General features: G+C 68.1%; 31 protein-coding genes and 1 riboswitch (1 of these 32 cut by a window edge). Of the genes, 21 read left to right on the top strand and 10 right to left on the bottom strand.

Annotation, left to right across the window (positions count from 1 at the left end):
• The first annotated feature begins 297 nt into the window (after window positions 1-297).
• Both BST27_RS06660 and BST27_RS06655 read left to right on the top strand, forming a co-directional pair.
• Window positions 298-801: a polyadenylate-specific 3'-exoribonuclease AS gene (locus tag BST27_RS06660; RefSeq protein WP_069419500.1), complete on the top strand. Its 504-nt coding sequence runs from the start codon at window positions 298-300 to the stop codon at window positions 799-801.
• A 34-nt stretch (window positions 802-835) separates the two neighbouring features.
• On the top strand, window positions 836-2,233 hold the full coding sequence (locus tag BST27_RS06655; RefSeq protein ID WP_069419501.1) for a class II 3-deoxy-7-phosphoheptulonate synthase: 1,398 nt from the start codon (window positions 836-838) through the stop codon (window positions 2,231-2,233).
• A 16-nt stretch (window positions 2,234-2,249) separates the two neighbouring features.
• Here BST27_RS06655 and BST27_RS06650 read toward each other — a convergent pair whose 3' ends face one another.
• Window positions 2,250-3,530 (bottom strand): protein kinase domain-containing protein, encoded by a 1,281-nt coding sequence (locus BST27_RS06650; RefSeq protein WP_139805040.1) that lies wholly within the window; start codon window positions 3,528-3,530, stop codon window positions 2,250-2,252.
• A gap of 89 nt (window positions 3,531-3,619) precedes the next feature.
• On the opposite strand from BST27_RS06650, the gene BST27_RS06645 reads away from it, so the two are divergent.
• Window positions 3,620-4,024, top strand: a complete 405-nt coding sequence (locus BST27_RS06645) for an Rv2175c family DNA-binding protein (protein ID WP_069419563.1) — start codon at window positions 3,620-3,622, stop codon at window positions 4,022-4,024.
• A gap of 1 nt (window position 4,025) precedes the next feature.
• Here BST27_RS06645 and BST27_RS06640 read toward each other — a convergent pair whose 3' ends face one another.
• A complete protein-coding gene (locus BST27_RS06640; RefSeq protein WP_139805044.1) occupies window positions 4,026-5,534 on the bottom strand; it encodes an alpha-(1->6)-mannopyranosyltransferase A in 1,509 nt (502 codons plus the stop codon).
• 5 nt (window positions 5,535-5,539) lie between these two features.
• Window positions 5,540-6,610 carry a bifunctional (2E,6E)-farnesyl/geranyl diphosphate synthase gene (idsA2, locus tag BST27_RS06635; protein ID WP_069419503.1) on the bottom strand — a complete coding sequence of 357 codons (1,071 nt, stop codon included), beginning with the start codon at window positions 6,608-6,610 and terminating at the stop codon, window positions 5,540-5,542.
• A gap of 281 nt (window positions 6,611-6,891) precedes the next feature.
• On the opposite strand from idsA2, the gene BST27_RS06630 reads away from it, so the two are divergent.
• Window positions 6,892-7,785 carry a mycobacterial-type methylenetetrahydrofolate reductase gene (locus tag BST27_RS06630; protein WP_069419504.1) on the top strand — a complete coding sequence of 298 codons (894 nt, stop codon included), beginning with the start codon at window positions 6,892-6,894 and terminating at the stop codon, window positions 7,783-7,785.
• Here BST27_RS06630 and lppM read toward each other — a convergent pair.
• Together lppM and BST27_RS06620 are read right to left on the bottom strand one after the other, a co-directional pair.
• Window positions 7,782-8,429 carry a lipoprotein LppM gene (gene lppM / locus BST27_RS06625; protein ID WP_069419505.1) on the bottom strand — a complete coding sequence of 216 codons (648 nt, stop codon included), beginning with the start codon at window positions 8,427-8,429 and terminating at the stop codon, window positions 7,782-7,784. The two genes, BST27_RS06630 and lppM, sit on opposite strands and share 4 nt — an antisense overlap.
• 193 nt (window positions 8,430-8,622) lie before the next feature.
• Window positions 8,623-9,261: a GNAT family N-acetyltransferase gene (locus BST27_RS06620; RefSeq protein WP_139805039.1), complete on the bottom strand. Its 639-nt coding sequence runs from the start codon at window positions 9,259-9,261 to the stop codon at window positions 8,623-8,625.
• A 307-nt stretch (window positions 9,262-9,568) separates the two neighbouring features.
• Between BST27_RS06620 and BST27_RS06615 the strand changes: the two genes are divergently transcribed.
• The 14 genes from BST27_RS06615 to BST27_RS06550 all read left to right on the top strand — a co-directional run bounded on the left by BST27_RS06615 (window position 9,569) and on the right by BST27_RS06550 (window position 26,972).
• The gene (locus BST27_RS06615; protein WP_069419507.1) at window positions 9,569-9,970 is read left to right on the top strand and encodes a DUF3040 domain-containing protein; all 402 of its coding nucleotides are present in this window, start codon (window positions 9,569-9,571) and stop codon (window positions 9,968-9,970) included.
• 391 nt (window positions 9,971-10,361) lie between these two features.
• On the top strand, window positions 10,362-10,793 hold the full coding sequence (gene mraZ, locus BST27_RS06610; protein ID WP_069419508.1) for a division/cell wall cluster transcriptional repressor MraZ: 432 nt from the start codon (window positions 10,362-10,364) through the stop codon (window positions 10,791-10,793).
• A 1-nt stretch (window position 10,794) separates the two neighbouring features.
• On the top strand, window positions 10,795-11,952 hold the full coding sequence (gene rsmH, locus BST27_RS06605) for a 16S rRNA (cytosine(1402)-N(4))-methyltransferase RsmH (RefSeq protein ID WP_139805038.1): 1,158 nt from the start codon (window positions 10,795-10,797) through the stop codon (window positions 11,950-11,952).
• Window positions 11,949-13,184, top strand: coding sequence for a cell division protein FtsL (gene ftsL / locus BST27_RS06600; protein WP_069419510.1), 1,236 nt, complete (start codon window positions 11,949-11,951; stop codon window positions 13,182-13,184). Before rsmH ends, ftsL begins: the two co-directional genes overlap by 4 nt.
• Window positions 13,181-15,265: a peptidoglycan D,D-transpeptidase FtsI family protein gene (locus BST27_RS06595; protein ID WP_069419511.1), complete on the top strand. Its 2,085-nt coding sequence runs from the start codon at window positions 13,181-13,183 to the stop codon at window positions 15,263-15,265. Before ftsL ends, BST27_RS06595 begins: the two co-directional genes overlap by 4 nt.
• 144 nt (window positions 15,266-15,409) lie before the next feature.
• Window positions 15,410-16,957 carry a UDP-N-acetylmuramoyl-L-alanyl-D-glutamate--2,6-diaminopimelate ligase gene (locus tag BST27_RS06590; protein ID WP_083148412.1) on the top strand — a complete coding sequence of 516 codons (1,548 nt, stop codon included), beginning with the start codon at window positions 15,410-15,412 and terminating at the stop codon, window positions 16,955-16,957.
• Window positions 16,954-18,522, top strand: a complete 1,569-nt coding sequence (locus tag BST27_RS06585; protein WP_069419513.1) for a UDP-N-acetylmuramoyl-tripeptide--D-alanyl-D-alanine ligase — start codon at window positions 16,954-16,956, stop codon at window positions 18,520-18,522. The genes BST27_RS06590 and BST27_RS06585 overlap by 4 nt, the downstream gene beginning before the upstream one ends.
• Window positions 18,519-19,604: a phospho-N-acetylmuramoyl-pentapeptide-transferase gene (mraY, locus tag BST27_RS06580; RefSeq protein WP_069419514.1), complete on the top strand. Its 1,086-nt coding sequence runs from the start codon at window positions 18,519-18,521 to the stop codon at window positions 19,602-19,604. Before BST27_RS06585 ends, mraY begins: the two co-directional genes overlap by 4 nt.
• Before the next feature lies 1 nt (window position 19,605).
• Window positions 19,606-21,057, top strand: a complete 1,452-nt coding sequence (gene murD, locus BST27_RS06575) for a UDP-N-acetylmuramoyl-L-alanine--D-glutamate ligase (RefSeq protein ID WP_069419515.1) — start codon at window positions 19,606-19,608, stop codon at window positions 21,055-21,057.
• Window positions 21,058-21,075: 18 nt separating this feature from the next.
• The gene (gene ftsW / locus BST27_RS06570; RefSeq protein ID WP_276015722.1) at window positions 21,076-22,692 is read left to right on the top strand and encodes a putative lipid II flippase FtsW; all 1,617 of its coding nucleotides are present in this window, start codon (window positions 21,076-21,078) and stop codon (window positions 22,690-22,692) included.
• Window positions 22,689-23,918: an undecaprenyldiphospho-muramoylpentapeptide beta-N-acetylglucosaminyltransferase gene (gene murG, locus BST27_RS06565; RefSeq protein ID WP_069419516.1), complete on the top strand. Its 1,230-nt coding sequence runs from the start codon at window positions 22,689-22,691 to the stop codon at window positions 23,916-23,918. The genes ftsW and murG overlap by 4 nt, the downstream gene beginning before the upstream one ends.
• A complete protein-coding gene (murC, locus tag BST27_RS06560; RefSeq protein ID WP_069419517.1) occupies window positions 23,915-25,408 on the top strand; it encodes a UDP-N-acetylmuramate--L-alanine ligase in 1,494 nt (497 codons plus the stop codon). The genes murG and murC overlap by 4 nt, the downstream gene beginning before the upstream one ends.
• 29 nt (window positions 25,409-25,437) lie before the next feature.
• The gene (locus BST27_RS06555) at window positions 25,438-26,373 is read left to right on the top strand and encodes a cell division protein FtsQ/DivIB (protein WP_139805043.1); all 936 of its coding nucleotides are present in this window, start codon (window positions 25,438-25,440) and stop codon (window positions 26,371-26,373) included.
• Window positions 26,374-26,441: 68 nt separating this feature from the next.
• A complete protein-coding gene (locus BST27_RS06550; protein WP_069419565.1) occupies window positions 26,442-26,972 on the top strand; it encodes a Fur family transcriptional regulator in 531 nt (176 codons plus the stop codon).
• Window positions 26,973-27,064: 92 nt separating this feature from the next.
• Here the strand turns inward: BST27_RS06550 and BST27_RS06545 are convergent, their stop codons facing one another.
• Window positions 27,065-28,480 (bottom strand): PE-PPE domain-containing protein, encoded by a 1,416-nt coding sequence (locus BST27_RS06545; RefSeq protein ID WP_069419519.1) that lies wholly within the window; start codon window positions 28,478-28,480, stop codon window positions 27,065-27,067.
• Window positions 28,481-28,493: 13 nt separating this feature from the next.
• Complete coding sequence (locus BST27_RS06540; RefSeq protein WP_069419520.1) at window positions 28,494-30,119, bottom strand: PPE domain-containing protein; 1,626 nt, start codon at window positions 30,117-30,119, stop codon at window positions 28,494-28,496.
• Window positions 30,120-30,247: 128 nt separating this feature from the next.
• Window positions 30,248-30,427, bottom strand: a riboswitch (cobalamin riboswitch).
• A 343-nt stretch (window positions 30,428-30,770) separates the two neighbouring features.
• Between BST27_RS06540 and BST27_RS06535 the strand changes: the two genes are divergently transcribed.
• Together BST27_RS06535 and BST27_RS06530 are read left to right on the top strand one after the other, a co-directional pair.
• Window positions 30,771-32,543: an ABC transporter ATP-binding protein gene (locus BST27_RS06535; RefSeq protein ID WP_232007290.1), complete on the top strand. Its 1,773-nt coding sequence runs from the start codon at window positions 30,771-30,773 to the stop codon at window positions 32,541-32,543.
• Entirely contained in the window at window positions 32,540-34,288 is a 1,749-nt protein-coding gene (locus tag BST27_RS06530) for an ABC transporter ATP-binding protein (protein WP_197518112.1), read from the top strand. Before BST27_RS06535 ends, BST27_RS06530 begins: the two co-directional genes overlap by 4 nt.
• Here the strand turns inward: BST27_RS06530 and BST27_RS06525 are convergent.
• From BST27_RS06525 to gjpA (BST27_RS06515), 3 genes are all read right to left on the bottom strand, one after another.
• The gene (locus BST27_RS06525; protein ID WP_069419521.1) at window positions 34,285-35,100 is read right to left on the bottom strand and encodes a class I SAM-dependent methyltransferase; all 816 of its coding nucleotides are present in this window, start codon (window positions 35,098-35,100) and stop codon (window positions 34,285-34,287) included. The two genes, BST27_RS06530 and BST27_RS06525, sit on opposite strands and share 4 nt — an antisense overlap.
• Before the next feature lie 71 nt (window positions 35,101-35,171).
• On the bottom strand, window positions 35,172-36,377 hold the full coding sequence (gene gjpA, locus BST27_RS06520; protein ID WP_069419522.1) for an outer membrane porin GjpA: 1,206 nt from the start codon (window positions 36,375-36,377) through the stop codon (window positions 35,172-35,174).
• A gap of 154 nt (window positions 36,378-36,531) precedes the next feature.
• Window positions 36,532-37,734 carry an outer membrane porin GjpA gene (gene gjpA / locus BST27_RS06515; RefSeq protein WP_069419523.1) on the bottom strand — a complete coding sequence of 401 codons (1,203 nt, stop codon included), beginning with the start codon at window positions 37,732-37,734 and terminating at the stop codon, window positions 36,532-36,534.
• Window positions 37,735-37,940: 206 nt separating this feature from the next.
• Here gjpA (BST27_RS06515) and BST27_RS06510 point away from each other — a divergent pair, with 206 nt between their 5' ends.
• Window positions 37,941-46,662 carry the 5' portion of a non-ribosomal peptide synthetase gene (locus tag BST27_RS06510; RefSeq protein ID WP_232007291.1) on the top strand. The gene runs 383 nt beyond the window's last position, so the window shows 8,722 of its 9,105 coding nt (coding positions 1-8,722); it begins with the start codon at window positions 37,941-37,943; its stop codon lies beyond the right edge, outside the window.

Below are 46,662 nucleotides of genomic sequence, written 5' to 3'. Positions count from 1 at the left end.
CGAAGGCTGAATCGCACGATGGGGCATCACAACACTCCTCACTCAAAGAGGTGTTGCATCGATGGCTTGAAACCGCAGACGGAAGTGGGCCATTTCGCCCACACTGGGCGGGGCGCGGGAGGGCCGGCAGTCGTAGGCGGTGCGTCGAGTGTGGGCCCCGTGTACCGCCTCCCGACGGAGGTGGGCCATTTCGCCCACACTGGGCGGGGCGCGCAGGAGTGGCGGCGAAGCGCGGGACGCTCGGCGATCCGGCGGCAGGCGTCGGCACGCCCGAATCAAGCGGGCTAGGCTGCGGCGGTGCGGTACTTCTATGACACCGAATTCATTGAGGACGGCCGCACCATCGAGCTGATCTCGATCGGCGTCGTGGCCGAAGACGGCCGCGAATACTACGCCGTATCCACCGAATTCGACCCTGAGCGGGCCGGCAGCTGGGTGCGCGCGCATGTCCTGCCCAAACTGCCGCCGCCGGCTTCGCAGTTGTGGCGCCCACGCAGCCGGATCCGCGCGGACCTTGAGGCGTTCTTCGACGTGAACGGCTCCGAACCGATAGAGCTGTGGGCCTGGGTGGGGGCCTATGACCACGTGGCCCTGTGTCAGTTGTGGGGTCCCATGCCCGGCTTGCCACGGGCGATACCGCGCTACACCCGGGAATTGCGGCAATTGTGGGAGGAGCGGGGCAGTCCACGGCTGCCACCGCGGCCGCGTGACGTGCACGATGCGTTGGTGGACGCTCGCGATCAGTTGCGTCGCTTTCGGATCATCACCGGCGAACAGGACCCCGGAGGGCGTTCGCCCTGATCAGGCGTCGACGCAGCCCGGTTACCATAGACCGATGAACTGGACCGTCGACATTCCGATCGACCAGCTGCCGTCGTTGCCGCCGCTGCCCAGCGATCTGCGGGCCCGGCTGGACGCCGCGCTGGCCAAGCCGGCCGCCCAGCAACCGACTTGGGACACGGACCAGGCGGCGGCCATGCGCACCGTCCTGGAAAGTGTGCCGCCGGTGACTGTGCCTTCGGAGATCGTCAAGCTGCAGGACCAACTGGCCCAGGTGGCCAGGGGTGAGGCATTTCTGCTGCAGGGCGGGGACTGCGCCGAGACGTTCGTCGACAACACCGAACCCCATATCCGCGGCAACATCCGCACGTTGCTCCAGATGGCGGTGGTGCTCACCTACGGCGCCAGCTTGCCGGTGGTGAAGGTGGCCCGCATCGCCGGTCAGTACGCCAAGCCCCGCTCGGCCGACGTCGACGCGCTGGGCCTGCGGTCCTACCGCGGCGACATGATCAACGGGTTCGCCCCGGACGCCGCCGCCCGCGAGCACGACCCGTCCCGGTTGGTACGCGCGTACGCCAACGCGAGTGCGGCGATGAACCTGGTGCGCGCGTTGACCTCGTCCGGTCTGGCGTCGCTGCACCTGGTACACGACTGGAACCGTGAGTTCGTCCGGACCTCGCCCGCCGGCGCGCGCTACGAGGCACTGGCCGGCGAGATCGACCGCGGCCTGAAGTTCATGAGCGCCTGCGGCGTGGCCGACCGCAACCTGCAAACCGCCGAAATCTACGCCAGCCACGAGGCTTTGGTGCTCGACTACGAGCGGTCGATGCTGCGACTGTCGGAGCACCCCGACGACCCGGACGGCGAGCCGCAACTGTATGACCTCTCGGCGCACACCGTGTGGATCGGTGAGCGCACCCGGCAACTTGACGGCGCGCACATCGCGTTCGCCGAGGTGATTGCCAACCCGATCGGGGTCAAGCTCGGCCCGACGATGACTCCGGAGCTGGCCGTGGAGTACGTCGAGCGGCTCGACCCGCAGAACAAGCCGGGACGGCTGACGTTGGTGACCAGGATGGGCAACAACAAGGTCCGCGACCTGCTGCCGCCGATCGTCGAAAAGGTCCAGGCCACCGGCCACCAGGTGATCTGGCAGTGCGACCCGATGCACGGCAACACCCACGAGTCGTCGACGGGCTACAAGACCCGCCACTTCGATCGCGTCGTGGACGAGGTCCAGGGCTTCTTCGAGGTCCATCGCGCCCTCGGCACCCACCCGGGCGGCATCCACGTCGAGATCACCGGCGAGAACGTCACCGAGTGTCTCGGTGGGGCACAGGACATTTCCGATCACGACCTGGCCGGCCGCTACGAGACGGCCTGCGACCCGCGGCTGAACACCCAGCAGTCGCTGGAGCTGGCGTTCCTGGTCGCCGAGATGCTGCGCGACTAGCCGGCTCGCCAGCTCTCTAGAGCAGGCCGCTCAAGTTGCTGCCGATCGTCCATCCGGCGGCGGCGACCAGCCCGGTGATCGCCAGCACGACCGCGACCCAGATCAGCACCATGCGGCGCCGGTGCTCGCGCTCCCAGGCGAACTCATCTAGTGAGATGCCGGCGAATTGCCCTGGCTCGTCGGCGTATTCGTAATCTTCGTCGTCGAATTCGGACGGTGCATCCGGCACCTCTGTCGCATCCGTCGCATCCGGCGCGACCGGTGCGCCGGGCATGGGTTCGCGGGTGAACTGGCGGGTGGGATGAGGACCCGCCGGCACCGCCGGCGCTCGGGACGCACCGGCCCCAGCAGCCGCCGCGGCGCGTTGCTGGGCGACCTGACTGCGGTGCAGCACCGCCGACCGGTGTTGGGCGGAGTTGCGCGGTGCCGGCACGCGGAAGTCCGGTAACCCAAGCTCTTCGACGATCGCATCCAAATCGGCTGCCATCTCGATCGCGTCGGCATACCGTTCGGCGGGGTCACGCGCCGTCGCACACGCCACGAACTCGTCGAATTGCGTTGGCACGCCGTCGATCGCGGCGCTGGCGGGCGGCACATCGTGATCGAGTCGCTGATAGGCGACGGACAACGGCGAATCGCCGGTGAACGGGGTCTGCCCGGTCAGCAACTCGTAGGTGAGAATCCCGGTCGAGTAGACGTCGCTGCGGGGACCGGCGTTGCCGTCGCGCACCTGCTCCGGAGACAGGTAGGCCGCGGTGCCCAATATGACGCTGTTCGACGTGATCCCGGCGGCGGCGACGGCGCGGACCAACCCGAAATCGGCGATCTTGACCTCGCCGTCGTCGGAGATCAGGACGTTCTCGGGCTTGATGTCACGGTGCACCAGGCCGGCCCGGTGCGCCACGGACAGTCCGCCCAGCACCGGGCGAAGCACGGCCGCCACCGCATGCGGTGGCATGGGTCCGCGTTCGTGCAGGAGTTCGCGCAGTGTTCCGCCTTCGATGAGCTCCATCACGAGGAAGGGGTGCCGTCCGTCGTGCCCTTGGTCGTAGACGGCGACCAGTCCCGGATGCTTCAGCCGCGCGACCGTGCGGGCCTCGAGTTGGAAGCGGGTCAGGAACTGCTGATCGCCCGCGTAGCGGGAGTCCATCACCTTCAGGGCGACGGGCCGGTCCAGCCGGGTGTCGAGGCCGCGGTAGACCGTCGACGTCCCGCCACTGGCGATCTCGGCCTGCACCAGGTAGCGCCCGTCGAGCAGCGTGCTCAACAACGGATCGCCCATCCCAGCTCCAACCACGGGGTCATCGTAGGTGGCGTCGCGAAATGGGTCGAAGAACTGTGCTGAACGGGGCGCCGCACCGGCCGCGTCAGGCTTACACTGGCGCCGTGGGCAGCATTCCGGCCGGCGAAGACGTTCTGGATCCTGACGAACCTACCTACGACCTGTCTCGAGTGGCTGAGCTACTCGGTGTATCGGTCAGCAAGGTGCAGCAGCAACTGAGAGAGGGTCACCTGGTCGCGGTGCGGCGGAACGGCGGCCTGGTGGTACCCCAAGTGTTCTTCACCAACAAGGGGCAATTGGCCAAGTGCCTGCCCGGGTTGCTGACGATCCTGCACGACGGCGGCTACCAGGACACCGAGATCGTGCGCTGGTTGTTCACCCCCGACCCATCGCTGACTGTCACTCGGGACGGGTCACGCGACGCGCTGAACAATGCGCGTCCGGTGGATGCGCTGCACGCACACCAGGCCCGGGAAGTCGTCCGTCGCGCTCAAGCGATGGCGTACTGAACTAAGCGACACGCTCCCCGTCCGGCTCCCGGCGCAGGGAACGCCACGCCAACACCGCGAACGCGGTGGCCAGGATTAGGTGCCACCAGACGTACATGCCATGTGACCCGTCCGGCTTGAAGATCACCATGATCCACGTCGAGAAGCCGGCGATCAGCGCCACCGCGCGCCGGGACTGGGCCAACGGCGCCACCACCGCCAGCGGCCAGGAGTAGTACCAGGGCAAGGCGGCCGGAACGAACAAGACCACGACCAGCATCGCCCACGCGATGCCGGTCAGCGCGGCCCGGTCGTCGCCGCGCGCCCGCCACCACAGCACCGGCAGTGACACCGCGATGATGACGATCCCGATGAGCCGGGTGGTCTGCAGCAGCGTGTAGAAGTTGATCTTGAAGAGGCTGCCGAAAACGGCATGAATCAGGTTCGCCGCTGCGGTGGGCACGGTCAGCCAGTTGATGATCTTCACCGAACCGGCCAACGCGGTCAGCCAGCCCAGGCCGACGCCGGCCACCGCGGACAACACCCCGAAGACGGCCACGCAGATCACCAGCGAGCCCAGCGCGGCAGCGAAGGCCGCCCGTGCGGTCCGGTAGCCACGGTCTTCGCGCAGGTGACGCAACCACACCCAGAACAGGAACGGCAGCGCCAGCCCCGCGGTCGCCTTGACCGCCATCGCCACCGTCAGCACCGCGATGCCGGCGACGTGCTGCCGGCCCAAGGTCAGCGTGATGCCGGCGGTCATCAGGCCCACCATCAGCATCTCGTTGTGTACGCCGCCCATCAGGTGAATCAGCACGAGCGGGTTGAGGACACAGATCCACAGCGACGTGGGTCCGTCGGCGCCCAGCTGCCGGGCCAGCCGCGGAGCCGCCCAGATCAGCAGCGCCAGTCCGGGCAGCATGCACAGTCGCAGCAGCATGGTTCCGGCGACCACGTTCTCGCCGACCAGGAGCGTGACCAGCTTGGCCACCAGAATGAAGGCCGGGCCATAGGGGGCGGTGGTGATCGTCCAGATGGGGCTGACGTCGTCCAGTAGCGCGTTCGGATTGCCAACCGGACCGACGACGTAGGGATCCAGACCATCACGCAGCAGGGCGCCCTGAGCCAGGTAGGAGTAAGTGTCGCGGCTGAAGACGGGTACCGAAAGCAGCAGCGGCGCCAGCCAGAAGCCAGTGGTGGCTCGCATGGTGAATTCGCTGACGTCCCGGGCCAGGACGCGCTTGCCCAGGTTCACCCAGGCCATCAGCATGAGCCCCACGCCCACCCACAGCACAATCGACGACACCACCAGCCCGTGGCCAAACCGCAGCCAGGACATGTGGATCGACTCCAGCAGCGGGTCGTGCTGACGTGTGCTGCCGGCCCCCAACCCGCCCGCGGTGATCAGTAAAGCGCCTAGCAAGCCCAGCCGTGCGGGTCCGGCCTCCGGCGCGGCGGCGAACCTCAGTATCCGTGAAAACCGCTGAGCGACAGATGATTTCTGCGCTGGGCTGGAGGCTGGGCTGGACACTGTGCTCATGCCGACCGATCCGTGGCCATGCGGGTGAGTTCGGCCAGGCCCGCTTTCGCCGCGGCGGCGATCGGCGCGGCGTCCAGGGTCCGCAGCGCCCGCTCGGTGAGCGTGGCGATGCGGCTTTCCGCCGCGGCCAGTGCACCCACGTCCTCGATCACCTGGCACAGCTCCCGTACCTGCGCGTCCGTCAACTCCGTGCCGATCGAGGCTCGTAACAAAGCGGCCGCGGTGGGATCGGTCTTGTCCGCCAATTCGGCCGCTTCGGCGACCAGCACGGTGCGCTTGCCGGATCTGAGGTCGTCGCCGGAGGGCTTGCCCGTCACCGCAGGATCTCCGAACACGCCGAGCACGTCGTCGCGCAGCTGGAACGCCACCCCCAGGTCGGTACCGAATTGTTGGAACGTCTCGGCGATGTCGGGACGGTCGGCGGCCGCGGCCAACCCCAGTTGCAACGGACGCGAGACCGTGTAGCAGGCGGTCTTGAAGTTGGCGACGGTCATCGCCGACGCGATGGACGGCGCGGCGCTGGCCTCCGCGACGATGTCGAGGTATTGCCCGCCGAGCACCTCGACGCGGATGTCGGACCATACGCGCTGGACTCGCCGTTGGGCATCGGGGGACAGGACTTTTTGGCCTACCCGGGAGACGATGTCGTCGGCCCAGGCCTGCGCGACGTCGCCGAGCAGGATGGCCGCCGAGGTTCCGAACTGCTCAGGCGAGCCCCGCCAGTTCCGGTCGCGGTGCAGCGCCGCGAAGTGCATGTGGGCGGTCGGCTCGCCCCGGCGGGTGGCGGAGGCGTCGATGACGTCGTCGTGCACCAATGCCCACACGTGCAAGAGTTCCAGCGCCGAAAACAGCAGTAGCACATCGGCATCGGGTTCCTGCGGCGCTACCGCGCGCCAACCCCAATAGGCGAAAACCGGCCGCAGCCGCTTACCCCGGTTGAGGGCGAAGTCCGCTAACCACGCGGTCACGGCGGCAAAGTCGCTGCCCCCGGGGAATTCGACGTAGGCGGCCTCGCCGCGGCGCTCGTGCAGATACCGTCGCAGTTGGTCGGTGATCGCGCTGGCCAACTCGACAGTCGCCGATGCCGCCGGTGGATTCAGGGTCAGCGCGGCGCCCCTTTCTGCTCGGCCTGGCTCTGGCTCGTCAGTGTATTCCGCCTGGCCTGGGTGGTGGCGTCGACGTGGACGGGGCCGCTGAGGCTCGCGGTTATGCTGTCAGCGAGACGGTCGATGCGACGTGGGCTAGCGCCCATCAGGCGGCACAGGTCAGCGCGACGTGGCGCGGTCGGGGGACGTAGACGAGTGCGCCGTCGTGAGGAAGACGTGCAGCCAGTGCAGAAAGAGGAGCCGTGACGCTCAACACCATCGCGCTCGAGTTGGTGCCACCCAACGTGGACGGGGGCAAGGAGCGGGCCTTGGAGGACGCGCACAAGGTGGCGCGCTTCTCCGCCGAGACCGGCCTGGACGGCCGAATCCGGCACGTCATGATCCCGGGCATGATCGCCGAGGACGACGACCGGCCGGTTCCGATGAAGCCCAAGCTGGACGTCCTGGAGTTCTGGTCGATCATCAAGCCGGAGTTGCCCGGTCTGCGCGGACTCTGCACGCAGGTGACGGCGTTCACCGACGAGGCGGCCCTGCGCCAGCGGCTGGCCGACCTGTGGGGTGCCGGGATGGAAGGCGTCGTCTTCGTCGGGGTACCCCGCACGATGAACGACGGTGAAGGGTCCGGCGTGGCACCCACCGACGCCCTGTCGATCTACCGCGACGACGTGCCGAACCGCGGGGCCATTCTGATCCCCACCCGAGAGGGTGAATTCGGCCGGTTCGATTTCAAGTGCGGGCAGGGCGCGACGTACGGGATGACCCAACTGTTGTATTCCGACGCGATCGTCGGTTTCTTGTCCGACTTCGCCAAGAACACCGACCATCGGCCCGAGATCTTGCTGTCGTTCGGCTTCGTGCCAAAGGTCGAGGCCCGCGTGGGGTTGATCAACTGGCTGATCCAGGACCCCGGGAACGCCGCGGTGGCCAAGGAGCAGGAGTTCGTCAAGCGGTTGGCCGCAAGCGAGACGCCGGAGAAGCGTCAGCTCATGGTCGACCTGTACAAGCGGATCGTGGACGGCGTCGTCGACCTCGGCTTCCCGTTGAGCATCCACTTCGAGGCCACCTACGGTGTGTCCGCCCCGGCCTTCGAGACCTTTGCCGAGATGCTCGCCTACTGGGCGCCCGACCGAGCCTAGTCGGCTCCTTGGTCGCCCGGCGCGGTGAACCGAGGGGAGCGGTCCCTGCTCATCCAGGCCATCACCGCCACGACGCCGGCCGCCAGGAACGAGGCGATGCCGAGCCAAATGCCCGCTCCGGTGAACGAGCGCGTGTTGGGGTCGGTGTAGCGCGCCTGGGCGGTCATCGTGCTCACCACGCCCGGTTTGAGCTTCCACTGCACCACTTCAGGCTCGATCCGGTCGCCGTTGGTGGATGTCACGGTGCCGGGGAAGGCCACCGTCAAGACGATGTCGGCGTCCGGGTCCGTCAGGTTGGTCAGATCGACTCGACCCTCCAGGATCACCAGGTTTCCGTTTCGGCGCAGCGACAGATTCACCCCGGCCGCATCGGAGTTCATGTCGGCCAGCTGGGGCAGTTCACCGAAGGTCAGGTCGGAGAAGACCGCCTGAGACCCGACGAAGCCGTCGCTGTCGTAGTTGGAGACCGCCACCTTGTGGGCGAACCCCAGGTTGCTGGTGTCCAGCTGGGGTCCATTGTCCTTGTTCGATTTGGGTTTGGCCGCGGCGATGATCTCGCCCGACACCAGGTCGTCGGGCGAGATGGTGAGCGACGCCCTGACCCGCAGGCATCCGGTGGCCAGCGGCACCAGGAGCAGCAGCATCGCGATGGCCAGGATGCGGCGCCGCCGGGCGGAAACGCCTCGGGATCCGCGAGTCGAGGGAAGGGCAGGGCGCGCGCGCACCAGGTCATCGTGCCAGATTCGATGCGGCGCTTCGGCAAGCCCGTCCTGGTGGCGGACAGCTGCATGTCTGGTCAGGCCGAGCTGGCGGGGTCTGAAGACGGCCTAAAGAGCCCTAAAGAGGTAAAGCCCGTCCCAAAATGGCGAACGCCCGTGGATCTCCGGCGAAGTAGTAACCGCGGATGATGTCGGTGAACCCGAGCCGCCGATACAACCGCCAGGCCCGGTTGGCCTCGCCGTTGGTTTCGGGTGTGGAGAGTAGGACGTACTCCTCGGTGCGGCGCGCCAGCAATCGACGGGCCAACGCCTCCCCGAGACCGCGGCCCTGCGCGCGGGGATGGATGTGCAATTCGGTCAGCTCGAAATAGCTGCGCATCAGCCGATCGATGGCATGCGCCGGAAAACCGTTGCGCTGCAAACCCAGAATGACCTGCTGCTGCCACCATTGACCGGGCGCCCCGGGGTAGCCGTAGGCCACGCCGAGCATCGGCGCGGTGCTCAATTCCGCAGGCGAAAATTCGGCGCCCGCCTCCGCGCCGGTCAAGATCCCGTCGGAGGCCGCACCTTCGGGCGTCCCGATTTCGAAGGCCCCGACGGCCTGCCAGCCCTGCCGCCTGGTGTGTTCCAGCCACATGCTGGCGCGCTGGTTCTCCGTTCCGCGGGGATATCGCATCGCATCGACATACACGCCAAGCGCATCGCGGAGGCGACGCTGCATGTCGCTAGGCGACAGGTCGCTGAGGAAGGTCGCCAACTCGCGGTCTCCTCCTGCTGCCTAGTCGGGCTGGTCGTGCAACTCGTGCTAGCACCAGTATCTGACGGACCCAGGTGATGTGGCGACGCGGTCTGGGTGATCGGCTTGGTGACCGCTTGTGACGCACGACAATCCCGTCCGCCGCGTCCCTAGGCTGTGCGTGCGCCGCACGGGGGATAGAATCGCCTGCGAATCAGTGGTACGGCTTAGATTGACCTCGTATCATCTGAGTTAGTTGCCCCGGAAATGGGCATCCGTTTTGTGCAGTGGTTAGGTGACGCCACGGTCTGTCGGCAAGGAGGGACGAATGCCACTCTCCGATCACGAGCAGCGCATGCTCGACCAAATCGAGAGCGCTCTCTATGCCGAGGACCCCAAATTCGCCTCGAGCGTCCGTGGTGGCGGCTTCCGTGCCCCGACCGCGCGCCGTCGCCTGCAAGGGGTGGCGCTATTTGTCATCGGGTTGGGCATGCTGGTCGCCGGCGTGGCCATTAAGGCCACGATGATTGGAAGCTTCCCGATCCTCAGCGTCCTGGGTTTCATCGTGATGTTCGGTGGTGTCGTGTACGCCATCAGCGGTCCGCGGTTGTCCGGTTTGCCGGACCGCGGGCCGTCCAGCGGGCCGGGTCGGCAGCGCCGCAGCAAAGGCTCGGGCGGTTCCTTCACCAGTCGGATGGAAGACCGGTTCCGCCGGCGGTTCGACGACTAACTCGACGGGTCCAACCCTCGCGGGGCAGCTACGGCTGCCCCGTTTTTTGTTTGGCGGTTGAAGCGACGCGCCCGAGGTGCGGCCGCCGGGAGCTCACGACGCGCCAAGGCGCTCGTTGATACGGACTTGTGCCGAAGTTGTGCTCGAGCCGTGCCCCACTGGCCCCCACTTCGACCCCCGCGCCTTCGACAACGTCCTGAAATGCGATTTCCCGACGTCGTCGCGATGAGCCGCAGCGCTGCAATGCCGCCTTCGACCCTAGCTGAATAACGAATCGGTGGGGAAAAGGGGGGCCGACACTCCAAGGACGGGAAATGTGTGGGGAAAAGTGGGGGGTTGTGGGGTATGGTGGCCGAAGCGTTTGGGTGAGAGCCAACTTGGAGGTGCCGCAGTGTTTCTCGGCACCTACACGCCCAAACTCGACGACAAGGGCCGGCTGACATTGCCGGCCAAATTTCGCGACGCTTTGGCAGGGGGGTTGATGGTCACCAAGAGCCAGGACCACAGCCTCGCCGTCTATCCGCGGGCGGAATTCGAGCAACTGGCACGGCGGGCAAGCAAGGCCCCGCGCAGCAATCCGGAGGCGAGGGCGTTCCTGCGCAACCTCGCCGCCGGTACCGACGAGCAGCATCCCGACAGTCAGGGCCGGATCACGTTGTCGGCGGACCACCGTCGATACGCGGGGCTTTCCAAGGATTGCGTGGTGATCGGCGCGGTCGACTACCTCGAGATCTGGGATGCGCAGGCCTGGCAGGACTACCAGCAACTCCATGAAGAGAACTTCTCCGCGGCCAGCGATGAAGCACTCAACGACATCTTCTGAGGTGCATGCCCGTGCACCGTGGTCTCTGTCCGAACCGACCCTGGCGTACTTCCCCAACGCCAGGTTCGCAACCTCGGACGGAGGCCTCGGTGCACGGGCGGCACTGCGGGTAGGCCGATACTGCCGAAGCGGAGGAGGTGTCAGGATGACTGATCCAGATTCCGATCCCCGCTCCGCGCCAACCGATTTCGGGCATGTACCGGTCCTGCTGGACCGCTGCGTCGAACTGCTCACCCCAGCGCTGACCCGTCACCATCCGGACGGTTCCGGGGCCGTGCTCGTCGATGCCACGTTGGGCGCCGGTGGGCACGCCGAGCGGTTCTTGGCCACCTTGCCCGGCCTGCGGTTGATCGGACTCGACCGAGACCCCAGCGCGCTGGAGATCGCCCGTGGGCGGCTGGTCCGGTTCGGTGATCGGGTGACGCTGGTACACACCCGCTACGACGGGCTGGCCTTGGCGCTGGCGGAATCCGGTTGTACGGCAAGTGAATCCGTCGACGGGGTGTTGTTCGACCTGGGCGTCTCGTCGATGCAGCTCGATCAAGCCGAGCGGGGCTTCGCTTACGCCAAGGACGCGCCGCTGGACATGCGGATGGATCCGTCGTCGCCGCTGACGGCGGCCGACATCGTCAACACCTACGACGCCCGGGCGCTGGCCGATATCTTGCAGCGCTATGGCGAGGAGCGGTTTGCGCGCCGCATCGCCGAACAGATCGTGCGCCGACGCGCTCGCGCCCCGTTCACCTCGACCGCCGACCTGGTCGCCCTGCTCTACGAAGCGATTCCGGCCCCGGCTCGGCGCACCGGCGGGCACCCGGCCAAGCGGACGTTCCAGGCGCTGCGCATCGCGGTGAACGACGAACTCGGCTCGCTGCGTGACGCGATCCCGGCGGCCCTGGATGCGCTTGCCGTCGGTGGGCGCATCGTCGTGCTGGCATACCAGTCGTTGGAAGACCGCATCGTCAAGCGGGCGTTTGCCGACGCGGTTGCCTCCAGGACACCGCCGGAACTCCCGGTCGAACTTCCCGGCCACGAGCCGCGATTCCGGTCGCTGACGCATGGAGCGGAACGCGCAGACGCGACCGAGGTGGAAAGCAACCCACGCAGCGCACCGGTGCGCTTGCGGGCCTTGCAACGAGTTGGGACGGGAGAGCGATGAAGGCGAAACGCGAGACGCCCGAACGCCGCAGCAACGATCGTCGGGGCGGACACACAGCAACCGTCCGAACGAGCCGGCGGACGGGGCCGGGCTCGGTGGTCGACTCGCCGTCGCGCCGTACCCGCCCGGGCAGAAGTGCGACTCCCACCCGCGAGGCGCGGTCACCGAAGTCGGGGCCGCAAACCAGTCCGATACCGCGGCCCGTCGACCGGCCGGCGCGGCCCAAGAACACCAGTCAGGCCAAGGCGCGGGCGAAGGCTCGGAAAGCCAAGGCTCCGAAGGTAGTTCGGCCGAAACTGACCGAGCGGCTGGCGATCCGGCTGGCATCGATCGACTGGCGGCCGAGCGCGTGGCTGAACAGGGTTCCGTTCGTCGTCCTGGTCATCGGCTCGCTCGCCGTTGGGTTGGGGCTGACGTTGTGGCTGTCCACCGACGCCGCCGAGCGTTCGTATCAGCTGAGTCACGCCCGCGAGCGCACCCGGATGCTGCAGCAGCAGAAGGAAGCGCTGGAACGTGATGTGCGAGAGGCGGAATCCGCGCCCGCACTGGCCGAGGCGGCTCGACGGCAGGGCATGATCCCCACTCAGGACACCGCTCACCTGGTCCAGGGGCCGGACGGCAACTGGGTGGTGGTGGGCACGCCGAAGCCGGCCGACGGCGTCCCGCCGCCGCCGCTGAACACGCCGCTGCCGGAGGAAGGTCCGCCGCCCCCTAACCCGCAGGCGGTGCCGCCGGAGGTTTCGGTCCGCGTGACGCCGGCTCCCGGTGATGCGCCCGCGCCGCCCAGGACCGGGCCGCAGCTGCTGCTGCGCACACCGGACGGCGCCTCGACACTGGGTGCCACGCCGGTACCGGGCCAGCTTCCCTTGGTGCCCGGCCAGCCGCCGCTGCCCGGCCAAGTTCCGGTGCCGGAAGGCCAGGTGCCGGTGCCGGGCCAGGTGCCGATGCCGGAGGGCGCGGTGCCCGCGATACCCGGCCAGGTGCCCCCCGTGCCCGGCCAGGCACCCGCGGCCCCAGCCCAGGTTCCCGCGCAGGTCCCCGTTCAATTGCCGCCGGACGCGCCGTTCGAACTGCGGGCGCTACGCCCGACCGTCCCGGCACCCCCGGCAGCCCCAGCGGCACCTGCGCCCGTCCCGCCGCAGCCGGCCGGCGCACCCCAGCCGCCCGCCAACGGTGGACCGGCGGCCCCTAGTCCCACCGTCCCCACACCGGTGCTGGGGATCCCACGGTGAGTCGCGACGACCCCCGGCGGTCGCGCCCCGCCCGGCGCCCGGCGCGTGGCCCTCGCCAACCGCAGGAACCCGTCGATGCCCGGCAGCCCAACCGCGCCGGCAAGAAGGATCGTCCGGGCAAGGGGCCCAAGGCCGTCCAGGAAGCTCAGCCCCGAAAGGCCAAGAAGGCCCAGAAAGCCAAGGACGCCAAGAAGTCTCGCCCTGCAGCAGCCGAGTCGGCCGGGCTGGGCCACTCGGCGCGGGAGCGGCGCACCCGTCAAGCGGTCGAGGTAGCCTCCCGCGGCGCATCCTTCGTCTTCCGGCACCGGGCCGGTAATGCCGTCATCTTCATCCTGCTGCTGGTGGCCGGCACGCAGCTGTTCTTCCTGCAGGTGTCCAACGCGGCAGAGCTGCGCGCCCAGGCGGCCGGCCAGCTCAAGGTCACCGACGTCGAACGCGCGGTCCGCGGCGCGATCGTCGACCGGCACAACGATCGCCTCGCGTTCACCATCGAAGCTCGCGCGCTGACCTTTCAGCCCAAGCGGGTCCGCCAGCAACTCGAGGAAGCCAGGCAGAAGTCTCAGCGCGCGCCCGAGCCCCAGCAGCGGCTCAAAGACATCGCCCATGAGATCGCGAACAGGCTGAACAACAAGCCCGACGAGCCCACCGTTCTGAAGAAGCTGAAGAGTGATGAGACGTTCGTCTATCTGGCCCGCGCCGTCGACCCCGCCATCGCCACCGCGATCACCACGAAGTTCCCCGAGGTCGGCACCGAGCGTCAGGACCTGCGCCAATATCCAGGTGGGTCGCTGGCGGCCAACATCGTGGGCGGCATCGACTGGGACGGCCACGGGCTACTGGGCCTAGAGGACTCCATGGACGCCGTGCTGGCCGGAACCGACGGGTCGGTGACCTACGACCGCGGCTCCGACGGCGTGGTGATCCCCGGCAGCTACCGCAACCGGCACCGGGCGGTGCACGGCTCGACGGTCCAGCTCACGTTGGACAACGACATCCAGTTCTATGTGCAGCAGCAGGTGCAACAGGCGAAGAACGTGTCGGGGGCGCACAACGTTTCGGCGGTCGTGCTCGACGCAAAGACCGGTGAAGTGCTGGCCATGGCCAACGACAACACCTTCGACCCGTCGCAGGACATCGGGCGACAAGGTGACCGGCAGCTGGGTAACCTGCCGGTCTCCTCGCCGTTCGAGCCGGGTTCGGTGAACAAGATCGTCACCGCGGCCTCGGTGATCGAGTACGGGCTGAGCAACCCCGACGAGGTGCTTCAGGTGCCGGGCAGCATCCAGATGGGCGGTGTTCCGATCCACGACGCGTGGGAGCACGGCGTGATGCCGTACACCACCACCGGCGTCTTCGGGAAGTCGTCCAACGTCGGCACGCTGATGCTGGCGCAGCGCGTTGGCCCGGAACGCTTCTACGACATGGTTCGCAGATTCGGGCTGGGACAGCGCACCGGCGTCGGCCTGCCCGGTGAGAGCGCCGGGCTGGTGCCGCCGATCGACCAGTGGTCGGGCAGCACGTTCTCGAACCTGCCTATCGGCCAAGGCCTTTCGATGACCTTGCTGCAGATGACCGCCATGTACCAGGCGATCGCCAACGATGGGGTGCGGATCCCGCCGCGCATCATCAAGGCCACCATCGCGGCCGACGGCACCCGGACCGAAGAGCCGCGGCCCGAGGGCATCCGGGTGGTCTCCGCGCAGACGGCCCAGACCGTCCGCCAGATGCTGCGTGCCGTCGTTCAACAAGACCCGATGGGCTACCAGCAAGGCACCGGTCCCGCGGCGTCGGTGCCGGGCTACCAGATGGCCGGCAAGACGGGCACAGCGCAGCAGATCAACCCCGGCTGCGGGTGCTACTACGAGGACGTCTACTGGATCACTTTCGCCGGCATGGCCACCGTCGACAACCCCCGCTACGTCATCGGCATCATGATGGACAACCCGCATCGCAACGCGGACGGCACTCCGGGCCACTCGGCCGCCCCGCTGTTCCACAACATCGCAGGCTGGCTGATGCAGCGGGAGAACGTACCGCTGTCGCCCGATCCGGGTCCGCCGCTGACCCTGCAGGCGATGTAGATCCTCATCGCCGCCACCGTTCGGCTGGGGCTCAATCGCGGTTCACCAGACCGGGCGCGTACGAGACACGTCGCGCCCGGGTGCGCCTGGATAGGGTGTCATGGCCGATCATGACTGGGATGCGGCGACGGAGGCAGGACGGAGGTGACCGAAGTGACGTCGGAATCCGTTGACCTGCGCCCCTCCGGCGTCGCCGGTGTGCCGCTCTCCTCGCTGGCGGCCGACATCCGTGCGGTGCTGGCCGCGCGGCCGGGCCCGGTTCCGGACGTGCCGGTGACCGGTGTGACGCTGCGCGCGCAGGGGGTGGAGGCCGGTGACCTGTTCGCCGCACTGCCCGGATCGGCGACGCACGGTGCCCGGTACACGCAGCAGGCGGTCGAACGTGGTGCCGTGGCGGTGCTCACCGACGCCGACGGGTTGAAGGAGATAGGAAAGCTCGCCGACACCGTGCCGGTGCTGCTGCATCCCGCGCCGCGCAACGTGCTGGGCGCGGTGGCCGCCGCCGTCTATGGCCGTCCCTCGGACCGGGTGAGGGTCGTCGGGATCACCGGCACCTCGGGCAAGACCACCACGACGTACCTGGTCGAGGCCGGACTGCGCGCTGCGGGAAGAGTTGCCGGGTTGATCGGAACGATCGGCGTCCGGGTCGACGGCACCGACATCGCCAGCGCGCTGACCACGCCGGAGGCCCCTGTCCTGCAGGCGATGCTCGCGGCGATGGCCGAACGCGGGGTGGACACCGTGGTGATGGAGGTGTCCAGTCACGCACTGACCCTGGGGCGGGTGAACGGTACTCGATTCGCCGTGGGCGGATTCACCAACTTGTCGCGCGACCACCTCGACTTTCACCCCACCATGGCCGACTACTTCGACGCCAAGGCGCTGTTGTTCGACCGGGAGTCGCCGCTGCGAGCCGACGTCGCCGTGGTCTGTGTCGACGACGAGGCGGGACGCGCCATGGTCGATTTGGCGCCGGACGCGATCACCGTCAGCGTCTCGGACCCGTCCGCACATTGGCACGCCACGGACTTTGCCCCGCTGGGCGCGGGCGGTCAGGAATTCACCGCGGTCGACCGCGCGGGTGTGCAGCACCGGGTCGGCGTCGGACTGCCCGGCCGCTACAACATCGCGAATTGCCTTCTCGCACTAGCGATTCTAGATGTAGTCGGGGTCACCCCGGAGCAGGCTGCGGCGGGGCTGCGGGAGATCCGGGTCCCGGGTCGTCTGGAACGCGTCGACCGCGGTCAGGATTTCCTGGCCCTGGTCGACTACGCGCACAAGCCGGGCGCCTTGCGGGCCGTGCTCGAGACTTTGCGTGACCCGCAGCGCCGGCTGGCCGTGGTCTTCGGTGCTGGTGGCGACCGCGACCCCGGGAAACGTGCGGCCATGGGCGCGGTCGCGGCGGAACTGGCCGATCTGGTCGTCGTCACCGACGACAACCCGCGCAGCGAGGACCCTGCGGCGATCCGGCGCGAAATCATTGCCGGCGCAACGGAAGTCGACGGCACGGCGGAAGTGGTGGAGATCGGTGACCGGCGCACTGCGATCGAGCATGCGGTCGGCTGGGCCGGACCCGGCGACGTCGTCGTCATCGCCGGCAAGGGGCACGAGACCGGCCAGAGCGGCGGCGGCGAAACCCGCCCGTTCGACGACCGGTTGGAACTCGCCCGCGCACTCGAGGCCCGCGCATGATCGAGCTCACCGTCGCGCAGATCGCCGAGATCGTAGGTGGCGAGCTGGCCGATATCACACCGGAAGACGCTGCGCGCCAACGGATCACCGGGACGGTGGAATTCGACTCACGGGCCGTCGGGCCGGGCGGACTGTTCCTGGCGCTGCCCGGCGCGCGCTCGGACGGCCACGACCATGCGCCCGCCGCGGTCGCGGCCGGCGCCGTCGCGGTCCTGGCCGCGCGCCCGGTCGGGGTGCCGGCGATAGTGGTGGCCCCCGACCGGCAAGAAGCGCGGACCGGCCATGACAAGGTCGCGGGCGTCCTCGAGCACGACACCGACGGATCGGGAGCGGCCGTCCTGGCCGCGCTGGGCAAGCTGGCCAAGGCGGTGGCCGCCGAACTGGTGGCCGGCGGGCTGAGGATCATCGGCATCACCGGGTCCTCGGGCAAGACGTCGACCAAGGATCTCGTCGCCGCGGTGCTCGCCCCCCTCGGAGAGGTGGTGGCCCCGCCCGGGTCGTTCAACAACGAGCTCGGTCATCCGTGGACGGTGTTGCGCGCAACGCGGAGCACCGACTACCTGATCCTGGAGATGTCGGCCCGCCATCCCGGAAACATCGCCGCGCTGGCCGACATCGCCACGCCGTCGATCGGCGTCGTCCTCAACGTCGGCACCGCGCACTTGGGCGAGTTCGGTTCGCGGGAGGTTATTGCTCAGACCAAATCCGAACTGCCGCAATCGGTTCCGGAATCCGGGGTGGTGATCCTCAACGCCGACGACCCGGTGGTGGCGGCCATGGCCGACGTCACCGAGGCCCGCGTCGTTCGCGTCACCCGCAATGCCGGATCGGGTCCCGATGACGTCTGGGCCGGACCGGTGACGCTGGACGCGCTGGCCAGGCCGCAGTTCACCATGCACCGCGGCTCGGCATCCGGCCACAGCCAAGCGCAGGTCCGACTCGGGGTGTCCGGCGACCACCAGGTGACCAACGCGCTGTGTGCCGGCGCGGTCGCGATGGAGTGCGGCGCCGACATCGAGCAGGTTGCGGCCGCGCTGGCCGAGGCCGGACCGGTGTCGCGGCATCGCATGCAGGTGACCACCCGCCCGGACGGGGTGACGGTGATCGACGATGCCTACAACGCCAACCCCGACTCGATGCGGGCCGGGTTGCAGGCACTGGCCTGGATCGCGCACGGGCAGGCGGACCAGCCGCGCCGCAGCTGGGCGGTCCTCGGCGAGATGGCCGAGCTGGGTGAGGACGCGATAACCGAGCACGATCGCATCGGTCGGTTGGCGGTGCGCTTAGATGTGTCTCGACTCGTTGTCGTGGGAACCGGGAGGTCGATGAGCGCCATGCACCACGCAGCGGTCATGGAGGGTGCCTGGGGAGCCGGGGGTGATAGGGGGGCGGTCAGTGTGGCGGACGCGGACGCCGCCCTGGCCTTGTTGCGGGAAGAGTTGCGGCCCGGCGACGTGGTGCTGGTCAAGGCGTCGAACGCGGCCGGGCTGGGAGCGCTGGCGGATGCGCTGGTCGCGGACGGCTCGCGGCAGGACCCCGCAAGCGGAGGTGCGGCGCGCCCATGAGACAGATCCTCATCGCCGTCGCCGTCGCGCTGACCGTCTCCATCCTGTTGACGCCGGCGTTGATCCGGCTCTTCACCAAGCAGGGGTTCGGCCACCAGATCCGCGAAGACGGGCCGCCCACGCATCAAACGAAACGCGGCACGCCGTCAATGGGTGGAGTGGCGATCCTGGCCGGCATGTGGGCCGGCTACCTCGGCACCCACCTGGCCGGGCTGGCGTTCGACGGCGAGGGCATCACAGCGTCGGGGCTGCTGGTGTTGGGCCTGGCCACGTCGCTGGGCGGCGTCGGCTTCATCGACGACCTGATCAAGATCCGCAGGTCACGCAACCTCGGCTTGAACAAGACGGCCAAGACCGTCGGGCAGATCGTCTCCGCCGTGCTGTTCGCGGTGTTGGTCTTGCAGTTCCGCAACGAGGCGGGCCTGACCCCGGGCAGCCCGGACCTGTCCTATGTGCGCGAGATCGCCACCGTCACCCTGGCGCCGGGACTGTTCGTGCTGTTCTGCGTGATCGTCGTCAGTGCCTGGTCCAACGCCGTCAACTTCACCGACGGGCTGGACGGGCTGGCCGCCGGCTGCATGGCCATGGTCACCGCCGCCTACGTGCTGATCACGTTCTGGCAGTTCCGCAACGCGTGCGTCACGGCACCCGGCCTCGGTTGCTACAACGTGCGCGACCCGCTGGACCTCGCGCTCGTCGCGGCCGCCACCGCCGGGGCCTGCATCGGCTTCCTGTGGTGGAACGCCGCGCCCGCCAAGATCTTCATGGGCGACACGGGGTCGTTGGCACTGGGCGGCATCATTGCGGGGTTGTCCGTCACCAGCCGGACCGAGATCCTGGCGGTGGTGCTCGGTTCGCTGTTCGTCGCCGAGATCACTTCGGTGGTGCTGCAGATTCTGGCTTTCCGAACCACCGGGCGCCGGGTGTTCCGCATGGCGCCCTTCCATCACCATTTCGAGTTGGTCGGCTGGGCCGAGACGACGGTGATCATCCGGTTCTGGTTGCTCACCGCGATCACCTGCGGCCTGGGCGTCGCCCTGTTCTACGGCGAATGGTTGTCCTCCAGCCCGATTGGTTCCTGACGTGCTCGACCCCCTTTCGGCCGGTGCACCGGTCCTGGTGGCCGGTGGCCGGGTCACCGGCCGGGCGGTCGAAGCGGCACTGACCCGTTTCGGCGCGACGCCGACGGTCTGCGACGACGACCCGAACATGCTGCGCCCGTACGCCGAGCGCGGGGTGGCGACCGTGGACCCGTCCGAAGCCATCCAGTGCATCGGTGAGTACGCCCTGGTCGTCACCAGCCCCGGTTTCCGTCCGGATGCGCCGGTGCTGGCCGCGGCCGTGGCGGCGGGCATCCCGATCTGGGGCGACGTGGAGCTGGCCTGGCGGCTGGACGCGGCCGGCAGCTACGGGCCGCCGCGCCGCTGGCTGGTCGTGACGGGCACCAACGGCAAGACCACCACGACGTCGATGCTGCACGCGATGTTGACCGCGGGCGGGCGGCGCAGCCTGCTGTGCGGCAACATCGGCGACCCGGTGCTCGACGTGCTGCCCGAGCCCGCCGAATTCCTGGCCGTCGAACTGTCGAGCTTCCAGCTGTACTGGGCGCCGTCGCTGCAACCGGAGGCCGGCGTCGTGCTCAACATCGCCGAAGACCACCTGGACTGGCACGCGTCGATGGCCGAATACACCGAGGCCAAGGCCCGGGTCCTGACCGGCCGGGTGGCGGTGGTCGGCCTGGATGACGTGCGCGCGGCCGCGCTACTGGACTCGGCCCCCGCGCCGGTGCGGGCCGGCTTCCGGCTCGGTGTCCCGGATTTGGGTGAGCTGGGGGTGCGCGACGGTCAGCTGATCGACCGTGCCTTTGCCGACGACTTGGCATTGCTACCCGCGGCGTCGGTACCGGTGCCGGGTCCGGTCGGAGTGCTGGACGCGCTGGCCGCGGCGGCACTGGCCCGCTCGGTCGGGGTGCCGGCCGAGGCGATCCGGGACGCCATCGCATCGTTCCAGGTGGGTCGGCACCGGTCCGAGGTCGTGGCAGTGGTTGACGGCATCACCTACGTCGACGACAGCAAGGCCACCAACCCGCACGCGGCCGAGGCGTCCGTGCTGGCCTACCCGCGCGTGGTGTGGGTGGCGGGCGGCCTGCTGAAGGGCGCATCGCTGGACGTGGAGGTCGCCAGGATCGCATCACACCTGGTCGGCGCGGTCCTGATCGGCCAAGATCGGCTGGCAGTTGCTGAGGCGTTATCGCGACACGCGCCCGATGTCCCCGTCGTCCACGTTGTGACAGGCGAGGATGTTGAGATGCATGCGACTCCTGGTGCTTCTGTTACTCATGTGACGCAAGATGAAAGTGACGAAGTGGCCATCGGCACCCGCGTGATGACCGCCGTCGTGGCCGCCGCAAGGCAGCTGGCGAGGCCCGGGGATACCGTGCTGCTGGCGCCGGCCGGGGCATCGTTCGACCAATTTGCCGGTTACGCCGATCGCGGCGACGCCTTCGCGGCGGCCGTACGCGCGGCGACCCGGTAGGTGGTCGTGGGTAGCGCAATGAGCCGGCTGCTGCGCCGGAACAAGGGCAAGATCGACTCCTCGGACCCCGTGGACGCCGCAACTCAGGGCGAAGCGACGGCCCCGGAGGATGGGGCTGCGCAACAGGCCCCGGATAAAGCCCCGGATAACGCCTCAGCCAAGAAAGTGCTTATGGCCGAGGGTCCGCGGACCCGCTTCGGTGCCTGGCTCGGCCGGCCGATGACCTCGTTTCATCTGATCATCGCCGTCGCCGCGCTGCTCACCACCTTGGGCCTGATCATGGTGCTGTCCGCCTCTGGTGTGCGGTCCTACGACGACGACGGTTCTGCGTGGATCATCTTCGGCAAGCAGGTGTTGTGGACGCTGGTCGGGCTGGTCGGCTGCTACATCGGGCTACGGATGTCGGTGCGGTTCATGCGCCGCATCGCCTTCACCGGGTTCGCGATCACCATCGTGCTGTTGGTGCTGGTGCTCGTACCCGGAATCGGTAAGGAAGCCAACGGTTCCCGGGGCTGGTTCGTGGTGGCGGGCTTCTCGATGCAGCCTTCCGAGCTGACCAAGATGGCCTTCGCCATCTGGGGCGCGCACCTGCTGGCCGCCCGGCGCATGGAGCGGGCGTCGCTGCGCGAGATGCTGATACCGCTGGTGCCGGCGGCGGTCGTCGCCTTGGCGCTGATCGTGGCCCAGCCTGACCTCGGTCAGACCGTGTCGCTGGGCATCATCCTGTTGGGTCTGCTGTGGTACGCCGGTCTGCCGCTGCGCGTCTTCCTCACCTCGTTGGGAGCGGTTGTCGTCTCCGCCGGGATCCTGGCGGTGTCCGCCGGGTACCGGTCCGACCGGGTGCGGTCCTGGCTCAACCCGGAAGACGATCCCATGGACTCCGGCTACCAGGCCCGCCAGGCCAAGTACGCCCTGGCGCACGGCGGCATCTTCGGTGACGGCCTGGGTCAGGGCGTGGCCAAATGGAACTATCTGCCCAACGCCCACAACGACTTCATCTTCGCGATCATCGGCGAGGAGCTGGGCCTCGTCGGCGCGCTCGGACTGCTGGGCCTGTTCGGGTTGTTCGCCTACACGGGAATGCGGATCGCGCGTCGTTCGGCAGACCCGTTCCTGCGCCTGCTGACGGCGACCACCACACTGTGGGTGCTGGGCCAGGCGTTCATCAACATCGGTTACGTGATCGGGCTGCTGCCGGTCACCGGGCTGCAGCTGCCGCTGATCTCGGCGGGTGGTACTTCCACCGCCACCACTCTGGCGCTGATCGGCATCATCGCCAACGCGGCTCGTCACGAACCGGAGGCGGTGGCCGCGCTGCGGGCCGGCGGCGATGACAAGGTGAACCGCTTGCTGCGGCTGCCGCTGCCCGAGCCGTACGAGCCGTCGCGTCTGGAGGCGTTCCGCGACCGCAAGCGTTCGCATCCGCACAACGCCACACCGCGGGCGCCCCGCAAACCGCACCGCCCTGCCGACCCGCCGCGCCGTCGCGCGACGCCGCGCACCGCCGATCGTCGCACGCGGCGGTCTGCTGATGATGCCCGTGCGCAGGGAAGGCATCATGGATCTGGCCAGCGGAGCGCCGGCCAGCGTCCAGCGCGACGCGTTCGAGCATTGGAAGGTCAGCGTTACGGGTGAATGACTCGGTCAGGCAGCCAGCCGGCGGGCAGGGGGTAACCCCCCGGCCCGCCGGTGCCTTGTCGGTCGTGCTTGCCGGCGGCGGCACGGCGGGCCACGTCGAGCCGGCGATGGCGGTCGCCGACGCGCTGACCGCGCTCGACCCCGAAATCAGGATCACCGCACTCGGCACCGCCCGCGGGCTGGAGACGCGGTTGGTGCCCGAACGTGGCTACCACCTCGAGCTGATCACTCCGGTGCCGTTACCGCGCAAGCCCAGCGGCGACCTGGCCCGGCTGCCACCGCGGGTGTGGCGTGCCGTGCGGGAGACGCGGGCGGTGCTGGACAGCGTCGACGCCGACGTCGTCATCGGTTTCGGCGGGTACGTGGCGTTGCCGGCCTACCTGGCCGCTCGCGGCATCCGGGGCCTTCCCGGACGGAACCGCCCCGGCGTGGAGCGCCGACGCCGCCGCATTCCGGTGCTGATCCACGAGGCCAACGCGAGGGCCGGGCTGGCCAATCGCGTGGGTGCCCGCACCGCCGATCGGATACTGTCCGCGGTTCCCGACTCCGGCTTGCGCCGCGCCGAGGTCGTGGGCATCCCGATCCGGGCGGCGATCACGACGCTGGACCGTGCGGCACTGCGCGCCGAGGCGCGGGCGCACTTCGGCTTCCGCGACGACGCCCGGGTGCTGCTGGTGTTCGGCGGTTCGCAAGGCGCCGTGTCGCTCAACCGGGCGGTGTCCGGCGCGGCCGCCGAGCTGGCGGCGGCGGGCGTTTCCGTGCTGCACGCACACGGCCCCAAGAACGTCCTGGAACTGCGCACTCCCGCACCCGGCGACCCGCCGTATGTCGCGGTGCCGTATCTCGACCGGATGGACCTGGCGTACGCCGCCGCCGACCTGGTGATCTGCCGTTCCGGGGCGATGACGGTCGCCGAGGTGTCGGCCGTCGGCCTGCCGGCGATCTACGTGCCGCTGCCCATCGGCAACGGCGAGCAGCGGCTCAACGCACTGCCCGTGGTCAACGCCGGTGGCGGAATGCTGGTCGCGGACGCCGACCTGACGCCCGACCTGGTGGCCGGCGAAGTGTCGCGGCTGCTCACCGATGCGCCTCGGCTGGCCGCCATGACGGCGGCCGCGGCACAGGTGGGGCATCGTGATGCGGCACGGCAAGTCGCCCAGGCGGCCCTGGACATCGCTCGGCGGTCGCGCGCTGCGGCAGGCAACACCAGGGGACGAGGATGACGGCCGAGCCGTTGCCACCCGAGCTGCAGCGGGTGCACATGGTCGGTATCGGGGGAGCCGGAATGTCCGGCATCGCCCGCATCCTGCTCGACCGGGGCGGCCTGGTGTCGGGCTCGGACGCCAAGGAGTCCCGCGGCATTCACGCGCTGCGGGCGCGCGGCGCCAAGGTCCGGATCGGGCATGACGCCTCGTCGCTGGATCTGCTGCCCGGCGGCGCGACGGCCGTCATCACCACCCATGCCGCCATCCCGAAGACCAACCCCGAGCTCGTCGAGGCCAGGCGCCGCGGCATTCCGGTGGTACTGCGCCCGGTGGTGCTCGCCAAGCTGATGGCTGGACGCACCGCGCTGATGGTCACCGGCACGCACGGCAAGACGACCACGACGTCCATGTTGATCGTCGCCCTGCAGCACTGCGGGCGGGACCCGTCGTTCGCGGTCGGCGGTGAACTGGGGGAGGCCGGGACCAACGCCCACCACGGCAGTGGTGACTGTTTTGTCGCCGAGGCCGACGAGAGCGACGGGTCACTGCTGGAATACACGCCGAACGTGGTGGTGGTGACCAACATCGAGGCCGATCACCTGGACTTCTACGGCAGCACCGAGGCCTACGTCGGGGTGTTCGACTCGTTCGTCGAGCGGCTTGCTCCCGGGGGAGCGCTGGTGGTGTGCACCGACGACCCGGGTGCGGCGGCGCTGGCCCAGCGGACCGAGGAACTGGGCATCCGGGTGCTGCGCTACGGGTCTACACCGGCTCACGAAGGCGACGACCTCGCCGGCAGGTTGGTGTCGTGGGAGCAGCAGGGCACCGAAGCGGTCGCTCAGATTCGACTGGCTTCCGAGCTGGACCCGCAATCCCCGCCGCGGGTGATGCGGCTGTCGGTGCCCGGTCGGCACATGGCGCTCAATGCGCTGGGTGCGTTATTGGCGGCGCTCGAGATCGGGGCCCCGGTCGACGACGTGCTGGACGGTCTGGCCGGGTTCGAGGGGGTCCGTCGGCGCTTCGAGTTAGTGGGATCCGTTGCGATCGGTGCGGACTCGGTTCGGGTTTTCGACGACTATGCCCATCATCCGACGGAGATCGGCGCGACGCTGGCGGCCGTGCGTACCGTGCTGCAGCAGCAGGAGAGTGGGCGCTCGCTGGTCGTGTTTCAGCCCCACTTGTATTCGCGGACCAAGGCTTTCGCGGCCGAGTTCGGAGCGGCGCTGAGCGCTGCGGACGAGGTGTTCGTGCTTGACGTGTACGGTGCGCGCGAACAACCGCTGGCCGGCATCAGCGGGGCCACCGTGGCGGAGCACGTGACGGCGCCGGTGCGTTACGTGGCTGACTTCTCGGCCGTGGCAGAGGAGGTGGCCGCCGCCGCGGGCCCCGGTGACGTCATCGTGACGATGGGGGCCGGCGACGTGACCATGCTGGGGCCGGAGATCGTGCGGGCACTGCGAGAGCGCGTCAACCGCAGCGCCCCAGGACGGCCGGGAGTGTTGCAGTGACCGAGCCGGAAGACGGTCCGCCGACCAATCTGGCTGCGGAACCAACGGGCTCCGGTCCGGATATCGACCCGGATCTGGACCCGGACGCCGCCACCGGGCCGGTCGAAGCTGGGCCGGGGGACGGTGAAACCGAGGCGGAGCCAGAGGATTTCGAGGGCCCACGTCGCCGTGCTCGCCGCGAACGTGCCGAACGCCGCGCCGCGCAAGCCCGGGCCAGGGCGATCGAGCAGGCGCGTCGTGAGGCGAAGCGACGCGCCACCGGTCAGGTGCCCACTGAGCCCAAACCCGTTGCGCGGGGCGTAGTCCGAGGGTTGCGAATGCTGCTGGCGACCATCGGACTCGCGGTGCTCGGGGTGGTGCTGGGCCTGATCCTCTATTTCACGCCGGCGATGTCGGCGCGCGACATCATCGTCGTCGGTACGGGGGCGGTCACCCGCGAAGAGGTACTCGAGGCGGCGCAGGTGCGTCCCGGAACGCCGCTGCTGCAGATCAATACGAGCGAAGTGGCCGACCGGGTGGCGGCGATCCGCAAGGTCGCCAGCGCGCGAGTGCAGCGTCAGTACCCGTCGGCGTTGCGGATCACCATCGTCGAGCGGGTTCCGTTGGTGGTGAAGGACTTTGCGGACGGTCCGCACCTGTTCGACCGTGACGGCGTCGACTTCGCGACCGAACCACCGCCGCCGGCGGTGCCTTACCTCGACGTCGACAACCCGGGTCCGGATGACCCGGCCACGCTGGCGGCCCTCAAGGTGTTGACCACGTTGCGGCCGGAGGTCGCCAGTCAGGTCGGGCGGATCGCGGCCCCGTCGGTGTCCTCGATCACCCTCACGTTGTCCGACGGGCGGGTGGTGATCTGGGGGACCACCGACCGGGCGGAGGAGAAGGCCGAGAAACTGGCGGCGCTCTTGACGCAGCCCGGGCACACCTACGACGTGTCCACTCCCGATCTGCCGACGGTGAAGTAACTGCTTTGGGTGGCGACAAAGACCGCGCGCCACTGGCAATCCCCGGCACCCGGGGTAACACTGGGCAGGTGACGACGGAACCGTTGGGCTTGGAACCGGCGCTCAACGAGCGGATAGGCGAACTCCTGCGGGCGCGGGGACTGCGACGCATGGCCTCTCGGATTCAGGTCTTGGCGGTGTTGGAGCCGTATGACGGGCACCTGTCGGTGGCCGATATCCGGGAGCGGCTGATCAGCGCACTCCCCGCGGGCGCTCGGCCGCCTGATTTGGCGACCATCTACCGCACGGTCACCACACTGGTCGACCAGGGTGTGTTGCATGCCCTGACGCGCAGTGATGGCGTCACCACCTACGGATTGGCCACATCGCCGCACCACCACGCCGTTTGTACCCGATGCGACGCGATGATCGAGGTGCCGGCGGGACGACTGAGCTCCGCGCTGCAGCACGCGATGGCGGGGAGTTCGTTCGAACTATCCGAGGAGGCCGGCCTGACGCTGCGCGGCCTCTGCCCGCAGTGTCAGGCCGGTGTGGAGGAGTTGGAGGACTCGACCAACCGGCGGCCACGAAGGGGCGGTCCGCGGCAGCGCCGACGCTGACGTTTTTTGCTCGTCGAGTGTGTGGCCGGTGGCCCCGGCGCCGCGAGTGAGAGGTGCTTTTCCCCCACGCTCGGCGCGAGCCCGGCACCGACTCACCCAGCGCCGAAGGGCGGAATCGGAAGCAGCCGTAGTCCGTTGCCGACGGCGGTCGTCACCGCCGACACCAAAGTCGTACTTGGCTGACCCAAGTTGATCGTCAGACCCGGATCCAGCATCGGCACAAACGGGTAGGTATTCGGCATGGCCGACGGTGGGAGCACACCGGCCAACACCAGATCGGCCTGCACGCCCTGTACGACGCCCTTGACCAGGTAATTCCCGACGGTGACCGGGTTGATCAGCGGGAACAGGCCGGCGGGAGTGGGAAGGTCCGCATACTCGGTGTGAGGTCCGCCGATATCGCCATAGCCCATGTCGACAAACACCCGCAGTACCGGCTGGATCAGGTTGTGCAACGGCTGGGGCAGGTTGAGCGGCGCCAGCAGCGGCAGGTTCTGGCCCGGGATCATGTAGTAGGTGGTGTTGCCGGTGGCGCCGGGAGAAACCGGCGCGACGACCGCGGACGCGAGCTGCCCCGCCGTCAGGGCCTCATACGCCGGCGTAGGGCTCAGGTGGCCGTAATACATGCCGGCCAGGGCATTGGCGACGGACAGCAGGTTGACCGGATACCGGGGGAAGTGGGCGAAGCCGTCGTATTGGATGGTGTAAATGTCGGTGGGGTAAGCCAAGTTTGGGGTTGCACCACCGAAGGTCTGATTGAAGCCGGGGATGTACAGGCCGGTGAAGCGTTCGTACAGGCCGCCGTTGGGATTGTTGGGATTGCCGGCCAGCACGAACCGCACATCCGCCGGGTTTGGCGGGAGGATCGAGCCGTTGGCAATACCGTTGAGGTAGTTGGTGATGACGGTGGCACTCTGGGAGAAACCGAAGACGACGGTTTGGGTGTCCGCCGGTTGAGCCGCGATCGCCTGCCGCAGGATCTCGACCCCACGCGCGATCGACGTGTCGAACGTCAAACTGTTCAGACCGGTCAGCGGGAAGCCCTGCTCCGGGGTGGTCAACCCGGTGGGAATCGCGGTCAGCGGAGCGATGAGCGGCGCGATGTAGGCGTTGTAGATGTTGTTCACATAAGCGGCAGTTGGGAGGGGGTTGCCGGTGCCGCCCATGATCAGCGTGGCAATGCCGGCAGCGGGCAGGGCCTCGCCGGATGCACCCATCAGTGCCGAGGCGCTGAGCGTCTCCGCGCCCAGATACGCTGCGGCCGCCGCGCTCAGGGCTTGAACGAACTGCTGATGAAATGCGTTGGCCTGCAAGCTGATCGCCTGAAACTCCCGGCCGAAACCAGCGAACAGCGCGGCCGCTGCGGCCGATACTTCATCGGCGGCGGCAGCCGCCAGCGTGGTCGTCGGAGCCGCGGCCGCCGCGCGCGCCTCGTCCAGCGCCGCACGGATATTCGCCAAGTCCGCTGCCGCCGACGCCAACGACTCCGGCGTCACGAGGAAAGACATGTCACCCCCCGGTTCATGATTCGCTATCCCAGGACGGCCCCCGCGCCCAGGTGCTCGGCATCATCGGCTCTCGTGGCGCGCCGTCGAATCCGTCGTCAACAAGCGTGGTCAACCCCGCGGCCGGGGCAACGACCTCCTCCTGGCGAGCTGCCTCGGCGGCACCCAGGAGGCCCGCGCCACGGTCCGATGCAGCGGTGGGCGCCACGGGGCCGGGGTCGTCGACAGCACCGCCGTCCAAGTCCATGTATTCATAACCGCGGCCTTTCATCTCGACCTTGTCCCGCCGTTTGCGACGCGACCGGGTCTTGTCCCGCGCGGCCGCCGCGACGGCCGCCGGGAGCGCCGCAATATCCGGTTGGGCGGCCTTGCGCTTGACGCCGGTCTGCGCAGTTGCCAGGACACCCATCTTGGCCGCGCCGCCCACCAGGTAGGGGAATGGCCCCGCGCCCACGCTCCCGGGTGGTGGTGCGCTGGGCCCGAGGGGGGTGGCAACCGTGGGACCCGCTATCGGAGTCGCCGGGGCAACCGTGGGCGCCGCCGCTGGCGCCGCGGCCGGAGCGGCAGCGGCCGAAACCGACGACGGCGCAGGGGTTACGGCGGGGACGGCGGGCGCCTCCGGGATCGGGGCCACGTCCGCGTGCGCGTGAGCGGCCACCTCGACGATGCCCACAACGCCGGCAGCCCCCACTCCGGCCAATCCCGCCGGAACGGCCAGCAACGGGGCGGCCAGGGTGACCCCCAACAGGGGAAAGGTGACGACGAACTGGATGACCTGGATCGTCAGGTCGTAGCCGATCGCGGCCGCGCCGAACAAGTAGGCCAGGGCGAGCAACGCGGGGTTGTTCCCCGCCGCACTCGTAAGGCCCTGCAGTAGGGCCGGGTAGCCGCTGACCGGGGACGACAAGGAGCCGATCTTTCCGACGAACCACGACACCGGATCGGTGCCGGGCGGAACGCTGAAGATGTAAGAGATCAGGTCGCCGCCGCTTTCAGCGCCGACACTGTTGAAGACCCGTTCGACCGCCGCGAAAAAGTCGGTGATCGCCGCGAACGGGTCGGACGAGGCAGCCGCGGGGGCGCCGCCATTTTGGGTTCCGTCGGCCTTGACGATCGCCGGCGCCGGTTGCGGTGGCGGTGATGCACCCAACGCCGCGGCCGAGACTCCCTGATAGGTGCTCATCGTCGTGGCGGCCTGAACCCACATCCGGACATAGTCGGCCTCGTTGAGCGCGATCGGAATGGTGTTGATGCCAAAGAAATTCGTCGCCACCAATGCCGCGTGTATGGCGTGGTTGGCGGCCAACTCACCGAGGGTGGGCATGGCAGCCAGAGCGGTCGTGTAGGCGCTGGCCACGGTCTCCTGCAGGGTGGCTGTCGCGGCGCTGTCGACGCCGGCCTGTGTCAGCCACGCCAGAAACGGTGGGTGGGCGGCGGCGTACGCCGCCGCGGTCGGGCCCTCCCAGGCACCGGCCTGGACCGTTCCCAGCAGCGTCGTCAGCTCCTCGGCGGCCTCGGCGTATTCGGTGCTCAGCGCCCGCCACGCCGCCGCGGAGGCGAGCAGCGGACCCGGTCCCGGGCCGCTGGACAGCAGCGCCGAGTGCACCTCCGGCGGGAAAGCCATCCACACCGGGCCGGTCATTGCCAACCGGTCCCAGGGGGCAAGAGGGCGATCAGCGCATCAGTGGGCGCGCACGCAATACAGGGACCGCCGGACGACGGATATAGCGTCATAAGGCGCCAGCTCTCTCCGGAGTGCTCCGCTCCGGGTTAGCAGGTCGCGATGATGTGAGTCTCCTGGCTCTCGGATCACCGCTCGCCTCGCCTTCCAACCAATAGCCGTGGCCTGTGAGGGTCGCTCCCCGATGACAGTGGCGGGACCGCGCCGGATTTTCACCGGCTTCCTGCATCATCATCGCCGTACGCGCGACATTGTCGCATCCCACCGCCCCCGCGGGCTGCACTTAGCGCAATCGTGCCGCGGGATGGCAGCCGGAATGATCAGCCGACGCACGGGCGCACCGGGGATTCAGCAACGTCTACGGAACGCGGCGCTTAAATCAGGTGAGGGCTTATCCATCAAGCCACCTCCCGCGAATCGCTTGCGTCAGGCAATCGCCTCCGACGTTACTGCAAATCTTTCGCATGAGGAACCGGCAGATCTATGGTTGACGCAATTGCGCGCGGGTAGCACTCGGGCCATAAACGGGCCTCTAACGTGACCTCAAACGTGATGAGGTAGAGCCTTGTTGCGGGGCCGGCCCGCCGCAAGACAGTGCGACGGAGGGTGTGCGTGCGACCAGACACTGAACCAACAGCCGCGCAACCGCCGGGAATTCTCAAGTCGGCGCGCGCAACTCTGATCGGCTGTGGTCTGCTGGCCGCGGTCAGCTCGCTGGCCGGCATGGCGCCACTGTTCGCCGTCGTAGAGGTGAGCCGGCGACTTCTCGTGGGCGACACCGACGTCTGGCCGATCATCGTCGTGGCGGTCGTCGCGCTGGCCGCAAGACAATTGGGCGTCCTGGCCGCGGGAGTGATGACGCATCTCGCCGACATCCGGGTGTCGTTTCGGATCCGCCGTGAACTCCTGGCCAAGCTGAGCAGGGTGCCGCTCGGCTGGTTCAGCGATCGCAACTCCGGGATCGTCAAGAAGGCTGTGGAAGACGACGTCGCCGCCCTGCACCGGCTCATCGCGCACTCGATCGTCGAGATCAGCGCGGCCGCGGTGCCGCCTGTGGTGGCGTTCGTCTACCTCTTCGTTCTCGACTGGCGCATGGCATTGGCCACCCTGCTCCCGGTGTTGGCCGGGGCTGCCGCGTACCAACGCGCCGCGGCCAGCGCGGGGACCAAGTATCCCGAGTTCATGGAATGGCTCGCGCGCCTCAACGGCGCGGCCGTCGAGTTCGTGAACGGCATCGGTGTCGTGAAGGCTTTCGGCACGCCGGGCGCGCCGAGTCGCCGGTTCCGGGAGGTATCTCGCGCTTTCGCGCACTTCTTCCTCGACTGGGCCAAATCCACCAGCGTCGCGAGCGTCACCGCGGAGATACTGCTGTCACCGCCGAGCATCCTGCTCGTCGTTGCGACGACGGGCGGAATCCTCGCCGCCAACGGCGATCTCCCACTGGGAGTCTTCATTGCGTTCTTGGTGTTCGGCACCGTCATCACGTCGGGATGGATGACCCTGTTGATGTCGGTGCACCCCTTGGTGACCGCGCTGAAGGTCTACCGCGAGATCCGGGAATTGCTGGCCACCCCAGAGCTTCCGACCCCGAGTGAGCCGGTCCAGCTCGATCCCTCGACCGCTGGGCCGGTGGTTCGGCTGCGCGGCGTGCGGGTCACCTACGGCGACACGGTCGCACTCAACGGGATCGACCTTCGTCTCGATCGGGGGACGATCACCGCGCTGGTCGGACCGTCGGGTTCCGGGAAATCCACCTTGGCCAAGCTGTTGCCCAGATTCAATGACCCTTGCGAAGGTTCGGTCGAACTGTACGGAGTCGATCTGCGCGACATAGACCCGGCCGAGTTGTATCACCACGTCGCGTTTGTCTTCCAGGACTCGCATCTGTTGTCGGCCATGAGCATTCGCGACAACATCCGTCTCGGTCGCCCCGACGCCGACGATGCGGCGGTGCGCAGCGCAGCGGAGAAAGCCCAAATCTTGTCCACGATCGAAGCATTGCCGCGCGGGTTCGACTCGGTTGTCGGCGAAGACGCCGCGCTGTCCAACGGTGAACGACAGCGCGTCTGCATCGCCCGGGCGATCCTGGCCGATCGTCCGATCCTGGTGCTCGACGAGGCCACCGCAAGCGCCGACCCGGAAAACGAGGCCCGCATCCAGGAGGCCCTCAGCGAGGTCGCGCGCGGCCGGACGGTGCTGGTGATCGCCCACCGGCTCAACACAATTCGGGGTGCTGACGCCATCGCCGTACTCGACCGAGGCCGCATCGCCGAGGCCGGTACGCACCCGGAATTGCTGCGCAACAACGGAATCTATGCACGGCTGTGGGAGCAGGAGAGGAACGTCGAATTCGACGTCGCCGAGCAACTGGAGGTTGGGCGGTGAGCATCATCATTCGCTATCTGCTCGAATTGCTCGACGACCGTGGGCGCCGAAACCTGCGCAGGATGCTGGTCGTGCAAGCCGCGCAGGGAGTTCTGCAGGGCCTGGGGTTCCTGTTCGTCGTCCCCCTGATCGGTGCCCTGATACAGCGGCCCACCCAGTGGGGTCAGCTCTGGTTCTGCATCGCGGCGATCGCCGTGACCGTTGTGGTGCATCATGGATTGCTGGCGTGGAGCACGTCGTTGGGCTATCTGGTCGGAACGGGTGTGCTGACCAGTTTTCACGGCCGGATCGGGAACCAACTGGCCGCCCTGCCGGTGGGCTGGTTCGGCGCCGACCGCACCGGACCGGTCGCGCGCCTGGTCACCAAGGATGCCGTTGACGTGGCGGACTTTCCGGCGCACCTGCTGCGCCATCTGGTCGTCGGCGTGAGCGCACCTGCCACCCTGATCGTCGGTAGTTACCTGAGCGACTGGCGCATTGGGCTGGCGTTGACCGTGGGCGCGGTGTTGTGCGTGCTCGCGCTGCGGCTGTTCATGGGGATCGTGCACCGCAACGACGCCCAGTACGAGACCGACATCGGCGCCACCGCGTCGCGGATCGTCGAGTACGCCCGCATGCAACCGACGCTGCGCGCTTACGGTGTGCTCAACCGCCGCGAGCTCGGCACCCTGGAAGAATCCCTTACCCGCCAACAACACTCACAGTCGCGGTTGACCATTCGCGGGGCGTGGGGGCTGATCGCGTGCTTCGGCACGATGCAGCTGGTCGTCACGACGGTCGTCGCGTTGACGGTCGCTCTGACGTTGCGCGGTGAGCTTGCGCTGCCGACCATGATCGGTCTGCTGATCATCACGCTGCGGATGATCGATCCGATCTCGCAGCTGGGTGACCTCGCCGGCCACGTCCAAGTCACGGCCGACGCGATCGTCCGGGTGCGCGACCTGCTTGCCGTGCCGCCGCTGCCGGAACCCGATCGCGCGGTGCTGCCGGCCGGCACCGATATCGAATTGCGGGGCGTGCGTTTCGGTTACGGGGACGGCAGCGAGGTGATTCGGGGCGTCGATGCGACCATCCCGAGTGGCAGCCTCACCGCGATCGTCGGCCCGTCCGGCGCCGGAAAGACCACGCTGCTGCGCTTGATCGGCCGATTCTTCGACGTGGACGACGGCAGCATCTTGCTGGGCGGCAACGATTTGCGCGAGGTCGGCACCCGCAACGTCGCCAAGCTGACGGCGAACGTTTTCGAGGACGCCTACCTCTTCGACGGCACCATCGCCGACAACCTGCGGATGGCCGATCCCGACGCCACGGAAGGCGACCTGCATCGGGTCGCCGCCATCGCGCGCCTCGACGAGGTGGTCGATCGTCTCCCCGACGGATGGAACGCTCGCGTCGGTGAGGGGGGAGCGGCACTTTCCGGCGGGGAAAGACAACGCGTTGCCATCGCTCGCGCGTTGCTCAAGAACGCGCCCATCGTGCTGCTGGACGAAGCCACCGCCGCGCTCGACGCCGTCAACGAGGCCGCGGTGGCGGGCGCCATTGGTGAGTTGGCCCGAGAACGCACGGTCATCGTTGTGGCACACCGCCTTTCGACGGTGCTGGACGCCGATCAGATCCTCGTCGTCGAATCCGGTCGGATCACCGCCCGCGGACGCCACGAACAACTGCTGGCCGAGGGCGGGACCTACGCCCGATTCTGGGCAGAACGGCTACGCGCCCGCGGCTGGCATCTGCAGTCGTCCTAACCGAGCCGGAACAGGTTGAACTTGTAGACGTTGACCATCGCCGGAGACAGGCGCGACACCAACGCCATGCCGTAACGGCGTTGCCACGGCCAGGTTTTGGCGATGTCGGGTTGCGGGGTCGCCAGCGTTCTGGTGTCGAGCAATTCCAGCCCCCAACCCTCGAGGTCGCGTGGCTCGTCGCAGACCCATTGCATGCGGCCTCGCACCTGCGCCAACGATTTGTTCTTGTGCTGGTTGTCGATCATCTTCTGGCCGGCAGTGTCGAATGCGATCTGCGAACCCGGGAAGCGGTCGCGGATTTGGGTGAGCGCTTGGCGTACCTCGTCGTCGCGGAGGTAGATCAGAACCGCTTCGCTGAGAAAAAGGTACGGGCCGGGGCAGGCGGCCACCACGTCGAACCAGTCGGTGTCGAGGACCGAGCCGGCGATCATGGTTCGGCGGTCGCTGTCATGGAAGAACTTGCGGCGCAAGGAGATTACATCGGGCAGGTCGAGGTCGAACCAGTGCACCCGGCCGTTGTCGAGTCGGTCGAACCGGGTGTTCAGCCCGGTGCCCAGTTCGACGACCGTCCCGTCGGGATGATCCTGGAGGAACCGGGCCGTCCAGCCGTCGAAGATCGACGTCCGAGACACGGAGCCGGGCAGCGACCCGCCGCTGAAGCGGCTGAAGTCGTAGTCGATGGCGTCGACGAGTTCGCGAGCGCGTTTGTCGCCGAGCACCGGACGGCGGGACGCGGCGTCCCACGCGCGGGCATAGAGCGGAATCAGCAACGTTTCCTGGACTTCGCCCAGTTCGGGCGCGGACTTGCTCATTGAGTCGCCTTCCGTGCACGGCTTCGGTCGACCTAGTCAATCATTCGCCGGTGCTCGCAACGGCCGGCGCGTTAGGCCGGCAGCGGAACCAGCAGGCTGCCGCCCAGCGCGTGTCCGAGCACGCTGAGCAGACCCGCGCCGGCCGCGATCGGACCCACTCCCCAGCCCGGCATGTTCAGGTAGCCGCCGGCAAAGTCATCGGGCGGGTGGAAACTGAGATGCGGACCCAAGCCGTTGAGCATGGAACCGCCGGTGCCGTAGAACTCCGGGCCGCTGGCACCGGTGACCACTTCCCCTGGACTGAACAATCCGCCGAAGGTGTAGGTAAGGCCCTCCAGGTGTTCTTTGCCCAGGGATCCGGAGTAGACCCACGGGTCGAACACCGGCGCCAGCGCGTCCAGATTGAGGGTGGCGCCGTTGAAGAACCCGTCGACAACGTTGGCGGGGGTGTTGATCAGGCCATAAAGGGCGCCCGTCGGGTTGCCGCCGGTGATGTCCGCAAAGACCGAGCCCGCGCTGTTCCACAACGCCACGGCCGGGCTGATCAAGGGGGACACCGCACCGATGAGCACACCGCTGGCCGGCGACGACGCGAAATTGACCAGAGCCGTCGCGAGACCGGAACCCGTCGAGAAATCTCCGAGGCCGACGAACCCCTGGTACAGCTGCAGGTGCACGTCCGGGACGTCAACAATTTCGGGAGGTTCCACGCTTCCGTTGACCGCCTGCGTGTTGCCACCAAGTGTGTGGTGCGCGACGGACCACCCGAGTTGCTCGTCGGCGCCCAACAGGAACACCGACTGCGCCGCGTTGCGCAGATTGCCGACGAATGCCGCGGGATTGGTCGCCAGTTGGTTGAGCCCGGTGGACACGCCACTGACCAGCGTGTTGAGGCCGGCCGGGACGGCGCCGAACGACGCTTGAGCGTTCTTGGCCGTGGTGTTGAAGACTTGAGCCCACCGGGTGAGCGGATCGACGCTGGTAGCAGCCGCGGCATTAACGGCCTCGGCGCTCGCGTAGGCCCCGGCGCTGGAGTTCAGCAGGTTGACGAACCGCGAATGAAACGCCTGGGCTTGGCCATTCACTGTCTGAAATTCTCGGCCGAAGTTTGCGAACAGGGCGGCGATCGCGAGGGACACCTCGTCTTGGGCGGCGGTCGCGATCGCCGTTGTGGGGCCCGAAACCGCGGCCGAGGCCTCGGCCAGTGACGTGCCGATGGCCGCCAATTGCGTCGTCGCGCCCTGCACCAACTCCGTTGTGGCGATCACGAACGACACTTCGACCCCTCCGCCCTTCGTCAGATCCTCTTGCGAGTGATTCGCATGTATCTAACCTGGATGCGCGGCCGCCGATAGTCAATGAAGAATGCGAACCGATTCTGTGCGCTTTACCGCGAGACACGACGGGCAGGGCGCCGGCACCAGCCCGGCATCAGATCAGCTGGCCGCCCAATGCCTGCCCGAGGATGCTGAGCAGACCGGCGGTGGCACCGATCGGACCGACCGGTATCGCGGGAATTGCGATACTGCCGCCGGCGAAGTCGTCGGGCGGGAAGAAGCTCAGGTGCATCCCCAAGGCGTTGAGGGCGGACCCGCCCACGCCGTAGTACATGTCGCCGCTGGCGCCGTCGACCACCTGGCCCGGGCTGAACAACCCACCGAACGCGACGCTCAGGCCCGTCAGCTGCTCGGCTCCGCCCGAGCCTTCGACAACGAACGGGTTGAAGACGGGCGCCAGCGCATCGATGTTCAGGGTGGCGCCGTTGAAGAACGCGTCAACGACGTTGGCGGGGATGTTGATCAGGTGGCCCAGAGCTCCCGTCGCGTTGCCGCCGGTGATGTCGGCGAAAACGCTCCCCGCGCTGTTCCACAGCGCCACGGCGGGGCTGATGACGGGGCCCACGGCACCGAGGGCCACCCCGCTGAACGGCGACGATGCCAAGTTCAGAATGGTTGACAGCAACAGGCCGTCGGGACCGGTCGGGATGTAGCCGTCGCCGAGCAGGCCGGTGTACACCTCGCCGTGCGCGTCGTTTACCGGAACCACCGTCGGATCGGGAGGTACGGCGAGCGGGTTGGTCGCGGTCGTGACCCCGCCCAGCGTGTGCCGTATGACGGCCGCCGTGACATCCTCGGGCGCTCCGACCAGGAACACGGACTGCGCCGCGGTCTGCAGGTTGCCGAAGAACGCCGCGGGGTTGGTCGCAAGTTGGGTGAATCCGGTGGAGACGCCGTTGACCAGGGTGCTCAGTCCGGCCCGGGAGGCGCCGACAACCGTTTGGGCGTTTTCGGCCGTGTTGGCAACGACCTGTCGCCACGTGTCGATCGGGTCGACTCCGAGCAGAGTCCGTTGCGCGGCGGTCTCGGCGCTCCCGTACGCTCCGGCGCTCGCGTTCAGCAAGTTGACGAACTGTGCGTGAAATGCCTGCGCGTGGGCGCTGACAGTTTGAAATTCCCGGCCGAAGTCGCCGAAAAATGAAGCAATCGCAACGGATATCTCGTCTTGGGCGGCGGCCGCGATCCCGGTGGTGGGACTTGAAACGTGTACCGCGGCGTCGGCCAGCAACGAGCGAAGGCCCGCCAGATCCTGGGCCGCACCCTGCAGCAAGTGTGGTGCTGCGCTGACGAACGACATATCCACCGCTCTCGGTTTCGTGCTGATCCCAGGCTTCCGGTCAAGCTCGGTACAAGCGACATTAATGGAGGCCGGTGTTGCACATCGTTTGCAGGTAGTAACTTGCATACGTAGCCGCTCTTTGTCAACCACTGGGGATGCGTCAGGCTGGCATGGCGTGCTGAGGGTCAGCCCACGATGGGAGGGGTGCGGGGATGGTGTTCGCAGTGACTGGGACACCCAAGCCTGGGACCGAACCTGGTTACGTCGAGCCGACCAACTCGTCCGCAGCCGATCGACGCGCCAACGAGGTGATTGCGCAGTGGGTCGCCCGACGCCCCCAGGCCGTCGCGCTCCGCATGGTCGAGGCGAGCGGAACGGACGTCTGGACGTACCGCAGGCTGTGGGACCGGGTCTCGCAGATCCGCGACGGCGCCTTCGCCGACCTGCCCGTCGGCTCGCGAGTCGTCATGGCCCAGGCCGGCGATGCCGATTACGTGGCTGGGTTCATCGCCGCACTGGATGCCGGACTCGTCCCGGTTCCGCTCTATCTGCCCGCCGCCGGTGCGCCAGAGCGGTTTCTGCAACGGGCGCAACACATTTTGCGCGACTGTGACCCGTCGGCGGTGTACACCAGCTCCGACCTCGTCGAGGCGCTTGGCCGCGATTCCCTGCTGGACGGCTTGGTGCTGCGGACACCGGACTCCGCGGCAGGCGCCGCGCGGCCGCCCGCGTTGACCGACGCCCCACAGGTCGCGTTCCTGCAGTATTCCTCTGGCTCGACGGGAGAGCCGAAGGGGATCATCAACACTCACGAGTCGATGCTGCATCAACTCGCCATCGCGATGGCGCTGTGGAACCGACCCGACGACATACACACGGTCAGCTGGCTCCCCCTGTACCACGACTTGGGCATTTTCTGGGGAACACTGCTGGCCCTGGGCACGGGTGGAAGCGCGACCCTCATCCCGCCGACCGAGTTCGTGCGCCACCCGCGCATCTGGCTGGAAACGGTCGGTCAGGTCCGCGGAAACTGGATCGCCGGACCGGATTTCGGTTATCGGCTGTGCATCGACGCCTTCGACGACGCGGCGCTCGAATCCCTCGACCTGTCCTGTCTGCGGCTGGCCGTCAGCGGCGCAGAGCCCGTCCGCCCCTCCACGCTGCGCGACTTTGTCGAGAAGTTTCGCTCCGCTGGTCTGAGCGACGACGTCATGGCACCGCAGTACGGGCTCGCCGAGGCTGGGCTGGCCGTGTCCGGAACGCGTAACCCGCGCCCCTGGGTGCAAACGAACTTCGATGCCGAACAACTCAACCGCGGTCGCGCGGTCGCGATTGATCAGCCGGCGCCCGGTCAGCGCACGCGCACGCTGGTGAGTTGCGGCAACAGCACTTTCGGTTGGGACGTGCGCATCGTCGATCCGGAGCGGCGCATCATCGTGCCCGACGGGCATGTTGGCGAAATCTGGGTCGGCGGTACGGGGTTGCCACGAGGATACTGGCGCCGGCCCCGGGAGACGGCCGAAACATTCGGCGCCACAACGGCCGACGGGGCGGGGCCCTACCTGCGGACCGGCGACGCCGGGTTCCGGAGCAACGGCGAGCTGTACATCTGCGGACGCTATCGCGACCTGATCATCGTCGGGGGCGGCAACTACTTCCCGAACGACATCGAGACGACCGTCGAAGAGGCGCGCTGCGGGGTGGACAGCGGTGGAGCGTGTGCCGTGCAGCCCGACGGATCCCACGAGTGGTGGCTGGTCTTGGAAGCCGCCGACGTCAGCGCCGCCCGCGAAGATCTCGACGACATCAGTCGGGTGCTGCGGCGCAGAATTCTCGCTGCGCATCACATCGCACCAGAACGCATCGTGTGGTTGCGCCCCCGGGCGCTGCCCAGGACGACGTCCGGAAAGATTCGGCGCCGCAAGACACTCGAGCTGCTCAACGCCGGCGCATTCGATGTCGTCCACGAGGTGTCCATCCGGCCGGCGCCGTCCGGAACCGACCGGCCGCCGAACGAGTTGGCGGGATACGTTGCGCGCTTGCTCGGTGTGCATGTTCACGAACTCGGCAGTGGCACCGATCTCACCGAACTGGGGCTGACGTCCATGATGACCACGCAGGTGGTCGAATGGGCGGCCGCCGGGGGCCGGCAGCTGGACTTCGCGGCCTTGTATGCGGAACCGACACTGCGCAATTGGCAGCGGCTCTTCGACACTGCCCCATCCCTCCCCGCACGTGACACCACCTTGCCCGGAGCCGCATCCGACATACCGACGACAGCGCTGCAACGTGCGTACTGGATCGGTCGCGGCGCGGAACAACCACTCGGCGGAGTGGGCTGTCAGACCTATTTCGAACTCAGTGGCGCCACCATCGACCCCTACCGGCTCGACACCGCCCTCGGCGCGCTGGCGCGGCGACACCCGATGCTGCGCAGCATGTTTCCCGATGCGACGCGAGGCCGCGTCATGCCGCAGAACATTCACGCACCCTTGCAGATCCACGACCTGACCGCGGCTACTGATGCCGCCCGGCGCCGACGCCTCGACGAGGTGCGGAACAGGTTGCGCACGCACCGATTCGGCATCGAGAGTGGAGACACCTGGCGGGTCGAACTGACCCTGCTGCCCGACGGCTGCATCCTGCATTTCGCGTTTGATCTCATCATCGCCGACTTGACCAGCATCGGGATCTTTCTGCGGGAGTTGGCGGCGTTGTATCGCGGCGAGGACTTGCCCGCGCTGTCCGCGACCGTTCCCGTGCCCGTGCCGGCCATGCAACTACCGCCGAGCGCCGCCGTCGAACGCCTCCCCGAAGGCCCACAACTGCCCCGGTCCGAGGAACGCGAAACCGCGTTTCGCCGTCGGCAACACGCGTTGTGCGCCAAGGTGACAGCGGGCCTGGACGATGGGTGCCGGGCACACGGGGTCACTCGGGCGGCGGTGTTCTTGGCCGCATATGCCCTGGTGCTCCGGCATTGGAGCAGCACCGACGACTTCCTGATCAACGTCACTACCTTTGGTCGTCCGCCCGGCGTTGCGGACGTGATCGGTGACTTCACCAAGACCCATCTCTACCGGGCCGGTGCCGACGAGCTGACCGGCTTCGCGACCCAGGCACGCATCGCGCAACGGGGCCTGCGTACCGCGCTGACCGCACCCGAGACCGCCGAACTCCTGGCAGCGCAGTTGAAGTGCGGCACCGGACACAGTGGAATCGCGCCGGTCGTCTTCACCTACGCGGCGGACACGGCCGTCCTGTCGCAACGTGACGCGGACACGCTCGGTTGCGTCGGCGAAGTGTGCTCAATGACCCCGCAGGTGATCATCGACAACCAGGTCGGCGCCCATGGCGACGAGCTGGTCGTGTCGTGGGACTACCGTGCGGGCTGCTTCCCGCCCGGTGTCGTCGAGGACATGTTCGGCACTTATGTCAGGCTGCTCGAGGGTCTGGCTGCCCACGACTGGTCTACGCCCCCGGAAATCGACCTGCCGCCCCATTCACGACTGGTCCGCCAACAACGCAACGCCACCACCGCGCCCAGACCGACGGGGTTGCTTTACGACGCATTCCGGGAACAGGCGCGGCTCGATCCCACCCGGGTCGCGTTGCGTTGGCGGGCCGACGAGTTCGACGCCGATGCCTACGGCGACCCGATTGCGGGCGCCCACGCCCAGCTGTCCTATGGGGCACTCGACGAATATGCGCGCAGTGTCGCCGCGGCGCTGGCGAACCGGCATGCCCCAGGCTCCATCATCGGCATCCAACTGTCCAAGGGGCCGGCCCAGATCGTCGCCGTACTCGGGGCATTGATGGCCGGGTGCAGCTACCTGCCGGTCGGCACGGACCAGCCGCTAGACCGCCTTGCGCGCATCTGCTCCGGGTCTGGAATGTCGGGGCTGATCCGGTCAAAGCGCTTGGAAATCGGCGACGTTGACGGCCCGGCGTTGCACGACATCGAAACGCTGATCCGGCGCGCTCCGGGAGACCCGGTTCGTGCGCGCCCGGGCGACACCGCCTACGTGATCTACACGTCTGGCTCCACCGGAGAACCCAAGGGCGTGCTGGTTTCCCATGCGGCGGCGTTGAACACCATCGTGGACGTGAACCGCCGCAACAAGATTGGCAGCCGGGATACGCTGCTGGCGTTGTCGGCGCTGGACTTCGACCTCAGTGTCTACGACATCTTCGGCCCGCTCAGCTGCGGCGCCAGCGTGGTGACGATATCGGAGCAGTCGCGCCGCGACGCATTCCGCTGGAATACGTTGATCAACGAATATGCGGTCAGCGTTTGGAATTCCGTGCCGGCGTTGATGGACATGTTGTTGATCGCCGCGGGGGAGCGCGCCAACGCGCTGCCGAGTTTGCGGACGGTGCTCCTGTCCGGCGACTGGATCCCGCTGGACATGCCGAGGCGGCTACACCATGCCGCACCGGGCGCGCGCCTGGTCGCGATGGGTGGTGCCACCGAGGCCGCGATTTGGTCCAACGAGTTCGTGGTGACCGACGTCGCCCCCGACTGGGTGTCGATTCCCTACGGATACCCGTTGTCCAACCAGGCGTTTCGGGTCGTGGACGAACTGGGCCGGGATCGACCCGACTATGTCGCGGGTGAACTGTGGATCGGGGGAGCCGGTGTCGCCGACGGGTATCAGAACGCCCCGGACCTGACCGACGAGCGATTCGTGGTCGACGAGACGGGCGAACGCTGGTACCGCACCGGTGATCTCGGCTGTTACTGGCACGACGGGACCCTGCAATTCCTCGGCCGGCGCGATGCACAGGTCAAGATCGGAGGTCACCGCGTCGAGTGCGGTGAGATCGAGCACGTGCTGCGCGACCATCCCCGGGTACTCGCCGCGACCGTGGTGCCGATTCACGCCAACACGGCGCTCGGCGCGGTGGTTGTCGTCCGCGATGGCGCTGGGGAAGGCGCCGCCGCCGCCGACGAGTTGCGGGCCTATCTCGCAGATCGGTTGCCGCAGTATATGATCCCGAAATCGTGGGTATGCCGCGACGAACTGCCGCTCACCGCAAACGGCAAGGTCGATCGACGCTGGGCCGCCATGGAGGTGGAGACCTTCGCGCGGGCGTCGGCGGGCGGACAACCAGCCGAGACCGGCACCGGACTGAGCGCGGTGGAACAGTTGGTCGCCGACGTCTGGTCCGAGGCGCTCGGCACCCCGATCACGCGACGAGAAGACAACTTCTTCGCCCACGGCGGTGACAGTTTGCGCGCGACGCAGGTGGTCGCGGAGCTCAACCGCAGGGGAGTGCGCGGGGCAGCGGTCGGCCACCTGTTGCGGCGGCAAACGCTGGGCGAGTTCAGCTCTTGCTGCATAATCGGTCGACTTCTGTCTGATCCTCCCTGTCGCAGCGCCGACGCCGGCCGGGCGGAAGCGGGCTTTGCGCTGACCCGTCTCCAGCAGGCCTATGTACTGGGCAGCGCGGGGTTGAACGGACGTGTCCGTGCGCCAACCTATTTCGCCATTGTGCTGGGGGTGAAGGTCCCCGAGGCCGGCATCGATGTCGACCGCTTCGCGACCGCGGTCGGTCGATGTGTCGACGAGTTCGCGATGCTGCGTTGCGCATTGGGGTCCGACACCGACCAGCGCGTGCATCCCGATGCCGCCCACGTGGCGGTACACGTCGTCGAGGCGTGCGACCCGGATGGTTTGCTGCAACGCATGGCCGGCGCGGCGTTCGATCCGCGGGCCGTTCCGGCCATCCAGTGCTTCACCCCGTCCGGCCCGTCTCAGTATGTCGGGCTGCTGATCAACTACCTGAGCCTCGACGCCCGCAGCCTCGCCACCGTCATCGCGACAATCGTCGCCGACTACCAGGGGTCCCCCCGGCCGCGTCAAGTCGACCCCACCGCAGAGGTTTTCGTGCGGTTCGTCACGGAAACTGCGGAAAGTCAAGACAGCGGCCAGAATTCGAGCCTCGATGCCGGCGCGCCGCCCGTGCTGCCGCTGCGCCCCCAGCGCCCCGACGGCAAGGCCCGAGTCGGTTTCGCCCGATCGAGTTTCACGCTGGATCCCCACGCCTTCGCCGACCTGCGGGACCGCGCCGCACAGCTGCGGGTCACCCCCACCGCACTGATCTTCGAGGCCTTCACCGACGCGCTGCACTCCATGGGCGCGGGCGAGCGGTTCGCGATCGTCGTACCCACATCGCACCGGCCGGACTATGCCCCCGCCGACCGTGAAGTGCTGGGCAATTTCACCCGACTGGCGTTGTGCGACACCGACTACCGTGCCGCACGGCCGGGTTCACCCGCGGCCGTCGCCGCGGCGCAAGAGCAACTGTGGGCTGCGGTCGGCGTCGACAGCGATGCCACCGGGCGGCTCGCCGCGCTGACGGCGGCCGGTTCCACCGAATACCCCGTCGTGTTCACCAGCACACTGGGTCTTGTCCCGGCTGGGGATGCCGGATTGTCGAGTATCCGAACGCTGACCCAGACTCCCGGCGTCATGCTGGACTGTCAGGTCGAGGACGACATGGGCGGCGCCAGGATCAGCTGGGACACCGCCATCGGCATCATTGCCGACGAATCACTGGCCGCCGCGTTCGCGCACTTCGAGCGCGCGGTCCGCCGCCATGCGGGGCGGGGCAACGAGGTAGACCAGGTTGTCGCGCCCGTCGCACAAACCGGGGACTGGGCCAGCGCAGTGATTGCCGCGGCGGCAAGTCTCTGCACCGCCGAGCGGGTCCGCCCCGAATATGCGGAGCTGGTGCGACTTTGGCGGCAGCTGCCGGAAGCCCCTGCAATGGAACCCACCACGGCCCGGGCGGCACGGCGGTTGGCCGACATCGTCACCGGCGCGGCCTCGCCGCAGACCCTGGTCGGCGACCCACAACTGTCTCCCGAGGTGATGCTGCTCGCCGACGAGCGGCTGCACTGGGCGCTGGACGACCTCAGCGAGCGGGTCTTCGGACATGCGCGACAGCTCGGCCGGCGGCTTCGCGTCGTCGAAATCGGCTCTCGGACCGGGCTGATCACGGAACGGCTCGCCGAGATGTTTGGCGCGGTCGTCGACGAGTACCTGTGCTTCGAGCCGAACCCCGTGCTGGCCGAGATCGCCGCGGGAAGGCATATTGCCACCACCACCCGGCATATCCCGACACCGGAACAGATCGCCGCCACCGCAGTGGATGTGGTGATCTGCTGTGGCTCGCTGCATCAGCTTCCCGACCCGCGGTCGGTGCTCGGTGCGCTCACCGTGGCCGACGGCGGCTGGCTGTGGGTGGCCGAGGTCTGCGGGGTGACCTCGGCGACGTTGGCCAGCGCGGCCATAGTCAACCCGGGCCTGGTATCGACGAATTCATTGCCCACCGCGGACCAGTGGTGGCGGTTTATCGCGGATCAGCGTTGGCAGCCGGCGCAGATGACGCAGGATGGCCCCGGCGTGACCATCATCGCCTACCGGCAACCGCGTTCCGCGCGACCGCAAACGACGCGGCGCGCCGATACCGCGCAACCACTGCCCGCCCCGGCGTCGGCGCCCGCGGCCGACCCGTCGGTGCTCGCCACGATCGCCGAGATTTGGCAACGGCACCTGAATGACCGAACACCCACCGCGACCGACGACTTCTTCCTGCTCGGCGGCGACAGCATCGTGGCGACCCGGGTCTATGCCGACCTACGTGCCGCCGGCTTCGGGCATTTGGCCCTCGTCGACCTGTTCAACTACCCGGTGCTGGGTGAGCTCGCCGCGCATGCCGGGGCACCCACGGCACCGGAGCCCGCGCAGGCCGCGCTGCCGAGCCGGCCGAGTGGCAGCACCGAGTTTCCGCTCACCAATGTCCAACAGGCTTATCTGGCCGGCCGGGTCGGCGGCTTTCTGCTCAGCGGCGTTGCGGCACACTGCTATTTCGAGTTCGAGGCCACGGATTTCGACCGGTCGAGGTTCGAGACGGCCGCACGGCAACTCATCATGCACCACCCCGGATTGCGCACCACGGTGACCACTGAGATCGGCACCCGGCCAGCCCGCTTCACCGCCGTCGTGCACCCCGCGCCGCTCGAGCCCGTCGTGCACGAATATGACGACGTGCGCGCTCGACTGCGCGATCAGGTCATCGACCTCACCACGCGGCCCGGAATCGACTTCGGGATTCAGGCCGAAGACCGGCGCACCATCGTCGGGATCAGCATGGACAACATCATGCTGGACGGCACCAGCATGATGATCGCCCTCGCCCACCTCGACCATCTCTATCGGGGTGGAAGCGTCGATGACTTGCCGTCATTGCAGACAACTTTCGCGGACTATGTGAACAGCCATCCGGAATTGTGGCCGGATGCCGACGAGTCGGCGCTGCCCCAGCTGGCGGCGGGCCGCGCCTACTGGCGCACCCGCCTGTCGTCGTTGCCGCCGGCGCCGGAGCTGGTTTCGCTGCAGGAAATCCTCGACATCGACAAGCCGGTGTTCGAGCGGGTGGAAGCGGTTGTCGCCAAGGCCGATTGGGAAAGAATCACCCGGACCTGCCGGAGCGAACGAGTCACTCCCTCCGCGTTCCTGCTGGCCAACTATGCGCGAACACTGGCACAGTGGGCCGGGACGGCCCACTTCTGCGTGAACGTCACCCTGTTCGACCGGGATCCCGGTGTGCCCGGGATCGACGACGTCATCGGCGATTTCACCTCACTGCTGCTGCTGGAGTGCCGTGTCGAGGCGACCGCGTCGATCTGGGAGCAGGCCCGTCGAGTGCAGCGACAGCTACTCACCGACCTGCCCCACCGCTCGTCGGACGCGGTCTGGCTGCAGCGTGAACTCCTGCGCCACCATGGCCGGCCGGCGAACGCCGTGTTCCCGGTGGTCTTCACCAGTGGACTCGGACTGGTTGACAACTCCCGGTGGCCGTCGTTCGATCTCGGCGCGCTCGTATACGGCATTTCGCAAACGCCGCAGACGCTGCTGGACTTCCAGATGTGGGAGCGGG

The sequence above is a fragment of the Mycobacterium intermedium genome, assembly GCF_002086275.1.
GTDB lineage: Bacteria > Actinomycetota > Actinomycetes > Mycobacteriales > Mycobacteriaceae > Mycobacterium > Mycobacterium intermedium.
The sequence above is the reverse complement of the archived record's forward strand: the minus strand, read 5'-3'. Positions and strand labels throughout refer to the sequence as shown.

Bases quoted from the DNA above. Each gene is read 5' to 3' on its own strand.
- BST27_RS06545 (WP_069419519.1), bottom strand. From the start codon at position 28,480: ATGTCTTTCCTCGTGACGCCGGAGTCGTTGGCGTCGGCGGCAGCGGAC.
- gjpA (WP_069419523.1), bottom strand. From the start codon at position 37,734: ATGTCGTTCGTCAGCGCAGCACCACACTTGCTGCAGGGTGCGGCCCAG.
- BST27_RS06525 (WP_069419521.1), bottom strand. From the start codon at position 35,100: ATGAGCAAGTCCGCGCCCGAACTGGGCGAAGTCCAGGAAACGTTGCTG.
- ftsL (WP_069419510.1), top strand. From the start codon at position 11,949: ATGAAGGCGAAACGCGAGACGCCCGAACGCCGCAGCAACGATCGTCGG.
- murC (WP_069419517.1), top strand. From the start codon at position 23,915: ATGACGGCCGAGCCGTTGCCACCCGAGCTGCAGCGGGTGCACATGGTC.
- mraY (WP_069419514.1), top strand. From the start codon at position 18,519: ATGAGACAGATCCTCATCGCCGTCGCCGTCGCGCTGACCGTCTCCATC.
- BST27_RS06540 (WP_069419520.1), bottom strand. From the start codon at position 30,119: ATGACCGGCCCGGTGTGGATGGCTTTCCCGCCGGAGGTGCACTCGGCG.
- BST27_RS06655 (WP_069419501.1), top strand. From the start codon at position 836: ATGAACTGGACCGTCGACATTCCGATCGACCAGCTGCCGTCGTTGCCG.
- BST27_RS06615 (WP_069419507.1), top strand. From the start codon at position 9,569: ATGCCACTCTCCGATCACGAGCAGCGCATGCTCGACCAAATCGAGAGC.
- BST27_RS06585 (WP_069419513.1), top strand. From the start codon at position 16,954: ATGATCGAGCTCACCGTCGCGCAGATCGCCGAGATCGTAGGTGGCGAG.
- ftsW (WP_276015722.1), top strand. From the start codon at position 21,076: ATGAGCCGGCTGCTGCGCCGGAACAAGGGCAAGATCGACTCCTCGGAC.
- lppM (WP_069419505.1), bottom strand. From the start codon at position 8,429: ATGCTGCTGCTCCTGGTGCCGCTGGCCACCGGATGCCTGCGGGTCAGG.